Annotated in this window: 50 protein-coding genes (2 of these 50 running past the window's edge); 22 read left to right on the forward strand and 28 right to left on the reverse strand. The window is 71.7% G+C overall.

The genetic code is table 11. The features are described 5' to 3' along the window. The 3 genes from QSK39_RS45005 to QSK39_RS45015 all read left to right on the forward strand — a co-directional run. Positions 1-205: the final stretch of a 3-oxoacyl-[acyl-carrier-protein] synthase III C-terminal domain-containing protein gene (locus QSK39_RS45005; RefSeq protein ID WP_285484351.1), read on the forward strand. 929 nt of this gene lie to the left of the window's left edge; the window shows 205 of its 1,134 coding nt (coding positions 930-1,134); its start codon lies off the left edge, out of view; the stop codon is at positions 203-205. A 212-nt stretch (positions 206-417) separates the two neighbouring features. Then, entirely contained in the window at positions 418-747 is a 330-nt protein-coding gene (locus QSK39_RS45010) for an AbrB/MazE/SpoVT family DNA-binding domain-containing protein (protein ID WP_285483942.1), read from the forward strand. Beyond that, positions 744-1,811, forward strand: a complete 1,068-nt coding sequence (locus QSK39_RS45015) for a tyrosine-type recombinase/integrase (protein WP_285483943.1) — start codon at positions 744-746, stop codon at positions 1,809-1,811. Before QSK39_RS45010 ends, QSK39_RS45015 begins: the two co-directional genes overlap by 4 nt. 36 nt (positions 1,812-1,847) lie before the next feature. On the opposite strand, the gene QSK39_RS45020 is transcribed toward QSK39_RS45015, so the two are convergent. After that, positions 1,848-2,738 (reverse strand): lipase family protein, encoded by an 891-nt coding sequence (locus QSK39_RS45020; protein WP_285483944.1) that lies wholly within the window; start codon positions 2,736-2,738, stop codon positions 1,848-1,850. Then, positions 2,735-4,462 (reverse strand): caspase family protein, encoded by a 1,728-nt coding sequence (locus tag QSK39_RS45025; protein ID WP_285484352.1) that lies wholly within the window; start codon positions 4,460-4,462, stop codon positions 2,735-2,737. Before QSK39_RS45025 ends, QSK39_RS45020 begins: the two co-directional genes overlap by 4 nt. Before the next feature lie 89 nt (positions 4,463-4,551). Between QSK39_RS45025 and QSK39_RS45030 the strand changes: the two genes are divergently transcribed. From QSK39_RS45030 to QSK39_RS45060, 7 genes are all read left to right on the forward strand, one after another. Next, positions 4,552-8,010 (forward strand): CHAT domain-containing protein, encoded by a 3,459-nt coding sequence (locus tag QSK39_RS45030; RefSeq protein WP_285483945.1) that lies wholly within the window; start codon positions 4,552-4,554, stop codon positions 8,008-8,010. Positions 8,011-8,264: 254 nt separating this feature from the next. Continuing rightward, positions 8,265-9,026, forward strand: coding sequence for a 3-oxoacyl-ACP reductase FabG (fabG, locus tag QSK39_RS45035; protein WP_285483946.1), 762 nt, complete (start codon positions 8,265-8,267; stop codon positions 9,024-9,026). 5 nt (positions 9,027-9,031) lie between these two features. Then, positions 9,032-9,484, forward strand: a complete 453-nt coding sequence (locus QSK39_RS45040) for a MaoC family dehydratase (protein ID WP_285483947.1) — start codon at positions 9,032-9,034, stop codon at positions 9,482-9,484. A 104-nt stretch (positions 9,485-9,588) separates the two neighbouring features. Then, a complete protein-coding gene (locus QSK39_RS45045; protein ID WP_285483948.1) occupies positions 9,589-10,605 on the forward strand; it encodes a phosphotransferase family protein in 1,017 nt (338 codons plus the stop codon). Then, a complete protein-coding gene (locus QSK39_RS45050; RefSeq protein WP_285483949.1) occupies positions 10,605-11,828 on the forward strand; it encodes an acyl-CoA dehydrogenase family protein in 1,224 nt (407 codons plus the stop codon). Before QSK39_RS45045 ends, QSK39_RS45050 begins: the two co-directional genes overlap by 1 nt. Beyond that, a complete protein-coding gene (locus QSK39_RS45055; protein ID WP_285483950.1) occupies positions 11,825-13,009 on the forward strand; it encodes an acyl-CoA dehydrogenase family protein in 1,185 nt (394 codons plus the stop codon). Before QSK39_RS45050 ends, QSK39_RS45055 begins: the two co-directional genes overlap by 4 nt. Then, a complete protein-coding gene (locus QSK39_RS45060) occupies positions 13,006-14,100 on the forward strand; it encodes an acyl-CoA dehydrogenase family protein (protein WP_285483951.1) in 1,095 nt (364 codons plus the stop codon). Before QSK39_RS45055 ends, QSK39_RS45060 begins: the two co-directional genes overlap by 4 nt. Positions 14,101-14,151: 51 nt before the next feature. Here QSK39_RS45060 and QSK39_RS45065 read toward each other — a convergent pair whose 3' ends face one another. The 3 genes from QSK39_RS45065 to QSK39_RS45075 form a co-directional block, all read right to left on the reverse strand. Continuing rightward, a complete protein-coding gene (locus QSK39_RS45065) occupies positions 14,152-17,340 on the reverse strand; it encodes an AfsR/SARP family transcriptional regulator (RefSeq protein ID WP_285483952.1) in 3,189 nt (1,062 codons plus the stop codon). 66 nt (positions 17,341-17,406) lie between these two features. Next, positions 17,407-18,675, reverse strand: coding sequence for a cytochrome P450 (locus QSK39_RS45070; RefSeq protein ID WP_285483953.1), 1,269 nt, complete (start codon positions 18,673-18,675; stop codon positions 17,407-17,409). A gap of 187 nt (positions 18,676-18,862) precedes the next feature. Further along, positions 18,863-19,216 carry a hypothetical protein gene (locus QSK39_RS45075; RefSeq protein WP_285483954.1) on the reverse strand — a complete coding sequence of 118 codons (354 nt, stop codon included), beginning with the start codon at positions 19,214-19,216 and terminating at the stop codon, positions 18,863-18,865. Between the two features lie 887 nt (positions 19,217-20,103). On the opposite strand from QSK39_RS45075, the gene QSK39_RS45080 reads away from it, so the two are divergent. Beyond that, entirely contained in the window at positions 20,104-20,991 is an 888-nt protein-coding gene (locus QSK39_RS45080) for an alpha/beta fold hydrolase (RefSeq protein ID WP_285483955.1), read from the forward strand. Here QSK39_RS45080 and QSK39_RS45085 read toward each other — a convergent pair. From QSK39_RS45085 to QSK39_RS45100, 4 genes are read right to left on the reverse strand one after another with little or no spacing between them, the layout of a single operon-like run. After that, positions 20,988-23,411: a hypothetical protein gene (locus QSK39_RS45085; protein ID WP_285483956.1), complete on the reverse strand. Its 2,424-nt coding sequence runs from the start codon at positions 23,409-23,411 to the stop codon at positions 20,988-20,990. The genes QSK39_RS45080 and QSK39_RS45085 overlap by 4 nt on opposite strands. 8 nt (positions 23,412-23,419) lie before the next feature. After that, a complete protein-coding gene (locus QSK39_RS45090) occupies positions 23,420-24,043 on the reverse strand; it encodes a TetR/AcrR family transcriptional regulator (RefSeq protein ID WP_285483957.1) in 624 nt (207 codons plus the stop codon). 41 nt (positions 24,044-24,084) lie between these two features. Next, positions 24,085-25,053, reverse strand: a complete 969-nt coding sequence (locus QSK39_RS45095; protein ID WP_285483958.1) for a phosphotriesterase family protein — start codon at positions 25,051-25,053, stop codon at positions 24,085-24,087. 4 nt (positions 25,054-25,057) lie between these two features. After that, positions 25,058-26,710 (reverse strand): AMP-binding protein, encoded by a 1,653-nt coding sequence (locus QSK39_RS45100; RefSeq protein WP_285483959.1) that lies wholly within the window; start codon positions 26,708-26,710, stop codon positions 25,058-25,060. A gap of 288 nt (positions 26,711-26,998) precedes the next feature. Between QSK39_RS45100 and QSK39_RS45105 the strand changes: the two genes are divergently transcribed. Beyond that, the gene (locus QSK39_RS45105) at positions 26,999-27,787 is read left to right on the forward strand and encodes a hypothetical protein (RefSeq protein WP_285483960.1); all 789 of its coding nucleotides are present in this window, start codon (positions 26,999-27,001) and stop codon (positions 27,785-27,787) included. Positions 27,788-27,790: 3 nt separating this feature from the next. Here the strand turns inward: QSK39_RS45105 and QSK39_RS45110 are convergent, their stop codons facing one another. After that, positions 27,791-30,829, reverse strand: coding sequence for a glycoside hydrolase family 2 TIM barrel-domain containing protein (locus tag QSK39_RS45110; RefSeq protein ID WP_285483961.1), 3,039 nt, complete (start codon positions 30,827-30,829; stop codon positions 27,791-27,793). A 156-nt stretch (positions 30,830-30,985) separates the two neighbouring features. On the opposite strand from QSK39_RS45110, the gene QSK39_RS45115 reads away from it, so the two are divergent. Beyond that, positions 30,986-31,783, forward strand: coding sequence for an enoyl-CoA hydratase-related protein (locus tag QSK39_RS45115; RefSeq protein ID WP_285483962.1), 798 nt, complete (start codon positions 30,986-30,988; stop codon positions 31,781-31,783). Here the strand turns inward: QSK39_RS45115 and QSK39_RS45120 are convergent. Continuing rightward, positions 31,768-32,229: a hypothetical protein gene (locus QSK39_RS45120; RefSeq protein WP_285483963.1), complete on the reverse strand. Its 462-nt coding sequence runs from the start codon at positions 32,227-32,229 to the stop codon at positions 31,768-31,770. The genes QSK39_RS45115 and QSK39_RS45120 overlap by 16 nt on opposite strands. A 148-nt stretch (positions 32,230-32,377) precedes the next feature. Here QSK39_RS45120 and QSK39_RS45125 point away from each other — a divergent pair, with 148 nt between their 5' ends. Beyond that, on the forward strand, positions 32,378-32,686 hold the full coding sequence (locus tag QSK39_RS45125; RefSeq protein WP_285483964.1) for a Rossmann-fold NAD(P)-binding domain-containing protein: 309 nt from the start codon (positions 32,378-32,380) through the stop codon (positions 32,684-32,686). Then, complete coding sequence (locus QSK39_RS45130) at positions 32,683-34,002, forward strand: DUF4474 domain-containing protein (protein WP_285483965.1); 1,320 nt, start codon at positions 32,683-32,685, stop codon at positions 34,000-34,002. The genes QSK39_RS45125 and QSK39_RS45130 overlap by 4 nt, the downstream gene beginning before the upstream one ends. Before the next feature lie 6 nt (positions 34,003-34,008). Here the strand turns inward: QSK39_RS45130 and QSK39_RS45135 are convergent, their stop codons facing one another. Continuing rightward, positions 34,009-34,248 carry a hypothetical protein gene (locus QSK39_RS45135; RefSeq protein ID WP_285483966.1) on the reverse strand — a complete coding sequence of 80 codons (240 nt, stop codon included), beginning with the start codon at positions 34,246-34,248 and terminating at the stop codon, positions 34,009-34,011. Positions 34,249-34,333: 85 nt separating this feature from the next. Then, positions 34,334-36,994, reverse strand: a complete 2,661-nt coding sequence (locus QSK39_RS45140; protein WP_285483967.1) for a lectin — start codon at positions 36,992-36,994, stop codon at positions 34,334-34,336. Positions 36,995-37,184: 190 nt separating this feature from the next. Between QSK39_RS45140 and QSK39_RS45145 the strand changes: the two genes are divergently transcribed. Beyond that, positions 37,185-37,703, forward strand: a complete 519-nt coding sequence (locus tag QSK39_RS45145; RefSeq protein WP_285483968.1) for a dihydrofolate reductase family protein — start codon at positions 37,185-37,187, stop codon at positions 37,701-37,703. 3 nt (positions 37,704-37,706) lie between these two features. On the opposite strand, the gene QSK39_RS45150 is transcribed toward QSK39_RS45145, so the two are convergent. Both QSK39_RS45150 and QSK39_RS45155 read right to left on the reverse strand, forming a co-directional pair. Next, positions 37,707-38,687 (reverse strand): helix-turn-helix domain-containing protein, encoded by a 981-nt coding sequence (locus tag QSK39_RS45150; RefSeq protein ID WP_285483969.1) that lies wholly within the window; start codon positions 38,685-38,687, stop codon positions 37,707-37,709. A 55-nt stretch (positions 38,688-38,742) separates the two neighbouring features. Further along, positions 38,743-39,000: a hypothetical protein gene (locus tag QSK39_RS45155; protein WP_285484353.1), complete on the reverse strand. Its 258-nt coding sequence runs from the start codon at positions 38,998-39,000 to the stop codon at positions 38,743-38,745. On the opposite strand from QSK39_RS45155, the gene QSK39_RS45160 reads away from it, so the two are divergent. Beyond that, the gene (locus QSK39_RS45160) at positions 38,906-39,163 is read left to right on the forward strand and encodes a hypothetical protein (protein ID WP_285484359.1); all 258 of its coding nucleotides are present in this window, start codon (positions 38,906-38,908) and stop codon (positions 39,161-39,163) included. The genes QSK39_RS45155 and QSK39_RS45160 overlap by 95 nt on opposite strands. Here the strand turns inward: QSK39_RS45160 and QSK39_RS45165 are convergent. The 6 genes from QSK39_RS45165 to QSK39_RS45190 all read right to left on the reverse strand — a co-directional run bounded on the left by QSK39_RS45165 (position 39,136) and on the right by QSK39_RS45190 (position 44,678). Next, on the reverse strand, positions 39,136-40,716 hold the full coding sequence (locus tag QSK39_RS45165; protein WP_285483970.1) for an acyl-CoA carboxylase subunit beta: 1,581 nt from the start codon (positions 40,714-40,716) through the stop codon (positions 39,136-39,138). The two genes, QSK39_RS45160 and QSK39_RS45165, sit on opposite strands and share 28 nt — an antisense overlap. Next, positions 40,713-41,483: an SDR family oxidoreductase gene (locus QSK39_RS45170; protein WP_285483971.1), complete on the reverse strand. Its 771-nt coding sequence runs from the start codon at positions 41,481-41,483 to the stop codon at positions 40,713-40,715. The genes QSK39_RS45165 and QSK39_RS45170 overlap by 4 nt, the downstream gene beginning before the upstream one ends. Beyond that, positions 41,480-42,232 carry an SDR family oxidoreductase gene (locus QSK39_RS45175; RefSeq protein WP_285483972.1) on the reverse strand — a complete coding sequence of 251 codons (753 nt, stop codon included), beginning with the start codon at positions 42,230-42,232 and terminating at the stop codon, positions 41,480-41,482. The genes QSK39_RS45170 and QSK39_RS45175 overlap by 4 nt, the downstream gene beginning before the upstream one ends. A 127-nt stretch (positions 42,233-42,359) precedes the next feature. After that, positions 42,360-42,614: a hypothetical protein gene (locus QSK39_RS45180; RefSeq protein WP_285483973.1), complete on the reverse strand. Its 255-nt coding sequence runs from the start codon at positions 42,612-42,614 to the stop codon at positions 42,360-42,362. 314 nt (positions 42,615-42,928) lie between these two features. Further along, positions 42,929-43,687: a hypothetical protein gene (locus tag QSK39_RS45185; protein ID WP_285483974.1), complete on the reverse strand. Its 759-nt coding sequence runs from the start codon at positions 43,685-43,687 to the stop codon at positions 42,929-42,931. 106 nt (positions 43,688-43,793) lie between these two features. Continuing rightward, a complete protein-coding gene (locus QSK39_RS45190) occupies positions 43,794-44,678 on the reverse strand; it encodes an SDR family NAD(P)-dependent oxidoreductase (RefSeq protein WP_285483975.1) in 885 nt (294 codons plus the stop codon). Between the two features lie 93 nt (positions 44,679-44,771). Here QSK39_RS45190 and QSK39_RS45195 point away from each other — a divergent pair, with 93 nt between their 5' ends. Continuing rightward, on the forward strand, positions 44,772-45,425 hold the full coding sequence (locus QSK39_RS45195; protein WP_285483976.1) for a TetR/AcrR family transcriptional regulator: 654 nt from the start codon (positions 44,772-44,774) through the stop codon (positions 45,423-45,425). Positions 45,426-45,429: 4 nt separating this feature from the next. On the opposite strand, the gene QSK39_RS45200 is transcribed toward QSK39_RS45195, so the two are convergent. The 7 genes from QSK39_RS45200 to QSK39_RS45230 all read right to left on the reverse strand — a co-directional run bounded on the left by QSK39_RS45200 (position 45,430) and on the right by QSK39_RS45230 (position 53,408). Continuing rightward, positions 45,430-47,031, reverse strand: coding sequence for a serine/threonine-protein kinase (locus QSK39_RS45200; protein WP_285483977.1), 1,602 nt, complete (start codon positions 47,029-47,031; stop codon positions 45,430-45,432). 179 nt (positions 47,032-47,210) lie between these two features. Continuing rightward, on the reverse strand, positions 47,211-48,089 hold the full coding sequence (locus QSK39_RS45205) for an SIS domain-containing protein (protein WP_285483978.1): 879 nt from the start codon (positions 48,087-48,089) through the stop codon (positions 47,211-47,213). Between the two features lie 20 nt (positions 48,090-48,109). Further along, positions 48,110-49,417 (reverse strand): alpha-glucosidase/alpha-galactosidase, encoded by a 1,308-nt coding sequence (locus tag QSK39_RS45210; protein WP_285483979.1) that lies wholly within the window; start codon positions 49,415-49,417, stop codon positions 48,110-48,112. Positions 49,418-49,453: 36 nt separating this feature from the next. Then, positions 49,454-50,332, reverse strand: a complete 879-nt coding sequence (locus QSK39_RS45215) for a carbohydrate ABC transporter permease (protein ID WP_285483980.1) — start codon at positions 50,330-50,332, stop codon at positions 49,454-49,456. Continuing rightward, positions 50,329-51,306: a carbohydrate ABC transporter permease gene (locus tag QSK39_RS45220; protein ID WP_285483981.1), complete on the reverse strand. Its 978-nt coding sequence runs from the start codon at positions 51,304-51,306 to the stop codon at positions 50,329-50,331. The genes QSK39_RS45215 and QSK39_RS45220 overlap by 4 nt, the downstream gene beginning before the upstream one ends. Positions 51,307-51,315: 9 nt before the next feature. Further along, the gene (locus QSK39_RS45225; RefSeq protein ID WP_285483982.1) at positions 51,316-52,581 is read right to left on the reverse strand and encodes an ABC transporter substrate-binding protein; all 1,266 of its coding nucleotides are present in this window, start codon (positions 52,579-52,581) and stop codon (positions 51,316-51,318) included. After that, the gene (locus QSK39_RS45230; RefSeq protein ID WP_285483983.1) at positions 52,581-53,408 is read right to left on the reverse strand and encodes an endo alpha-1,4 polygalactosaminidase; all 828 of its coding nucleotides are present in this window, start codon (positions 53,406-53,408) and stop codon (positions 52,581-52,583) included. The genes QSK39_RS45225 and QSK39_RS45230 overlap by 1 nt, the downstream gene beginning before the upstream one ends. 249 nt (positions 53,409-53,657) lie before the next feature. Between QSK39_RS45230 and QSK39_RS45235 the strand changes: the two genes are divergently transcribed. The 4 genes from QSK39_RS45235 to QSK39_RS45250 all read left to right on the forward strand — a co-directional run. After that, positions 53,658-54,746, forward strand: a complete 1,089-nt coding sequence (locus QSK39_RS45235; protein WP_285483984.1) for a sensor histidine kinase — start codon at positions 53,658-53,660, stop codon at positions 54,744-54,746. Further along, positions 54,739-55,932: a hypothetical protein gene (locus tag QSK39_RS45240; RefSeq protein ID WP_285483985.1), complete on the forward strand. Its 1,194-nt coding sequence runs from the start codon at positions 54,739-54,741 to the stop codon at positions 55,930-55,932. Before QSK39_RS45235 ends, QSK39_RS45240 begins: the two co-directional genes overlap by 8 nt. Beyond that, positions 55,917-56,567, forward strand: a complete 651-nt coding sequence (locus tag QSK39_RS45245) for a response regulator transcription factor (RefSeq protein ID WP_285483986.1) — start codon at positions 55,917-55,919, stop codon at positions 56,565-56,567. Before QSK39_RS45240 ends, QSK39_RS45245 begins: the two co-directional genes overlap by 16 nt. 167 nt (positions 56,568-56,734) lie before the next feature. Beyond that, a protein-coding gene (locus QSK39_RS45250; protein WP_285483987.1) for a hypothetical protein crosses the window boundary here: on the forward strand, positions 56,735-57,244 show its 5' portion. Its footprint extends 111 nt past the window's final position; the window shows 510 of its 621 coding nt (coding positions 1-510); its start codon is at positions 56,735-56,737; the stop codon falls past the right edge of the window.

Below are 57,244 nucleotides of genomic sequence, written 5' to 3' on the forward strand. Positions count from 1 at the left end.
CGTCCGAGGCGCTGTCGCGGCCGGCGACTACGTCGCTCTGCTCGGCATCGGCATCGGCATGACCTGGACCGCCACCATCCTCCGCATCGATGCTCCACCAACTGGATTGGAGATCCTCGCCCCTCCCCTGCGCTGGCCTTGGCGAACCGACCACGTGCCCGGTTTAAGGGAGTCGCTCCCCGATCACAATCTTGGGGGTGCCTGATGTCCGCGTGGAGGAAGATCGACTGTCAGCCGGGCGATGCTGTCGACCTCGACCACGAACCCGTCGCCAGACGACGAGCGGCTAACGGCGGATCCGCGGCGGCTGATCACATCCTGCGCGCTGTTATACCCGATGCCCTCGCAGCTGTCGAACCAGCCCCGCCGGAGCCGCTGCCGGTTGCTCGGCTGCTCTCCACGCGGCGCGATGACTCCATGACGTTCGCGCTCCCGCGGGTCGACCGCGCCGGTCGGGCACACGATCAACAGGTCGTCAACGCTGCGGCGTGGTTGCCGGGCGAGGCGGTCGAGGCAATCGCGACCACCCACGCCGTCATCTTCCGCCCCCACCCGAACGGTCTACTGAAAGTAGCGCCGACGAGGTGCGTGGCCATCCCTGCGGCGGCGCGCCGCCGGTTCGGCATCGAGGCCGGCGACCGCGTTCTGCTCGCCGCGATCGAGCCCCAACGGATTGTCATCGCCTACCCGCTCACGACGCTCGACGAAGCCCTCGCAGCGTTCCACAGCACCTCGTCCGCACAATGACCGCGCATCTCGCTGCGACGCACCTGGAGATCGACCGTTCGGCACCTCGCAGGGATACCGACGTGGAGACGGCGAAACTTCTCCTCGACCGGCTCGGTGTAACAGCCGAGGACGTCTTGGCGGCTGAGCAGATCGCGGACACCGCCGCACCGACCTTTGCCGAGTACATCCCGGTCGTGGCGGCAGCGACCTCCCCGAAGTCGGCTGTGACCTGGTCCGTCTACTGGCGAGTCCTCAGCGAGAGATGGCCCGACCGCGCGATCAACGAACCGACAACGTCGGAACTGAAAGCCCTGGCAAACGAGGTTCAAGCACGCGCAGCGAGGCGTCCCGGAGCGCGTGGCGGCCAGGCAGCCAAGGCGGCCTTCACCGACGCGATCAGAACCCTGTATCGCTCCGCCGTAGACGACCAACTCGTCCGAGCGTCAAGAAATCCTGCCTTGGGACTTAGGAAGCCTCGCCAGCGGAAGAACCTACGACGGGCGCTGACAGCAAGGCAGTTGATCGAAATCAACGAAGTCGCCGCATCGACCGGAACCGACCCTGCACTCGACACCCTGATCCTCCGTCTCCACACGGAAACCGCGTGCCGACGAGGCGGAGCACTGGCGATTCGGCCGTGCGACGTCAACACGGAGCTCTGCCTACTCAAGCTCCGGGAAAAAGGCGGCACGACGCGCGATCAGCCGATCTCACGCACGCTCGCGTTGGGCCTCCTGGAACACGCCGAGGAGCGCTCGGACCACCTCACCGAGTACGACCAGCTTCTCCGGCACCGCAACGGCAACCCGATCCGCTACACAAGGTACGAGACGTTCTGGCGGCGGCTCAGCAACCACCTACCCTGGATCCGGGAGATGGGGATTACCGCGCACTGGATCCGGTACACGACACTCACCTGGGTCGAGCGGAACTACGGGTATGCGGTGGCAGCGACCTATGCGGGTCACGCTGCCGGCTATCAAACCGGCAGCACGTTGACCTACGTCGCCGCGCCGCTCGAGGAGCTGGCCGCCGCGTTGTCAGCCCTGACTGCCGAGCCGCACCCGCTTGCGTCGGCGTAAACGCAGTCCGACAGCAGATTCCGTGAGGAGCCAACGTCACGGACGGGTGAGCCCGGCATGGATCCGCCGTGCCACGTCCGCGTCCTCGAGGTAGCCGCTGATTCCGTGCCGGTTCTCGGTCGGGTTGTCGACGTCCGTCTTGTTTTCCACCACCGGTGTGGTGGGGAAATAAGCCGCGTCCAAAGGGTGAAGTGCAACGACATCGCGAGGATCGAACGCGTTGAACCACCGACCGACGCATTCCGGGTGCTGCACCGGGCTCAACTGACGTTTGATGGCGGTCACGGCCAGCGGAGAGCCGACCGTGACGAACGAGGGCACGGTCCACCCCTCCCGTGCGCCGTCGCGGCGCAGGAGGTTATAGCTGACGATCGACCCCAACGAGTGGCCTACCACCACCATCGGTTCCGCCGGCGTGAACGCCGCCCGGACTCCGGACTCGATGCGGTCGCGGATACCGATGTTGCGCAAGTACCGGTAGACGTCGTGCGTGAACGTCGCAATGCTCGGCGCGCTCGTCCCGGGCACGTACTTGTCCAGCGCACGCAGGACCGCGAGGACCCATGGCCAGTTTTGTGGCCCGCGTTCGACCGCAACCCGGTCCGCGACGTCCGCCTCGGTGAGGATCTGGTGGTCCGAGATCCCCGCCTGCTTCCGCACTTCCTGCAGGACCATGCGGACAAAGGTAGCTTCTTCGGCGCCGACACCGTTGCCGCGGACGACAACGTCAGCGACGTCCGCCCGATCCGTGGCCAGGTCGCGCAGCGTGTCACCGTAGAAAGGGAATCGGATGTGGTCGTCCGGCAGGGGCAACCGCAAGCCGGTCTTCGCCAGGCCTCGGCGCAACGCGGCGATCCACTCCTGCTTGAGGTCGTCGGCGTCCTTGTCCTGCTGGGCGCGACCGTGGACGAACACGAGCTGGGTCACAGACGCCCTCCCGTAGTTTCGAGGGCGACCCGAGCTTGCTCGGCGCCGTCCGCGGTGAACTGGGTCCACAGGCCCGGCACGAGGTGGCGGCGCAGCTCCGTCACCTCGCGGGGCAGCTGGGCGCCCAGCGCATCCAGGAGAGCCCATCCGCGGGCCAGCATGGGAACTACAGGCAGGATCGGTGCCGACTGAGGCCGAAGAGTACCGGCGAGCAGGGCGACGTCGAACAGCGCCGCGTCCAAGGTGGACACGACGTCTCGGGCCAGGGTGCGGAGGAGGTCGTCGCGCTGCAGGTCGTGATAAGCGTAAGCGGCGTGCAGAGCCGTGACGGAGTCGAACAGCCTGGATCGCCCGAGTTGCGTGGCGAACTCGTCGACGTTGCCGCGGTGAAGACGGAACATGCCCTGCCGCGCGGTCGCCGCGACGAGTGCGCGCATCGACTGAAATTCGTCTCGGTCGAAGCGGTCCGAGCCGCGACCGCGACCACGACCCCATAAGGATTCGTAGCCGATGTCCACGACGATGCCGTCTTGCAGGGTGATGACGCCGAACTGGCCGGTCAACACGGGAAGCATGACCGCTGTTCCGTTGCCGAACTGGAGGAAGACGGACGACCCGTCCACGTAGTCATCGATGGGGAGCAGGTTACGGCCCTGCACGTCGACGAACGGTGTCGCCGGGTTCCACGCGGAGGCCAGTTCGCCGCCGCGGACCACGAATCCCGCTCCAGTGAAGAACGGGGGTGGGTAGGCGGGCCGGCCGACACTTCCGAACAATTCGAGAAGGCCGTCGGCGCCGGTGATTCCCTGACTCGCGGCTTCGGCGATGACAGAGGTCGAATCCGAGTACCTCAGCTGCTCGTCCACCGCCAGCCGTGTCACCGAGCCGAGCGTCTGCGGTACTTCGATGGCGGCGGGCCCCCGCGTTTCGCCCGGCCGAGAGCCACCGCTCAAACGGGACAGCCAGGCCTTGGGTGGCGAGGTGATGATCGCTTCCGGTTGCTGGACCAGCTCCCCGGACGGCACGAGCATGGTCAAGCGACGGCTGACCTCGGCCTCGAGGTACTCGCTCAGCGGCCAGGGGCGGACCAAGCTCGATGGCGGTTGGCCGTCATCGGCTTCCAGCACTTCCTGCGCCCGGCCAGTCAGCGCGTCGACCAACGTCTTGGTGAAGACGGCGTCGTATCGCGCGGCGGCGTCGTCGGGGTCTTTGACCTCCAGAGCAGGACCACCCAGGGCGCACGCGTAGAAGTGGTCGACCGGGCGGTTTCTCTCGGCTCCGTCGAGATTGGGGAAGATCTCCGAGCCCGTGAGCGACTGCTGTGTGATGCCTTCGGCGGCTGTCCGGCAGGCGTCGGAGACGAAGACCACGTGCGGTACCCCGCACCGGCGGGCCAATACCGCACTACCGGCGACGTTAACAGCCTCGTTGGTGTATGCGGGCGCGTCTGAGAGCAGCCAGTACTCGTTTCGCCCGATGTTGACGCCGTGCCCGGCGAAGTAGACGACAAGCTGGTCTATCACCCGGGGGTCGAGGAGGTCGGCGATCGTGTCCTGAATCGCTCGGACACCCAGTTTTCCGTGTTCGTCGGTGAGCGTCCGCACCGCTTCGAACTGTTGCGAGCGAGCCCAGTTCTCGACGTCACGTATTCCCGGCAACACCGCGGGAAGCGGTGGAAGATCACCACTCTCGTGCACTCCGATGAGAACTGCCGCTCGCCGCATCACAACCACCGAATCGGTGATGGCATCCTGGGCGTTACCACCCGTTCAGGGGTCTTGTTTCGCGGCTGGCTCGTCCAGAGACTGTTCGAGTGCTGGAGCTCTTCCACGACGACGACGGCGGTTCTGCTCTTTCGCCGGACGTTGCCGAGGCGATCGCCCATCTCCGTGGGGGACGCTCGAAAGAAGCGGCGAACGTCTTCAGGGACGTCGACGAAACCGGCTTGCTCGGTCGTCAGCTGACACTCTTCCACGACCAGGTCTGGTTTCCCGGCGGTTTCACTGCGGACGCCGAGGAATCGGTTCTGACGCAGGTCTTCCGCGACATTCCCGACAACGCGGATCCACTGTTCGCTGCGGCGACCGAACTCCAGATCAAATCGCACGCGTGGCGGTTCATGGTCCTCGGGTCGACGCGCGTCGACCCGGCGGCCGGGGTCGCGGCCGCCCGCCGCATGGTCGACGACTTGCTCGGCTGTCTGGACCGGCTCCGGCAGCGAGTGGGCGACGTGCTGACGGCTCGTGGTCTGCTCGTGGCAGCGGATGTCCTGCGGCTCGGCGGCGAAGAGGACGCTGCCGCCGAGTACTGCCGACAGGCGCACGACCGGTTCGCTGCCGAGGGCGACGACGCCGGGATCGGCGACTGCCATCTGTTCGTCGCCGATGCGGTACTGAGTCCGTGGTCTTCGCCGGAACTCATGGGCTTGGATCCGTGGGAGCTCACGCGACGGCCGCATGAGCCGCCGGCGGGGTCACGAGAACTCGTCGAAACGGCGTGCACGGACGCCGAGACTGCTTTCCGCCGGGCTGGGTCGAACCGCGGGCTTGCGGCGTCGTTGCTGAGACGGTGCTTCCTGGCGTCACTGAGCGACCGGACCGACGAGGCGGCCGAGCAGGCTGCCCGGGCGGGCGAGTTCGCCGCCGAAGCAGGCGACGACGCGTTCGGCTACCTCGCCGCGACCCACCGGCTCGTCGCGCTCGTTGCCGGCGGCCACGCGGGGTCCCTCCGCACCGAGTTGCCTGCCGAGGTCGCCACCTGGGCACGGACAGTCGGCAGTTCGAGCTATGTGAGAGCACTTGCAATGCTCCTACGCGGTACGAGCGGAAGATGGCTGCGAGCCGGTCGCCCGGAGCCGGCGCGGCTGTTGCTGGCGGTGGCGCTCGAGATCGCCGACGGGATCGGCCACGACGCCGAACGCTTGGCCTGTCTGAGCTCGACAGCCGAGCTCTACGGCGGGCTCAACAGCCGTGGGCCCGCCATCGGCACCCTGCACGGCGCGCTCCAGGACTACCTCGATGCCGGGACGCTGACGGTCGACGCATGGATGCAGGCGTCGAATCTCCTGGTCGCGCTCACCAACCAGTACGTCCGCGAAGGGCATCCTGGTGGGCTCGCCTGGTGCGAGGCCCGGGCAGCCGAGCTCGGCACACGGTGCCCCCTCGAGATCGCCGCGGAGGGCGACGAAGACGAGGATATTTTCAGCGCCACTCGTCGTCGCTTCGATGCACTGCCGGAGCTGGGCAAACGGCGCTTCACTGCCAACGGCGGCCCTCACCAGCCCGGGTTCGTCGAGACGATGGCCGCGCAGATCGCCGGCAGCCTACGCGACAGCGTCGCGCAGACTTCGGTTCTCGCTCCTGTCGCCGACGGCCTGGCGAAACGTCGCGCCGGGTTGGACGCGCTGGCCGACAACTGTTTCCGGAAGGCGCTCGACATTGCCACGAAGCTCGGTCCGCGGGGTGCATCGGTCCGGGCCGTTGCCTTGGCCGCCGCTCGCCGCTACGACGAAGTAGCAAAAGCCGTCCAGGAGACCACCATGCCGGCTGACCTGATGTCCGGCTTGCTGCTCCAAGCCCGCGCGTACGCTGCTGCCGCCGAGCTGCAGTCCGACTCCGAGCCGGCGATCCGCGCGGACGAACCGACCGGGTGGGAGGCCGTGCTGGCATCGGCCGAGACCGCGTTGCGGACCGGCGATTTCGGCCGCGCTCGTCGGCTGACCACGGAAGCCCGCGTCGCCTTTGAACGCCGACTCGGCACGTTGAGCCGGGACGCGTTCCGTGTCGCCTTCACGAACAGCACGAACGCGCGACAGCTGTATCAGCTCGCGGCGGAGACCGGCTTGCTCGATGGTGATGTCGCCGAGTCGTTCCGGCTGGGCGATCGGCTGCGATCCCTGCCCCTCGTGGCCCTGCTCGGCGAGCCCGATACTGTCGAGAAGACCCCCGTCCTCCGCTGGCGGCGCGCAAACGCGGCATGGTCTGCGGCGTATGACCTGTTCGCGTGGCAGGGAATGCGACCGGCGGCGGCTCGGGCCCACGGCTCTGATCCCGCCTTCGGCCTTCTGCCTCCTGAAACCAGTCCACGGGACCTGCTCGACGCGGCGCAGCTGGAGCTCGAAGTCGCCGAAGCGACCTTGAGTCTCCGGAGCGCGACAACGATCCCAGCGGCTCCCGATTTGGTCGAACTGCGTGCCGCGTTGGCTCCGGGCACGGTAGTCGTCCAGTACCTGCTGGCCGGCGATCGGCTGCTGATTTGGGCGCTGACCGAAGACGAGCTCGACGGCGTCGCCCTCCCGGTCGACACCGACCGCATCGCCGGACATGTCAACCGGGTACACGCGGCCTGCGGGGGACGGTACGTGCCCGGCGACGCCGAGGCGTCCCGGCAGGAACTGAGCCGGCTACTGCTCGATCCCGTTGCGAACCACCTGGAGGCGCACCGGCGGGCCGTGATCATCCCCTCCGGTGCGTTGAACCTCCTGCCGTTCTCCGTGCTGCAGTTCCGCGGCCAGGCGCTGGGTGGAAGTCATGTGCTGTCAATCCTGCCCGCGGCCAGTCTCTTGCCCCGGCTGGCCGGCATACGTGGCGAGGGCGCGGTGCTCGTCGTCGGCGACCCGCCCTCATCCGATCCGCGTCTGCCCCGGCTGCCCGCAACCCGCGTCGAGGCGCTGGGCGTTGCCCGGCACTACGACACCACTCCCCTGCTGGGCGACCAAGCCACCAAAGCGGCAGTCGCCGGCAGGCTGCCGGCCGTACGCATCGCACACCTGGCCACCCATGGGCTGGTCTCCGACATCGCGCCGACCGCGTCGGGGATCGTCCTCGACGGCGGAGAACGCCTGACCGTGACCGATCTGGCGGGGCTCGACCTCGACGCCGATCTCGTGGTGCTGAGCGCCTGCGACACCGGACGCGGCGAAGTCACCCTCGGCGGCGACGTCGTCGGACTCGCTCGTCAGCTTCTCGCCACCGGCGTGCGGTCCGCGCTCGTCTCGCTGTGGCCGGTCGATGACCTGTCGACGTGCGTCCTGATGGACGACTTCCATCGACGGTTGGCAGACGGTGAGCCCGCAGCCGAAGCTCTGCACGGCGCGCAGCAGTACCTGCGATCGCAGACCCGGGAAGAACTCCATGAACGGTACGCGGCCCTATGCGCGTCGGTCGGCGAAGCCGGAACCGACCCGCTTGTCGCCCGGAGATCAGCGACAGACGACGGCGCGCCGCTGCGGGCAGCCGAGTGGGCGGCGTTCGTCTTGATCGGCCGTCCGTAGCCCCGCCGTCGCTTACGGCGAGTCGCGGCGCGGACGCCTACTGCAGCTTCCAGCGGCAAGTCAAGAGCCGAGTGGAGCGGACTACCCGAAGCGGTTCGCCCAAGTGGACCAACCCCTCTCCCGCGCCAAGCCGCGGCTATGATCCTGCGCATGCCATCACCACTTTCGCGATCAGTCACGCGTATCCTCCAGAAAGCAACCGCTTAGTACGCTCGCGGGTACCGACCCGCTTTCTCAACGACGAGGAGGTCCCCGTGACCGATTCCCCTTCCCGTGTCGCCGTGGTCACCGGTGCCGGCCGCGGCATCGGTGCCGCCGTTGCGGCGCGGCTGGCCGATGACGGCTTCGCCGTCGCGCTGCTGGATCTGGACGAGGCCGGTGTCAAGCAGGGCGCCGAGGCCATCGTCACCGGTGGTGGCAAGGCCGTCGGTGTCGCGCTGGACGTCAGCGATGCCGAGCAGGTCGAGGCGGCCGTCACCCGCGTCGCCGACGAGCTCGGGCCGCCGGTCGTGCTGATCAACAACGCCGGCATCACCCGCGACAACCTGATCTTCAAGATGACCGAGCAGGACTGGGACTCCGTGCTCGGCGTGCACCTCAAGGGCTCGTTCCTGATGACCCGCGCGGTGCAGAAGTACATGACGCAGGAGAAGTACGGCCGGATCGTCAACCTGTCGAGCACCTCGGCACTGGGCAACCGCGGCCAGGTCAACTACTCCGCCGCGAAGGCCGGCATGCAGGGCTTCACCAAGACCCTCGCCATCGAGCTGGGCAAGTTCAACGTCACCGCCAACGCGATCGCGCCGGGCTTCATCGCCACCGACATGACCGCCGCGACGGCCGAGCGCCTCGGCATGGGCTTCGAAGACTTCAAGGCCGCGGCCGCGACGCAGATCCCGGTGCAGCGCGTCGGCACACCCGACGACATCGCCCACCTGGCCTCGTTCCTGGTCAGCGAGGGCGCCGGGTTCATCTCCGGCCAGGTCATCTACGCCGCCGGCGGACCGAAGGACTGAGGCAGATGCGCGAGTTCGCTTCTTTGGACGAGTTCGCCGCCGCGGTCGGCGAGCACCTCGGGTACAGCGAGTGGCACACGATCACCCAGGACCGGGTGAACAAGTTCGCCGACGCCACCGACGACCACCAATGGATCCACGTCGACGAGGCGATGGCGGCCGCGGGCCCGTTCGGCGGCACCATCGCCCACGGCTTCCTGACGCTGTCGCTGCTCTCGGCGTTCGGCCCGAAGATCTACAAGGTCAACGGCATCACGATGGGGATCAACTACGGCCTCAACAAGGTCCGCTTCCCGCAGCCGGTGAAGGTCGGCTCGAAGCTGCGCGCCGGCGCCGAGCTGATCGAGATCACCGACATCCCGGGCGGCAAGCAGGCGGTGTCGAAGTGGACGGTCGAGATCGACGGCGAGGCGAAGCCCGCTTGCGTCGCCGAATGGGTGACGCGGTTCCTCGCGTGAGGCCCGCCGGTGCGCCGCTTTCCCGGAAAGCGGCGCACCGGAGCCCGCTGTACCTCATACCGACTAGTCGGTATGCTCCCCCGCAGACTGCTTGAGGAGGTTCGATGAACCCGCCTGGACTCGACCTGGGCCGCCTGCGCGCCCACCTGGACGCGCACCGGCCCGGCCTGGTCGCCGGGGAGCTGACCGCGGACGTCGTGGAAGGCGGCCGGTCGAACCTCACCTACGTGGTGGGCGACGGCCGCTCGCGCTGGGTGGTGCGCCGCCCGCCGCTCGGGCACGTGCTGCCCACCGCGCACGACATGACCCGCGAGTTCCGGGTGATCTCGGGCCTGCGCGACACCGCCGTGCCGGTCCCCGAAGCCCTGCTGCTGTGCGAGGACGCGGACGTCATCGGGGCGCAGTTCTACGTCATGAGCTTCGTCGAGGGCACGCCCTACCGCACCGCGGACGAACTCGCGGAGCTCGGCGAAGCACGCACCCGGGCCATCGCCGACGCACTGGTCGACACGCTCGTCGACCTGCACGCCGTCGACCCGGCCACCGTCGGGCTCGGTGACTTCGGCCGGCCCGAGGGCTTCCTGGAGCGGCAGCTGCGGCGCTGGAAGAAGCAGCTCGACGCGTCCCGCAGCCGCGACCTGGACGGCATCGAGGAGCTGCACGACCGGCTCGCCGCGGCGGTGCCGGTGTCCGGGAAGCCGTCGATCATCCACGGCGACTACCGCCTCGACAACGTCCTCGTCGACGCCGACGACCGGATCTCGGCGGTGCTCGACTGGGAGATGTCGACGCTCGGCGACCCGCTGACCGACCTCGCGCTGCTGGTGGCCTACGCCGAGCGCGACAAGGTGTCGCTGCAGTTCGTCTCGAACGCCAGCTCGGCCCCGGGCTACCCGACCACCGACCAGGTCGTCGCCCGCTACGCCGAACGCTCGGGGCGCGACGTCTCGCAGCTGAACTGGTACGTCAGCTTCGCGTTCTTCAAGCTGGCCGTGATCCTGGAAGGCATCTACTACCGCTACCGCAAGGGCCAGACGGTCGGGGCGGGCTTCGAAGGCGTCGGAGAAGGCGTCCCCCTGCTCATCTCGCACGGCAACGAGATTCTCAAAGAGGAGAAGTAATGGACTTCGCGTTCGACGAGAAGACCGAGGAGCTGCGCGGGAAGCTCCTCGAGTTCATGGACTCGCACATCTACCCCGCCGAGCCCGTGTTCGAGCAGCAGCTCGCCGAACGCGACGACCCGTGGGCCATCCCGCCGGTCATGGACGAGCTCAAGGCCGAAGCCCGCAAGCGCGGCCTGTGGAACTTCTTCCTCCCCGGGGAACACGGCGCGGGCCTGACGAACCTGCAGTACGCGCCGCTGGCCGAGATCACCGGCCGCAGCATCCGGCTGACGCCGACCGCGCTCAACTGCGCGGCCCCGGACACCGGGAACATGGAAGTGCTGGCCATGTTCGGCAACGACGACCAGAAGAAGCAGTGGCTGGACCCGTTGCTGAACGGCGAGATCCGCTCCGCGTTCGCGATGACCGAGCCGGACGTCGCCTCCTCCGACGCCCGCAACATCGAGACCGCGATCCGGCGTGACGGCGACGAATACGTCGTCAACGGCCGCAAGTGGTACATCTCCGGGGCGATGAACCCCGCGTGCAAGATCTTCATCGTCATGGGCAAGACCGACCCGGACGCCGCGCCGCACAAGCAGCAGAGCATGATCCTGGTCCCGCGCGACACCCCGGGCCTGACGGTCAAGCGCGGCATGCACGTCTTCGGCTACGACGACAGCGACCACGGCGGCCACGCCGAAGTGCTGTTCGAGGACGTCCGCGTGCCGGTCGAGAACCTCATCGCCGGCGAGGGCGACGGCTTCGCGATCGCCCAGGCCCGCCTCGGCCCCGGCCGCATCCACCACTGCATGCGTGCCATCGGCATGGCCGAGCGCGCGCTGGAGCTCATGTGCCGCCGCGCGATCTCGCGCGAGGCGTTCGGCAAGCCGATCGCGCAGCAGGGCGTCGTGCAGGACTGGATCGCCGAGTCGCGCGTGAAGATCGAGCAGCAGCGGCTGCTCGTGCTCAAGACCGCGTGGCTGATGGACACCGTCGGCAACCAGGGCGCGCACACCGAGATCCAGGCCATCAAGATCTCCACCCCGATCACCGTCGAGTGGATCCTCGACAAGGCCGTGCAGGTGCACGGCGCGGGCGGCGTCAGCCAGGACTTCCCCCTCGCCGCGATGTGGGCGGGCAACCGCACGCTGCGGCTGGCCGACGGGCCGGACGAGGTCCACAAGCGGTCGCTGGCCCGGCGTGAACTGAAGAAGTACCTCTCGGAGGGCGCGAAGTGACTGTCACCGCCGAAGACCTGACCCGCCAGGCGACCGAGTTCCTGGCGTCGCACGACCCGAAGACCACGGACCGGATGGACTTCCTGCGGGCCCGGTACGACGCCGGCCTCGCCTGGATCCACTTCCCCGCCGGCCTCGGCGGGCAAAACGCGCCACGCGCCCTGCAGTCCGTTGTGGACGGTGTGTTCACCGAAGCGGGCGCCCCGGACAACAACCCGCGCCGGATCGGCATCGGCCTCGGCATGGCCGCGCCGACCATCCTCGCCTTCGGCACCCCGGAGCAGCACGAGCGCTTCCTGCGTCCACTGTGGACCGGCGACGAGGTGTGGTGCCAGCTGTTCAGCGAACCGGGCGCCGGCTCGGACCTCGCGGCCCTGGGCACGCGGGCGGTGCGCGACGGCGACGACTGGATCGTCACCGGCCAGAAGGTGTGGACGTCGGGCGCGCACGAGTCGCAGTGGGCGATCCTGGTCACCCGCACCGATCCCGATGTACCCAAGCACCAGGGCATGACGTACTTCCTGTGCGACATGACGGCGCCGGGCGTCGAGGTCCGGCCATTGCGCCAGATCACCGGCGAGGCCGAGTTCAACGAGGTCTTCCTGACCGAAGTCCGGATCCCGGACACGCAGCGCCTCGGCGCCGTCGGCGAAGGCTGGAAGGTCGCGCAGACCACGCTGATGAACGAGCGCGTCGCGATCGGCGGGCACGTCCAGCCGCGTGAGGGCGGGCTGATCGGGATCGTCACGAAGACCTGGCGCGAGCGGCCCGAGCTGCGCACACCGGAGCTGCGTGACCGGCTCGTGCAGCGCTGGGTCGAGGCCGAGACGCTGCGGCTGGCCGGCACCCGGCTGCGCCAGCAGCTGACCAAGGGCGCGCCCGGGCCGGAGGGTTCGGCCATGAAGGTCGCGTTCTCGGAGCTGAACCAGGCGCTCACCGGCTTGGAGGTCGAGCTGCTCGGCGAAGAGGGCCTGGCCTACGACGACTGGACGTTCCGGCGCCCGGCGATCGTCGACTTCACCGGCCGCGAAGCCGGCTACCGCTACCTGCGCGCGAAGGGGAACTCCATCGAGGGCGGCACCTCGGAGGTCCTGCGCAACATCATCGCCGAGCGCGTGCTGGGGCTGCCCTCGGAGCCGCGCGTCGACAAGGACGTCGCCTGGAAGGACCTCCCCCGATGACCGACCTGCTGTATTCCGACGTCGAGGAAGACCTGCGGGCCTCCGTCCGGGACCTGCTCAAGGCGAAGGCCACTCCCGAGGCGCTGCTGGCCCGCGTCGAGACGGCCGAGGGCTACGACCTGAAGCTGTGGCGGACGCTGGCCGACGAGGTCGGCGTGGCCGGGCTGGCGGTCCCCGAAGAGCTGGACGGGCACGGCGCGTCCGCCCGCGAGGTGGCCGTGGTGGCCGAGGAGCTGGGCCGCAGCGTGGCGCCGGTGCCGTTCCTGGGCAGCGTGGTGCTGGCGACGACGGCGCTGGTCCGCGCGGGCGCGGACGACTTCGTCCGCCGGCTCGCGACGGGTTCGGCGATCGGCGCGCTGGCCGTGCCGCTGTCGACGGCGCCGGGTGCGGGCTTCCCGTCCTCGGTGACGGCCTCGCCGGACGGCACGCTTTCCGGCCGGGTGGGCACGGTCGCCGACGCGTCGGTGGCGGACCTGCTGGTCGTCCCGGCCGCGGGCCCGGACGGGCCGGGGCTGTACGTCGTCTCGGCGGCCGACGCGACGGTGTCGGAGCTGGTGTCGTTCGACCTGACGCGCCGGGTGGCCGACGTGGAGCTGTCGAACGCGCCGGCGACGCTCGTGGCATCGGGCCCGGACGCGGCTTCGGCGCTGGAGGAGGCGCTGCTGTTCGGGGCGGGGATCCTGGCGTCGGAGCAGACCGGTGTCGCCGAATGGGCGTTGACGGAGACGGTGTCGTACCTGAAGGGCCGGTACCAGTTCGGCCGCCCGGTGGGCGGGTTCCAGTCGCTCAAGCACCGGCTGGCGAACCTGTACACGGACCTGGTCCTGGCCCGCGCGGCGGCGCGTTATGCGGCGGATTCCCTGGCCACGGGCACCGACGTGCCGATCGCGGTGGCGGTGGCGCAGGCGCGCAACGGCCCGATCGCGGTGAAGGCCGCGGAGGAGGCGATCCAGCTCCACGGCGGGATCGGGATGACGTGGGAACACCCGGCGCACCTGTACCTGAAGCGGGCGAAGGCGGACGAGCTGGCGCTGGGGACGCCGGGCAAGCACCGGGCCCGGCTGGCCGAGCTGGTGGACCTGCCCGCCTGACCCAAAGTCCGTGAATGCCACGTTGAGGGCCTTGGTCCCCCAACGTGGCATTCACGGCTTTCGGGAGCCGGACAGCAGGCGGCGGGCTTCGGCCAGTGCGGGAGCGGCGCCGGCCGCGGCGAGGAGCTTTTCGGCCTCGCGCCAGCACTTTCGGGCCGCTTCAGGGCCGGTGGTGACGGCGCGGGCGCTGCCGAGGACCAGCAGGGCCCATGCCTCGCCCAAGCGGTGGCCCGCCTGGCGGAAGCCGTCGAGCGCGCGGGCCGCTTCGGTTTCGGCGCGCTCCGGGTGGCCGCCGGTGAGGGCCGTGGTCGCCAGGGTCGTCCGGGCTTGTTCGGCCAGCAACCGGAACCCGCCTTCTTCGGCGGTGCGCAGGGCCGACTCCGCGTCCGCGGCCGTGATGTCCACAGAGGACATACCGATCGCCGTCGTCAGCTCGCCGCGGAGGTAGCAGATCTTTTCCGCCAGCGCGTGGGCTTCGCCGTAGTCGGCGAGTGCGGCCGCCGCGTCGCCGGTCTGGCGGTGGAGGTCGCCGAGGGCGCTGAGCGCGTCCACCTCGAAGCGCTGGTTACCCGCTTCGCGCGCCACCGTCACCGCGAGCCGGACGGCCGGCCAGGCCCGCGCGACGTCGCCGGTGACCCGGTGGACCGCCGCGAGCCGCACGAGCGCGTCGGCCTCGTCGTCGCGGGAACCCAGCTCCCGCAAGGCATCCAGGGCTTCGGTGAGCGCGGCGAGCGCGCGGGGCAGGTCGCCGGACACGCGGTAGCCGTAGCCGAGGTTGCACTGCGCGATCGCTGCCGCGTGGGGTGAGCCGAGCCGGCGGCAGAGCTCCAGCGCCTGCTCGTTGTGCCGGATGCCCTCGGCGAGCTCGCCGTGCTCCATCAGCACGGCACCCAGGTTGATCAGCCCGTTCGCGGCCCGGATCGGCGTGCCGTGCCGCCGGGCGCCGGCCAGCGCCGCCGTGAAGTGCTCGACCGCCCGGTCGAGCCGGCCCAGGTCGAGGTGCACGACGCCGAGGGCGTGCAGCACCGAGTCCGCGCCGTCGCGGGCGCCGGCGACCCGGTAGGACGCCTGGGCGGCTTCCAGCTCGGTGAGCGCGGCCGGGTAGTCGCCGCGGCTCCAGGCCAGCGCGCCCAGGCTGTGCCGCATCGCGCCCGCCGCACGCTCGTCCCCGGCCCGCCGCGCCGCGGCCAGCCCCGCGGTCGCGGCCGCCTGCCACTCCGCGTCGAGCCGGTGCGAGTGGAAGAACCCGCGCAGCAGGTCCGCCGCCTGCCAGGCGAACGGCCCGGTCGCCGACCGGATCGCCGCCAGCAGGTTCGCGTGCTCGGCCAGCAGCCAGCGGCGGGCTTCGGCCGGTTCGGCGGCCTCGGTGCCGCCGGGCGAGCCGGACAGCAGCTGAAGATCCGGGTAGAGCGCGGCCGCCGCCCGGGCCCCGGTGCGCAGGTAGTGCTCGAGGAGCCGGTCGAGGGCGGCCGCCCGGTCCGCTTCCGGCAGGCCGTCGCGGGCGCGGGCGATCGCGTACCCGCGGAGCAGGTCGTGCAGCCCGAACCGGTCGTCGCCCCGGGACTGCACCAGGTGGCTCGCGGCCAGCTCCCGCAGGAGCGCACCGGCCCGGACGTCGTCGGCCCCGGCCAGCGCCGCCGCGCTCGGCACGTCGATGTCGGCGCCCGGCACCAGCCCGAGCAGGCGGAAGAACCCCGCGGCGGCCGGGGAAACGGCGTCGAACGAGAGGTCGAAGGCCCGGCGCACCCCCAGCTGCTCGGCGCCGGGCACCGCCAGCCGCGTCACCAGGTCGGGCCCGGCCAGCTCGGCGAGGTAGCCGCGCAGCGACCGGTCCGGCCACAGCGCCAGGTTCGCCGCGACGATCCGCAGGGCCAGGGGCAGCCCGGCACACAGCCGCACCAGTTCGCGCGCCGCGTCTTCCTCCGCGTGCACCCGGTCCGGTCCGACGACCGCGGCCAGCAACGCCAGCGAGTCCTCCGGCGGCAGCTCGGCCAGCTCGACGCGCCGGGTGTCCACCGTGGCGGTCAGGCCGCCGAGCCGGTCGCGGCTGGTGATCAGCACCGCGCAGCCGGGGCTGCCGGGCAGCAGGGCGCGGACCTGGTCCGGGCCGGCCACGTTGTCCAGCACGATCAGCACCCGCCGCTCGGCCAGCACCGACCGGTACAGCGCGGCGGCGTCGGCGAGCTCGGTCGGAACGTGCCCCGGCCGGACGCCGAGCGCGTGCGAAAACCGGGTCAGCACCTCGATCCCGGCGAGCGCCGGGAGCGTCGAACTGCCCTGGAGGTCGACGAAGAGCTGGCCGTCCGGGAAGTGCCGGGCGGCCCGGTGCGCCCAGTGCACGGCGGCGGTCGTCTTGCCGACGCCGGCCGGCCCGACCAGCAGCGCGATCGGCGGGTGCGTGGCGGCCGGCCGGTCCGGCCCCAGCACCGCGTCCAAAGTGGACATCAGAGTGGCCCGGCCGGCCAGCGCCCCGACGTCCGGCGGCAGCTGGCGCGGCCGGAACCGCGCTCGCGCGGCGGCGGGCTCGCCGGCCAGTACCGCCTGGTGGGCGTGCCGCAGCCGCTCGCCGGGGTCGATCCCGAGCTCGTCGGCGAACCTCCGGTGCACCGTGCGGTACACCTCGAGCGCGTCGGCGCGGCGCCCCGAGCCGTGCAGGGCCTCGAGGTACAAGGCCCAGAACGCCTCTTGCCAGGGGTGTTCGCCGGCCAGCCTGCCCAGCTCGGCGGTGACCTCGGCGTGGCGCCCGAGCTCGAGGCTCACCTCGAAGAAGCGTTCCTGAGCCCACAGCCGCTCTTCGGCGGGCCCGGCCTCGACGCGGCCCAGGATCTCCGCCGGGAGGTCGGCGAGCAGCGGGCCGCGCCAGCAGGCGAGGGCGTCGGCGAGCAGCGCGCGTTCGGCCTCGGGCGCGGGCTCCGCGCGGGCGTCGGCGAGCAGCCGGCGGAAGCGCAGCAGGTCGTGCCGCTCGGGCCGCGCGTGCAGCAGGTAGCCGGTCGGCCGGGTCTCGACGACGCCGTCGCCGAGCACCCGCCGGAGCCGGACGGTGTGCACCTGGATGCTCTTGCGCGCGGTCTCCGGCGGATCGTCGCCCCACAGCAGCTCGGTGAGCCGGTCGAACGACACGATCGCGTTCGCCCGCAGCGCCAGGACGGCGAGCAGCGCCCGCACCTTCGGCCCGTTGACCGGCACCGGAACGCCGTCGCGCAGGACCCGCAACGGTCCCAGCACCCCGAATTCGAGCACTTCTCCGCACCCCCCGCTGACCGGTCAAACCGGTCATTCCCGGTCACGAGGGTAGCGGGAAAAGGATCACCCGAGCGGAACGGGCCGCACCACGGGCGGGGCGAGCAGCGAGCCGAACACGGGATCGGGGTCGACGACCTGCAGGCCCTGGCCGTCGAGGACGTCCGAGCAGGCGACCACCCGGGCGGTCACCCGGTTGACGAACCGCGACCCGACGCACGCGGCGCTGCCGAAGCCGTAGGGCAGGTAGCGGGCTTTGTAGCCCTCGGGTGGCCGGTCCCACCGCTGCGGCCGGTACTCCCCCGGCTCGGACCAGAAGTCCGGGTCGCGGTGCAGCAGGTAGGTGCACAGGTAGAGCCGATCGCCGGGGACGAGGTCGACGCCGCCCAGCTCGGTCGCCTCGGTGACGGTACGGGCAAGCTGCCAGGCGACCGGCCACAGGCGGAGTGCCTCGCGGACGCGGTGCTCGGCTGGCGCGGCTTCCGCCGTTTGCCGGACTGTGTCGATCGGGGCGGGGTGCTCGGGCGCGGCGCCTGCTCGCGGCCGCAAGACCGTGCCGATCGGGTCGGGCTCCCGGGCAGGCCGCTCGGCAGGCGCGGCATCCACCGGCTGCCCGGCCGTGCCGATCGGGTCGTGCTCCCGAACGCGCGGGCGCAGGATCGTGCCGGCCGGGGTGCCGGGGTGCCAGCCGCGGTCGAGCAGGATGGTCCAGGCGGCCACCATCGACGCGGCCCGGCAGACCGCGCCGACCAGGCCGTGCAGGGCGAGCGCGACGTCGTCCGAAGCGCCGAGCGTCGCCCGGAACGCTTCGGGAAGCGCGGCGTCGTTGCCCGCCGCCCAGCGGTGGAGCGTGGCGTCGGCCCGGCTGTGCGCGAGCCGTCCCCGCAAGCGCCGCAGCGTCGAGCCGGCCCGATCGAGTCCGTCGGAGGCCGCCAGCGCGTCCCGCAACGGTGCTTGGGGCAGGCCGGGAAAGAGCTGGTCGCCGAACAACCGGAGGTACACGCCGGCGAGCGCGCCGGGCCACGACCCTCGCGAGGCTGCCAGTTCGGCCCTGATCGCGTCGTCCGGGACGGCTTGCCAGGCCCGGTCCAGCTCGCGCCCCAGCGCGGCGTTGACCGGGCGGCTGCGGTCGGACCCGGGCACCCAGTCGGCGACAGCACCGAAGGTGGCCGCCTTGGCTTCGAACGGGCGGGTGGTCGAGGCGAGCGCGGTGCGGACGAGGTCGTCGCCGGACACGAGGTAGCGGCCCGGCCCGAACGGCCGGATCGGCCGCCGGTCGTCCGCCCAGCCGGCGAGCGTCGGCAGCGGGTCGGCGAGGATGGCGGTGGTGCGCACGGAAGTCTCCCGCGGAGGCGGCCGTGCCCGCGGCGGAAGCCGCCGCGGGCACGGGGGTGATCAGTAGATTTCGTAGTAGATGACCCAGGTGTTGCCGAGCCGGCGGTTGCGCACGCTGCGCACCACGGAACGGGTGAAGAAGCGGATCGTCGTCATGGCTGTTCTCCTCTTTCCCAGTGGGTGTTCACTACCAGCGGAGGCCGATGTTCGACGGGCCCGCGGGCCCGGAAACGACGCCCTCCAGTTCGCCGGCCGGCACGCCACGGCAGACCCACGACTGCGGGCCGCTTTCGGCGGCGAAACCGGTCCGGCAGACCACACCGCCCGGGCCGCGGACGACCCATTCGGCGGGTCCGCTTCCGTGCACGTCCGCGTCGACCGACAGGGTTCCGCCCGGGAACCAGACCGGTGGGGTGACGCAGGCGCTGTCGGGGCAGGTGCTCGAGACGCCCCCTTGTTCGGCGGCCGACGCGACCGGCCCGGCGAAGACGCTCGCCACGACCGCGCCCACGACCAGCGCGCACTTCAGTGTGCTGTGCATGGATTTCCCCTCTTCCCGGGGCGGCACTGCGCGTTCCCAGCCCGGCAGTGCGCATCGCGACCGCGACGCGGAACGTGGTTCCCCCGAAGCCCCCTCCGATGCCAGACGGCCGCCGTTCCCCGGCATCCCCCCACGCCGTGGCCCCCAGTACCGACGGCCGGCCGCCTGACGAACCCGATCTTGCCGGGCGGCGGCTAAAGCCGGGTAAAACCGCGGGTGGGCGGGTAGTCGGGGCGTGGTGGAGACCCGCCCGGCCGCCGCCGCGCGGACCCGCCGGCCGGTGAGGTCGCAAGCCGGTCAGGCGGACAAGTCGGCCCAGTGGACCGGCGCTACCGGCGGCCTGGCGAGGTGGGCCGTGCGCGGGCGCGGCACGAGGGGCGCGGCGGGCAGCGCCGGTGCCGGTGCGAGGTATGCGGTGCAAGGCGCGCGGGGCTCGGTGCAAGGGGCGCGGCGGGCAGTGCGCGGCGCGAGGGGCGCGGTGGGCGGCGCGGAGCGCGGCACGAGGGCGCAGCGGGCAATGCGGTGCCGGTGCGCGGCGCGAGGGGTGCGTTGGGCCGTGCCGGTGCGGCGGGTGCGGTGCGGAGCCACCCCGAGCGCGCGGGCGCGGCGAACACCACCCACCCCGCTCCGCCACCCCGATCCCGCGCACCGGGCACTCGGGCGCCGGGCGCCGGGCGCCGGGCGCCACCGACCCTCCGCCACCACCCCCGCCCCGCCCCGCCCCGCCCCAACTCGCCCCCATTTCGTGAATACTCTTCAGATTCTTTCGTATTTTCGCTCATCTGAGCGAAAATTCTGTGAGCCAGACCACTCAAGAGGCAAAAGGGTGGCAAAAGTGCCCGGCTTCCCATGGTTCTCCCCACCCGTCGGGATCTAGCCTGGGCGCCATGGAATTCGCCGTCGCGCCGACGGATGCCGGTGGGCCCGCCGCCTTGGAAGAAATGACCGTCGTCGTCGGGGGTCATCGGCACAGTGCGCTCGCGGCCGGGCCCGAAACCGGCGAACTCGTCCTGCTGCTGCACGGCTGGCCGGAATTCGCCGATGCCTGGACCGAGCAGCTGCACTCCCTCGGCGAAGCCGGTTACCGCGCCATCGCCGTCGACCAGCGCGGCTATGCCCGCCAAGCGCGTCCCGACGGGGTCGAGCACTACTCGATCGAGCACCTGGTCGACGACGCCCTCGCCTTCGCCGACAGCCAGGGTGCCGACCGGTTCCACCTGGTCGCCCGGGACTGGGGCGGCATGGTCGCCTGGGCGCTGGCCACCGCGCACCCCGGCCGGCTGCGGTCGCTGACCGTGCTGTCGACCCCGCACCCGTCCGCTCTCCAGCGCGCCGCCGCCACCGACGACGGGCAGTTCCACGACCTCGGCTACATCCGCTTCTTCCGGCGCGGCGTCGGCAAAGCCGAGAAATTCCTCTTACGCGACGAAGCCGCACAATTACGCGCTGTCTACAACCGCCGGATTCCCGTCGAATTCGTCGAGAGCGCGGTCGCCCGCCTTTCCGAACCGGGCGCGCTGACCGCGACGCTGAATTGGTACCGCGGCGCCACGAACGACGTATTCGACGTCCCGGCCGGCCGCATCACCGTGCCGACGCTCTACCTGTGGGGCAGCGAGGACCCGTACCTCGGCCAGAGCGCCGCGGAGCTGACCGTCCACCACATCGACGCCGAGTACCGCTTCCAGATCATCGAGGGCGCGAGCCAGTGGATGGCGATGGAAGCACCCGACGAGGTCAGCGCCCTCCTGCTGGACCACCTCCGGCTGCACTAGCCGGTCTTGCGGACCAGCCCGGTGTAGCCGACCAGCGCGAGCGTGGCCAGCGCCCAGATCGCGGCCTGCACCAGCCAGATCGCCACGGTGAACCACTGCCCGGCGGCGATCCCGGTGTTGAGGTCGCACCGCCCGCGCACCCCCGGCGACAACGGCAGCCCGCGGTCCAGGCCGACGCCGATCAGCTCCACGGTCGTGCACGGCGTCCCACGGGCGGCCGTGAGGTCCGAGGTGTGCTCGGCGGCGCGATGACCGGCGTCGCCGACGTGCCCGGCCCAGAGCCCCAGTCCCCCGGCGGCGACCACGGCGAGCAGCAACGCGGCCGCCGTCCGCCGGGCGCGGTAGCCGTACCCGGCGAGGGCGCCCCACAGCCGGTGGAACCGCCGGGCCGGCCAGCCGCCGATCGCCTCGGGAGCGCGCCGGTGGAGGTCCCGCTGCTGGGCGATGAGGATCTGCCGGGCGTTGCCGTCGTGCCCGGCGGCCCGTTCCGCCGCGGCCAGCCGCTGGTAGGGCCCGGGCCGGTACGCGGTGGTGTGGTCCCGGATCAGGTCGAGCCACTCGCGCCAGGTGGCGTCACCGAGCGAGCCGAACCGGAAGCCGTCGAGGTCCACCCGGCCGGCCGGGCCCACCAGTTCGGCGGGGAGGAAGACCGGCCCGTCGACGACGGCGTCCTCGAGGTCCACGAGGGTTCCCCCGTCGCGGTGGGCCAGTTCGGCGCCGGTGAAGCTCAGCTGACCGCCGACGTGCGTCCCGAGCAGGTGGATCGTGGGGTCCTCGCCGGCGCTGGTCCCCCGCAGGCCGCTCAGCATCAGGCTGTCCCGGACCTCGCACCGGTCGGCGACCAGCACCGGTCCCGCGTCGTTCGTGACGGCGGCGCCGGCGAGGGTGGCCGAGCCCTGGACCCGGGCCGACCGCAGGCTCAGCGCACCCAGCTCGGACGAGCAGGTCACCTTCACTTCGACGAGCTCGAGGTAGCTGCCGACCCGCAGGTCGTCGGCGCTGAAGGCGGGGCCGGTCGCGTTGGCCAGTTCCGCGCCGGGGAGCCGCAGCTGGCTGCCGACCTCGGCGTCGTGCAGCCGGAGCGCCCCCTCCTCCCCCGCTCCGGCGACGGACACGCCGGTCAGGTCCAGGTTGCCGCCGACGTGCAGGCCGTCGGCGTACAGCGCCGGGCCGGCGTCGTTGGTGATCCGGGCGCCTTCGAGGTACAGCTCGCCGGCGATGCGGGCGCCGAGCAGGCGGACCGTGCCCGGTTCGCCGGAGCCGGCCGCGCTGGTCTCCTGGAGGTGGGCGTTGCCGTCGACCCGGAGCCGGTCGCCGCTCAGCGCCGCCCCGGAGTCGTTGGCCAGCTCCATGCCCTCGAGGTAGCAGTTCCCGCCGATGTGCGCACCGAGCAGGCAGAGCGCGCCGTACTCGCCGGAGCCGCGCACTTTCATGCCTTCGCCGGAGAAGCTGTCCTCGACCCGGATGCTGTCGGCGCTCAGCCCCCGGCCGCCGCTGCTGGTGATCGCCGCGCCGCCGAGCTCGATCTGGCCGGCGATCCGCGCGCCGACCAGGTCGATCGCGGCACCGGCGGCGGTCACGGTGACACCGGCGAAGCGGAGGTCGCCGGCCCGGAGGCGGTCGGCCGCCAGCCCGGGCCCGCTGTCGTTGGTGAGCACGGCCGCCCCGAGCGCGACCTCACCGGACACGTGGGCACCGAGCAGGCGGACCGCGCCGTCCTCACCGGCGCCGGTCACCGTCGCGCCGGCCAGGCGCAGGTCGCCGTCGACGACCACGCCGTCCGCGTGCAGGGCGGGCCCGGACTCGTTGGCCAGCACCGCCTCGTCCAGCGAGAGCTCACCGGACACGTGGGCACCGAGCATCCGGACCGCACCGAGGTCACCGGCGCCGGTCGCCCGCAGGCCACGGCCTTTCAAGCTCCGGCTTTCCCCGGAGTCGAAGTACACCGCGGGACCGTCGCTGCTGCGGACCTCCGCGTCGGTGAGGATGGTCAGGCCGTCGACGCGGGCAGCGCGCAGGCAGATCACGCCGAACTCGCCGGAGCCGGTCGCGCGGACCCCGCTCAGGTCGAGGTCGTGGTCGACCCGGACGCCGGTGCCGTCGAACCCGGCGATCCGGCTGCCGGACAGGTCGAGCCACGGGAGCCGGGCCCGCCGCGCGCTGATCGTGTTCACGGCCACGCACTCGACCAGCGCGAGACCCACTCCGGCTTCGACGTGGTCGAGGTCGAGCGTCCCGGCGATCCGGGCGCCCTCGACCCGCACCCCGCGCGGGTCCACCGGACCGCGGAGGCCGAGCAGCAGCTCGCGCAGCACCACGGCCCGCACCGGAGCGTCGGTCACGTGAACGAGGCCGCGACGGGCGGCGTCGACCAGCTCCCGCTCCGCTCCGGTCAGCTTGTCGAGAACGGGCAGCGTCACCCCGTCAACTAACCAGGTGGGCGGAGCGCGTCCAGGAGCAGGTCCGCGTAGTGGTCACCCACCTGCCGCGCCGACAGCGTGCCGCCGCGGCGGTACCACGAGCCCAGGTGGTGGACCGAGCCGAAAAAGAAGTCGACCACCACGTCGGCCGGCTTGTCCGTGCGGAACTCGCCCGAGGCCTGCCCTTCCTCGACCAGGCCGCGGAAGCGCTCGTGGTACTTGCGGCGCTCGGCGCGGACCGCCTTCTGCTTGTCCGGGGACAGCTGGTGCATCGACTGCAGGAAGATCGTGTTGTCGTCGAGGTTGTCGATGCTGGACACGACCACGTCGGACGCCGCCGCGCCGAGGCGTTCGCGCAGCGGGGCGTTCGACGACGCGACGCTCTCCAGCTGGCGGGTCTGCTCGCGCAGGACCCGGGCGTAGATCTCGTAGAGCAGGTCGTCCTTCGAGCCGAAGTAGTGGTACATCGCGCCCTTGGTGACGCCCGCGGCCTCGACGATCTCCTGGACGGACGTGCGGTCGAAGCCCTTCTTGGCGAACAGCTTCGTGGCGTGCTCCAGCAGCCGGCGCGGCACGGCGGCCTGGTCTTCGCCGGAGGCTTCGCCCGGCTTGCGGGTGCTTGCTCGGGTCACGGCAAGACCCCCTTCTCAAGTCGAACGCACAGGATAACGGCTCAGTCGCGCCACGACAGGAACCGCCGCGGGTTGTCGACGAGCATCGTCGTGATGTCCGTTTCGGTCACCCCGCGCTCCCGCAACGCGGGCAGCACGTCCCGCGTGATGTGCAGGTAGTGCCAGTTCGGCGTGAGCACCGGCAACTGCTCGGCGGGCAGCCAGTCGATGTAGCAGGACGCGTCGTGCGAGAGCACCATGCTGCCCGCGTAGCCGCGTTCGCACATCGCCGCGACCGTGTTCACGCGCTCCTCGAACGGCAGCAGCAGGTCGAGCCCGAACCGGTCCATGCCCAGCAGCGACCCGCGGTCGGCCAGCTCGGTCAGGTAGCCCAGGTCCGTCGAGTCGCCGGAGTGCCCGACCAGCACGCGGCTCAGGTCGACGCCCTCGTCGGCGAAGATCGCCTGCTGCTCCAGCCCGCGCCGCGTGCCGGCGTGCGTGTGCGTCATGATCGGCGCGCCCGTCTCGGCGTGTGCCTTCGCCACCGCGCGCAGCACCCGTTCGACGCCGGGCGTCACGCCGGGTTCGTCGGTGGCGCACTTGAGCAGCCCCGCCTTGACGCCGGTGCCCGCGATGCCCTCGCGGAGGTCCCCGACGAACATCCCGACGAGCGGGTCCTCGCCCTGCAGCATCGTGCCCGGCCCGCGGAAGTGCAGGTAGTGCGGCACGTCGTGGTAGGTGTAGAGCCCGGTGGCGACGACGATGTTGACGTCGACCTCGGCGGCGACCCGCTGCACGCGCGGGATGTAGCGGCCGAGACCGATCACCGTCGGGTCGACGATCGTGTCGATCCCCGCGTCCTTCAGCTCCTTGAGCCGCCGGATCGCTTCGGGGACGTGCTCGTCCTCCTTGAAGCCTTCGTGCTCCGGGTAGTTGGCGGCGAATTCGGGGCTGAGCACGAAGAGGTGTTCGTGCATCAGGACCTTGCCCAGCGCTTCCGGCGCGATCGCGCCGCGGACCGTCTCGACCACCGCGTTACCCCCGGGCCCGCAGTTCGCGGCGCAGGATCTTGCCGCTCGTGGTCTTCGGCAGCTCGTCGAGGACTTCGATCGTGCGCGGGTACTTGTAGGCGGCGAGCCGTTCCTTGCACCAGGCCACGAGTTCCGCCGGGTCGGCGGTGACACCGGGCGCGGGGCTGACGTAGGCCTTGACCGTCTCGCCGCGGTACTCGTCGGCGATCCCGACGACGGCGGCTTCGCGCACCGACGGGTGCGTGTACAGGACGTCTTCGACCTCGCGCGGCCAGACCTTGAAGCCGGACGCGTTGATCATGTCCTTCTTGCGGTCGACGACGTAGACCCAGCCGCGCTCGTCCATGAACCCGATGTCGCCGGTGAGCAGGCGCCCGCCGGGCAGCGCCTCGGCCGTCGCGTCCGGGCGGTTCCAGTAGCCGGAGACGACCATCGGGCCCTCGACGGCGATCTCGCCCGGCTGCCCGAACGGCAGCTCTTCGCCGTTCTCGCCGAGGATCCGGACGATCGTGTCCGGTACCGGCAGGCCGATCGAGATCGTGCCGGACTCCGGGTCGATCGGCGCCTCGAGGGTGCCGGGGACGACGACGCAGCCGGCCGTCGTCTCGGTGAGGCCGTAGCCGTTGTGGATGTAGTGCCCGGTCTTCGCGCGGAACGCCTCGACGACGGCGGGCGGCAGCGCGGCGCCCCCGGAGTACAGCAGGGCGAACGACGCGAAGTGGTCGCGGCTGAAGGACGGGTGGGCCATCAGGGCCATGTAGGCCGTCGACGGCCCGACCGTGTACGACGGGCGGTGCTCGAGGAAGGCGTCGAGCACCACCCCGGCGTCGAAGCGGTAGGCGAGGGCGAGCGTGCCCGCGATGTCGATGGCGGAGCCGACTTCGCAGACCATGCCGGTGATGTGGAACAGCGGCGCCAGCCCGAAGAGCGTCGAGCCTTCGGGGAGCCCGCTGAACGAGCCGAGGCCGGCGGCGTTGGTGCCGATGTTGCCGTGGGTGTTGGTCGCGCCCTTGGGTGTGCCGCTCGTGCCGGAGGTGTAGCTGATCAGCGCGGTGTCGTCGAGTGCGAAGGCGGGCTCGGGCGGCTTCGGGCCGGGGGTCGCGGCGGCTTCGAGGAGCTCGGTGGCTCCCGGGGTCTCTTCGCGGGTGACCTTGCCCAGCACGCGTTCGTCGTCGCGTGTCTGGAACTCCAGCTCGCTGGTGGTGAGCGTGATGCCGACGCCGTTTTCGGCCGCGGTCTTGCCGATGTAGGCGTTCCAGCCGCGCTGCGAGCAGACGACCGCCTTGACCCCGGCGTCGGTGAAGACGTGGGTGAGCTCGCGCTCGCGGTACATCGGGTTGACCGGCACGACGATCCCGCCGGCTTTCCACGCGCCGAGCAGCGCGATGACGAACTGCGGGATGTTCTGCAGCACCAGGGCGAGCCGGTCGCCGCGGGCGAAGCCGTTCTCCGTCAGGTGGCGGGCGACGCCGTCGGAAAGTTCGTCGACCTCGCGGTAGGTCAGCCGGGCGTCGAAGTAGGCGATCGCGGCCCGGTCGGGGACGCGGTCCACCGCGCGGCGGAACGACTCGGGCAGCGTCGTCGGCTTCGCCGGTTCCGCGGTCCGCGCCCGTTCGTCGTAGCTCGCGAGCCAGGGCTTCGCGTCGTACCAGCTCATCCAGTGACCTCCCTTGGACACCGACCGGTCGGTATGGCGACGCTAGGAGGCCGTGGCGGTCCGCGTCAAGACCCGGCTGTCGCGAGGAAATGCAGAACTCGCGTTTCACCGGTGAATACGGACGCCGGTTCGAAATGGTTCACCATCTCTCTATTTCTCGCCGCGCTCTGGACAAATCCCTGGTGGAGCCGCCACGATGGCTTCCGCGGCCGGCTCGGCCGCACCATTCGGAACAACCGCGCGCTGCCCGTGTGGACCCTCTATGTTCACGCTAACTTGGAGTGATTCATGCCTGCTACCGGTGGACGACACCGCCTCTCGCGGCGGACGAAGATCGCGACGGCGGCCCTCGGCCTCGGGATCGCGGCCGGAGCGCTGGTGATCGCGACGACCGTCGGCGACCCCGGCGCCGCCAATGCCGCCACGGGTGGGCAGATCACCTGCCCCGACGTCGCCTCGCAGCTCCCCGCGATTCCCGCTCAGGCCCAGGCCGAGGTCCAGCGCAACCTCGACCTGCTGAACACGCAGATCGCCGAAGCGAACAACCGGCTCGTCAGCACCGCGGGCCAGGGCGGCCCGAACTTCGTGCAGAACGCCATCCTCGGGCCGCTGGCCGACAAGCGGACGTCGACGATCGACCGGATCGCCATCGCCATCGGCCGCCAGGGCGAGAAGCCGCAGAACCTCGGCGGGCTCGCCGCCTGCTCACTGGGCGGGCAGGCGAACACCGGCACGGTCTCGACCGCACCCGCCCAAGGCACCGGCAACACCGGGAACGCGGGCGGAACCGCCGGGCAGATCACCTGCCCCGACGTCGCTTCGCAGCTCCCCGCGATTCCCGCCCAGGCCCAGGCCGAGGTGCAACGCAACCTCGACCTGCTGAACACGCAGATCGCCGAAGCCAACAACCGGCTCGTCACCAGCGCCGGTGAAGGTGGCGCGAACTTCGTCCAGAACGCGATCCTCGGCCCGCTCGAAGACAAGCGCGTCGCGACGATCAACCGCATCGCGACCGCGATCGGCCGCACCGCCGACAAGCCGCAGGGGCTCGACGCGCTCGCGCCCTGCAGCCGGTGAGGGTCAGCGGGCCAGCAGGGTGCTGATCCGGAGGAACGTCCGGGTCGTCATCGTGACCCGCACTTCCGTGGTGGTGACCGGCTCGAACGAGAACGTCGTCGGGTCGTTCGATCCGGTCCCCCACGTGATCTTCAGGCCGCGCACCGGCACGAACCCGCGGTCCGTGCGGCAGGCGACCTCGACCGCGTCCGGCCGGCCGTGCCGGGCGTCCACGACGAAGTTCGCCGTGAGCGCGCCGAAGCGCTGCGGCCTCGGCCAGACCAGGGACACCCAGTCCCCGGGCCGCGGCCGGCTCACCGCGGGCAGCGCCGCGGTCGCCTGCTTGACGTAGAAGTTCGACCAGCCGGTGGCCGGGTCGCCGTCCAGCATCGCCGCGGGCAGCGTGTCCGGGGCGCCCGAGTAGCTCGCGTCCGCGGCCAGGACGACCGGCGCTTCCGGCCGGTCGACGGCTCGCGCGCCGGGGCCGTTGCGCTGCCCGAGGTTCGTCCCCGGCACCGTGATCCTCCCCGGCGTCAGGCCCGGCGCGCTCGCCGTGACGGTGATCGGGCCCCGGCCGCCGGTCGCGGCGATGACGGCGACGGCCTGGCCGTGGAACGCCGGGATCGACGGCTGCTGGTAGCTCTGCGCGAGCTCCTGCCGGCCGTTGTCCACCCCGGCGACCCGACCCGGCCCGCCGACGGTGAAGCGCAGCACCGGGTCGGCCCCGGGCACGACGACGCCGCGGGAGTCCACGACCGACGCCGTCACGAACGCCATGGCGCCCTCGCCACGCGGCTCGGCGGCGAGCGTGACCGCGTGCGGCGGCCCGGCCGTCACCAGCTTGTCCCGGGCGACTTCGCGCCCGCCGGACCGGGCGATCGCGGTGAGCGTGCCGGGTTCGAACGGCACCGTCCACGTCAGGTGCAGCTTGCCGGAACTGCCGTTCGGGCTGGTGTAGCTGCCCGAGGGGTCGTTCTTGTCGTCGCCGGCGGGCTCGGTCGTCTCCAAGTACGGCCGTCCGTCCACAGTGGTCTTCCGGTCGAACTTCTTGGTACCCAGGGACTTCCCGTTGAGCACCAGCTCGACGGTGTCCACAGTGGAGTAGACCCACACGGCGACGGGTTCGCCGGGGCGGTGGGTCGTCCAGTCCATCGGCGTCAGGTGCACCATCGGCGCGGTGGTCCACTGGCTGCGGAAGAGGTGGAACGCGTCCTTGGGCAGGCCCGCGCTGTCGACCGCGCCGAAGAACGACGTCTTGACCGGGAAGACGTCGTACGGCGTCGGCTCGCCCAGGTAGTCCTGGCCGGCCCAGAGGAACTGGCCCTGGCAGAACTTCCGGTCGCGGTCCTTCTTCAGCGAGTACTCGCCGCTGAACGTCCACGAGGCCAGGTTGTTGTCGTACGACGACGTCGCGCGCTTGCCCGGCGTGTGGTTCTCGCCCGTGTTGAGCAGGTCCGGGTCCTGGTAAGCCCCGCGCGTCGAGGTCTCCGACGACGACTCGGACTCGAAGAAGAACTTGTCCGGGTAGGCCGCGTGCAGGCCGTCGATCGACTGGGCGGTGTTGTAGTTGACGCCGAGCCCGTCGAGCTGCCGCAGGATCAGGTCCTGCGGCGAGCCGGGCGCGGGCACGCTCCGGTAGCGGTCCGAGCCCATGATCACCGGCCGGGTCGGGTCGATGCCGCGGACGGTTTTGATGAGGCCGGCCGCGATCTCCGGGCCGCCTGCCATCGACGCGTCCGGCACCTCGTTGCCGATCGACCAGAGCACGACCGACGGCGAGTTCTTGGCCGCGTGCACCATTTCGGCGATGTCGCGCGCGCTCCACGCGTCGAAGTCGCGGTGGTAGTCGAACTCGACCTTCCCGGTCCGCCAGCAGTCGAACGCCTCGACCATCAGCAGGATCCCGAGCCGGTCGCAGGCCGCCACCAGCTCGGGCGCGGGCGGGTTGTGCGCGGTCCGCAGCGCGTTGACGCCCATCGCGAGCATCAGCCGCAGCTGCCGCTCGAGCGCGGCGGGGTCGATCACGGCGCCGAGCGCGCCCTGGCTCGCGTGCAGGTTGACCCCGCGCAGCTTCATCGGCACACCGTTGAGCGAGAACCCGTTGCCGGGGTGGAACTCGGGGTGGCGGAAGCCGAAGTCGGTCGTGGTCGTGTCGAGCACCTGCCCGGCGACGACGACGTCGGTGCGGACGCGGTACAGCCGGGGGTTCGCGACCGACCACAGCCGCGGGCCGGCAACGGTCTGCGTGGTGACCGCGGTGGTGGTCTTGCCCGCGGGCACCGGCACGGTCGCCGAGCCCTTCGCCACCACGCGGCCCGCGGCGTCGGTGACGGTGGTGCGGACCTCGGCCGCCAGCGCCCCGGCGGAGTCGTTGACGACGTCCGTGGCCACCTTGACGGTGCCGCGGCCGGCGGCGATGTCGGGAGTGGTGACGAAGGTGCCGTGCCGGGCGACGTGCACCGGCTCGGTGACGACCAGCCGGACTTTGCGGTAGATGCCGCTGCCCGAGTACCAGCGGCTGCTGGGCAGCGGGTTCACCGCCCGCACGGCGAGGGCGTTCGGGGTCCGGCCGTCGGTGTGCAGGCGGCCGGTGAGGTCGAAGGCGAAGCCGGTGTAGGCGTACGGGTGGTTGCCGAGCAGCTCGCCGTTCACGTGAACATGCGCGTCCGAATAAACACCGTCGAACTCGACCGACACGCGTTTGCCGGCGACCGAGGGCGGCAGGGTGAACGTCTTGCGGTACCAGCCGAGGCCGCCGCGGAAGAAGCCGGAGCCGCTCTGGGTGCCGTCCGCGGTGGGCGGAAGCTCGATGCTCCAGTCGTGGGGGACGTCGACGATCTGCCAGGCTTCGTCGCGGAAGGCCGGGTTCGCGGCGTCGGCGAAGCGGCCGTCCGGGTCGCTGACGCCGTCGGGGTTCGCGAGGACGAAGCGCCACCCGGCGGTCAGGTCGATGCTGCGGCCGGCACTCGTTCCGGCGGCCGCGGCGACCGGCGCGAGGGCCGAGGCCACGACGGCGGCGCCGGCTCCGCCCAGGACTTGACGTCTGCTCGGGGTCTGCGGCATCGGAGAAGTCCCTTCCAGCGGCGTCGCGGGCGGAAAGGACTATCGCACAAGGGTTTCCCCAGGTCCAAAGGGTTCGATAATTTCGAACTCGCGGTTCGGCTGGCCACGGCGCCAAGCGACCGCTTAGTATGGGCAGCGACCCCCGAGGAGGCAGTCATGTCCACTGTGGACGGAGTCCGGTACGCGGCGGACGGCCCGGTCGCCACGCTGACGTTCGACAAACCGGACCGCAGCAACGCGATGGACGTGCCGATGCAGGCCCGCTACGGCGGTCTCCTGCGGGAGGCGGACGCGGACCCGGCGATCCGGGCGGTGGTCGTCACGGGCGCGGGCCGGGCGTTCTGCCCGGGAGCCGACCTGGGGTTGCTGGACGACATCGCCGCCGCTCCCCCGGCATCCGGCGGCGGGCACGAGAACTTCCTCGACGTCCTGGCGGCGTCGACGGTGGGCGTGCCGGTGGTGGCGGCGATCAACGGAGGCTGCGCGGGCCTGGGATTCGTGATCGCGTGCTCGGCGGACGTCCGGTTCGCCGCGGCGGGCGCGAAGTTCACCACGGCGTTCGCCCGCCGCGGGCTGATCGCGGAGTACGGGATCGCGAAGCTCCTGCCTGCACTGGTGGGCGAGGGCCGGGCCCGCGACCTGCTGCTGTCGGGGCGGACGTTCACGGCGGAGCAGGCGCTGGAGTACGGGCTGGTCCAGGAGGTGGTCCCGGCGGAGGAGCTGCCCCTGCGGGCTCACGCGTACGCCACGGAGCTGGCGACGTACAGCGCGCCGCGGTCGATGGCGGTGATGAAGGAGCAGTTCTTGCGCGAGGCGCTGCTGCCGCTTCCGGACGCGGCTCGCGAGGCGACGGCGTTGATGATCGAGTCGTTCGGGCGTCCGGAGCTGGCCGAGGGGCTGGCCAGCTGGAACGAGCGCCGCGAGCCGAAGTTCCCGTCCTACCCGGCGGAGTGAGTGCGCCGGTTCGCTTCGCAGCGTTTGAACAGGTAGTAGCCGACGACCTCACCCTTGATGGCAACGTTCTGACCGGATGACATGAACTTGTCCCGGCTCTGCTGACCCTGCTCGACGAAGACGAATGAGCCGTTCACGAGCTCCCAGCCCTCCCGGCACACGGAGTTGAGGATCGCCACCGGGTCGCTCTCCCGCTGGCTCGTGGAGCTTCCCACCATGGCGACGATGACCGCCTTCTGGTTCATCACGTCCATGGAGTACTGGAACACGTGATCGCCCCGGCTGAACCCTGCCCGAGCGCGGCCGGCCGGAGATCGCTCGAAGGCCTCTCGCTCCTTCGCCGCCTGCTGGACGCGCTTGCGTTCCTCCAGCTCCTGGCGTTGCCGCTCCCTCGCGGCCGTCTCCGCCGCCAGCTCTTCAGGTGTCTTCTTCTTGAGCAGCGCCACCCGGGACCTCCGACTACGTTCGCACCTCCGGCGGGTGCCGTCGTGATGTCGGTGATCAGGTCCCGCGAGTTACTCACCGTAGATCTCGATTCGGGCAAGGCCCGACTGTTACATTGCCGACAGATCGTGTCACACGGGGAGGAAGCCGGTGGGGTTCGAGGTCGACGTCGAAGGCATCAGCAAAGCCGCGGCCAAGCTCGGCGACGGACCGGCGCCCGCGCTCGCCGCGGGCGGGTCGCCGAATGTCGGGGCCACCGATCGGGCCGCCGGGTTCGCCGGGGACTACGACGTCTGGCTCACCACCCGGCGAGAAGACCTGCAGGCCGCGCAGCAGCAGGTCGCGAGCCTCGTCGAAAGCATCCGGACCGCCGCGAAGAGCTATCGCGCCACCGACGCCGGAGCGCGTGACGCGTTCTTGAAAGCCCTCGACAGCGGCTTCGGACGGATCGACCGGTGACCGGCGTCTTCGACCGGATCCACGACCTCGCCGGCCAGGTCGAACGCGGCAGCACGACCGAGCTGGACGACCGGGCCCGCGCCTGCCGGACCGCCAAGGACGCCGTCGAGGACGCGAAGGCGTTGATCGAGAGCGTCCGGGTCGAACTCAGCGAGGGCTGGCAGGGCGGCGCCGGCGAGGCCGCGCTGGATTCGCTCGACGCCTTCAAGAAGAACCGCGACGACCAGGCCGACGACCTCGAGGAGTCGGCGAAGTCGTTCGAGGTGATCCGCGACGCGCTGGCGAAGGCCCAGTCGGAAGCGCGCGACAAGCGCGAGCGCGCCGATGCCCTCCGGACGAAGCTCGACCGGGTCTGGCACGACCTGGGCAACGGCAAGGGGAACATCGTCTTCGCCTGGGGGCAGGACAAGATCCTCAAGGCCGAAGCCCTGGTTCTGCTCGCCGACCTGCAGCTGGCCGTCACCACCTATGACGCCGTCCTGCTCGCCGAAGGCCTGAAGCTGCGGAACAAGACCGGGCAGATCTGGGAGCTGGCGGGCTCCGAAAAGCGCAACCCGGCCGAGATCGCCGCGATCCTGCTCCGCGAGCTGCCGGCCCTCGCCGCGCTGGTGGCGAAGAACCCGGAACTGCGGCTCGCCCTGCTCGCGGGCGACTGGGACAAGATCATGCAGGACCCGGACGTCGCCCAGGTCATCTACGACTACTTCGGCTTCAAGTACGACGAAAACGGCGACTTCTACACCACCGGCGAGCACTCCGTGCAGAGCTACCTCGGCTGGCACGACCTCTACGACAAGCTCGAACCCGTCATCGGCGCGAAGCTCGACCACACCAGCGACGACGGCGACAACATGGAGTTCACCGACCCGAAGACCGGGAAGCAGTACCGGCTGGAACTGTGGAAGGGCAGCTACGGCTTCGGCGACGCGTTCGGCGGCGAAGTCGGCTTCTACACGCGAGAACCCGGCGACGACCACCCCGAGGGCTACTTCTCCGCCGCCCAGGGCGACGACCAGATCAAGGTCACCCAGCAGATCTACGACAAGCAGACCGGCGAGGTCTACTTCACCAACGACGGCCAGGGCGCCGACGGCACCGACAAGAAGCACTTCTGGAACCTGGCCATCCGCACCGACTCGAGCGTGAACCCCGACGCGCTCGGCCAGCGCGCCACGATCGAGGTCCGCGACACCGACATGCGCGACCGGATCTACGCCGAGATGACCCGGTACGCCGCGGCGCACCCCGACCAGCACCTCACGGTCACGAAGGGCACCGACGACCCGCCCACCCTGAGCTACGACTGGCGGAAGTGACGCCCGTCAGTAGCCGGTCAGCGGCTTGAACTCCCACTCCCCGTCGTCCTCGCGCGCCGGAGCCGCGCGGTCGGCGAGGCCGTCGAACACCCCGTCGACGTCGACCAGGGCGGCAACCTCGTCGGCGACGGGGCGACCGTGCCGGGCTTCGATGTCTTCCAGCCCTTCGCGCAGGGCCGTGGTCGCGGCGCTGCGGGCCTGGCCCTGGAGGATGCGGGCCAGTTCCGCCGGGGTCGAGTCGGTCATGCGCTCAGCCTAAAGGCCCGGGTCGGCCGCGGCTGCTCGTGAGTGGTGATCCGGACCGTAGCCCGGATCACCACTCACGACGGCGTCAGCCGTGGGTCCACTTCTGGGCCGCGCTCTGGTTGCAGTCGTAGAGCTGCAGCTGGGTCCCGTCCGTCGTCGTGCTGCCCGGGTCGTCCAGGCACCTCCCCGACTGCGGGTTCACCAGCGCGCCGCCCGTGCCCGGCTGCCACGTCTGGGCGCCCGATCCGTTGCACTGCCACAGCTGGACCTTCGTGCCGTTCGCCGTGCCGCTGTTGCTCACGTCGAGGCAGCCGCCCTGGGCCTGGAACGTCCCGTCCGCTCCCGCGAACCACTTCTGCGCCCCCGTGCTGTTGCACGTGTACAGCTGCGCGTGCGTCCCGTTCGCCGTGCCGCTCTGCGCCACGTCCGCGCACTTGCCCGCGATGCCCGAGGTCAGCGGACCCAGGTGCGGCAGCGTCCCGTCGTAGGACGGCGGCGGGTTCGACGCCGCCCACGCCGTGTTCGGCGACGTGCCCAAGGTGAAGGCGAGCGTCCCGCCCGACGTCAGAGCCGACGTCGGCGCATACGCGTTGTTCCACGCCCCGCCGTTCCACGACGCACTCTGGACGTACGGCGCGTTGTCCGCCGCCGCCGGGGCGTTCACGGTCAAGGTGTTGCCGCTCGGGAGCGTCACCACCGCCTGCGTGAACAGCGGGCTGCCCAGCGCCAGGTCCGCCGTGCCCGGCGTCATCGGGTAGAAACCCAGCGCGGAGAACACGTACCACGCGCTCATCGCGCCGAGGTCGTCGTTACCGGCCAGCCCGCCCGGCGCGTCCGTCCAGATCTGGTCCTGCACCTGCCGGACGACCTTCTGCGTCTTGTACGGCTGCCCGACGTAGTCGTACTCCCACGGCAGCTCCAGGCTCGGCTCGTTGCCGAGGTCGGCCTGCGACCCGCCGCTGCCGTGGAACCCGGCCAGCACGCTGTCGAGGTAGCTGACCAGCGACGCGTTGCCGCCGCGCGCCGCGGCGAGGCCGGCCACGTTGAACGGCACCATGCCGGTGTACTGCCACGACGTGCCCTCGACGAAGTTCGACCCGCTCGCCGGGTTGAAGCCGCCGGTCCAGCCGCCGCCCGCGTCCTTCGGCTGCATGAAGCCGCTGGCCGGGTTGAAAGTGTTCTTCCAGTTCTGCGCGCGCCCGGCGTAGAACTGCTGGTTCGCGGTGTCCCCCAGCGCCCCGGCGAACGCCGAGAGCGCGAAGTCCGCCGTGTCGTACTCCAGCTGCGTCGAGACCGGGCCGTAGAAGTTGCAGCACTGGTAGGTGCCGTTCGCCGGCAGGTAGCCCGGCGCGTTCGTCGCGTTGAGCCCCGGCCGGACGTTGTTGAGCGCGCTCGCTTCCTTCAGCATCGCCTGCAGCGCCGCCGAAGTGTCGAAGTTCCGCGCCCCGAAGGCGTAGTAGCTCGCGAGGATCGCCGTGCCGGGGTCACCGACCATCACGTACGTCTCGCCGTTGTTCTGCGACCACTTGGGCAGCCCGCCGCCCTGGGCGTAGTCGGCGATCATCGACTGCGCGATGTCGCTCGTCTGCGCGGGAGCGAGCAGTGCGGACAGCTGCGCCTGCGTGCGGTAGATGTCCCAGCCGGAGAAGTTGGCGTAGTGCGCCGAGTGTCCACTCGCGACGGTGTGCACCTGGTTGTCGAACCCGATGTACTGGCCGTTGCGGTCGGAGAACACGTTGGGGTGCAACAGCGAGTGGTACAGCGCGGTGTAGAAGACGCGCTGCTGCGCCGCGGTGCCGCCGGCGACCTGGATCCGGCCGAGCAGGGAGTTCCAGCTGTCGTGCGCAGCCTGCTTGGTGGCGGCGAAGTCGAACGCCGGGATGTCGGCCGCGCGGTTCGCGACCGCGTTGGCCACCGAGACGTAGGAGATGCCGACCTTGGCCTGCACGGTGGGGTTGCTGGTCGTGTCGAACCGGACGTACGCGCTGCCCGGACCGGCGTCCGGCGCGGCGGCGGCTTTCGCGGCCGCGGTGCCGTGCAGCTTCCCGGGTGCCGCCTTCGGGGTCACCGCGGCCGCCGCGGCCGTGCCGCTGGAGCTGAACGCGCGGTCGAAGACGACGTCGAAGTAGAGCGTGTAGGTGAACCCGGCGCCGCAGAAGTGCCCGGAGGTGACCGAACCGGACACCTCGGTCGGGCTGACCACCGTCCACGTCTGGTTCGACGTGCCGTTCTGGCTGCCGTTGAGCTTGAACTGCAGGTTCGCCTGGGACGTCGAGGGGAACGTGAACCGGCCGATCCCGGACCGCAGCGCGGCGGTCAGCTCGGTGTTCACGCCGTTGGCGAGGTTCACCGAGTACGCGCCCGGGCTCGCGGATTCGTTGCTGTGGCTGAAGGACACGCTCGCGCCGGTGTTCACCGCGCCGACCGTCGGCAGGATCGGGACGTCGCCGTCGGCGCCGCAGCCCGGGCCGGACAGGTGCGTCAGGCTGAAGCCGGTGATGGACGAGTCCTTGTATTCGTACCCGCCGCCGTCGGGCCGGCTGGGCGTGTCGGGACTCCACTGGACCATGCCGAACGGGACGTCCGCGCCGGGGAAGTCGTCGGCGGCGTTGGAGGTGCCGATGAACGGGTTCACCAGCGACGCCGGGTCGGTGACCAGCGGCGCCGCGGACGCGGGTACGGGGATCAGCCCGGCCAGAGCCAGGACGGTCACGGCGGTCAGCCGCGTGAGGGAACGCAAGACCATGTCACTTGTCCTTCGCTGCCAGAGCACAAGTTCAGCCGATGCGAATCGGAACGGTCCTCGCGGGCTGACACCGTTGTCAACGGTCCGTGGTGATCCTGTCGCGTTCCGGACACGACCGGGTGAAACCGATGAGTTTCCCCGGCCGCCGACGTCGGTACTGAAGTCCGCGAACCGGCCCAAAGGAGACATCATGGCGAAACTGCTCTACGGCTTCAGCTGCTCGGTCGACGGCTTCATCGCCGGCCCGGGCGGCGACATGTCCTGGCTGACCCCATACCTCGGCCCGGACCCGCTGGTCGACGAGCTGATCCCGGAGATCGGCGCGCTGCTCGTCGGCCGCCGCACGTTCGGCGGCGACGACCCGCACCGCGGCGACCCGGAGCGCGAGGGCAAGGCCTTCGGTGGCGGCTGGGAGGGCCCGCAGGTCGTGCTCACCCACCGCCCGGCGGCGCCGGTCCCGGGCGTCACGTTCGCCGACAACCTTGTCGGTGCGGTCACGGCCGCGAAGGAAGCGGCGGGCGAGAAGTACGTCAACGTCCTCGGCGCGGACGTCGCCCGGCAGTGCCTGGAGGCGGGTCTGCTCGACGAGATCCTGGCGATGCCGGTGCCGGTGCTGCTGGGGGACGGGGTCCGGATGTTCGACCGTCCTGGGGGCAAGCCGATCGGGCTGGAGGTGCTGCGGCCGAACTGGTACCGCGTGGTCCGCTAGGACTCAGTCCCCGCGCGCTTCGGCGGACTGCCGGCGGAACTCCCGTGGCGACACGCCGTAGGCGCCGCGGAAGGCCTGGCTGAAGTGCGCGGGGCCGGTGAACCCCCACCGGGCCGCGATCGCGCCGACCGGTCGGAGGCTCAGGCGGGGTTCGGCGAGGTCGCGGCGGCACTGTTCCAGGCGCAGGCGGCGGATCCAGCCGGCGACGGTCTGGCCGTCCTGGTGGAACAGCTTGTGCAGGTACCGCACGGAGATGTGGTGCGCCGCGGCGATCGTGTCCGGGGCCAAGCGCGCGTCACCGAGGTTCTCCAGGATGAAGGCGTGGATCCTGGCCACCAGCGCCCGGCGCCGGATGTGGGGTGGCACGCCGCTTTCGGCGTCCAGCGCGTGCGCCAGCGCGGCGGTCAGCACGTCGACCGTCAGCGTCGACAGCCGTGCGACGTCGGCCGGGCCGAGCTCGTGCAGGTGCCGGGCCAGGTGCAGCATGAACTGCGAGGACAGCGCGCCGACTCCCTCGGTACCCGGGATGTGGGCCGACCCCAGCCGCCGCAGGTCTCCGGCCGGCAGCGGGAGCAACGAGCGCGGGAAGCGCAGGAGCAGCACCTGGCTCAGCGGGACGTCGGGCGCGAACTCACCGCCGAAGGGCCGCGAGGTGTCGTACAGCTTGAGGTCTCCGACGCCGTATTCGGTGGTCTTGCCGTCCTGGGTGACCACGACACTGCCGTGCACGAAACAGCCCAGCTTGAACATTTCGGGATCGGCCTGCCGGATGAGCTTGGGGGTGCGGTGCACCGAGTGCGGCATCGTGGTCATCAGCGCCGCCTGCACGGCACCGAACTCGGTGACCCCCACCTGGGCCTGGAAGCCGCTTTCCCATTGTGGATCACAGTGCAGGACATACGGAGCCCAGAGCTTCGAATTCACCTCCCGCCAGAAATCGAACCGGTCCCCCACCGAAACATTCGCCGTGCTGATCACGTCCATGATCCCCCCTGCGCGGACGCCTCAGCGCGGCCCCACGGTCAGGGTAGACGATGAATCAGCCTCCGATCGAGTTGTAGGTGGCGGTGCCGAGATTCGCCACGGCTCCGCCGCTCGGAATAGAAACGGGCGTGCCCGAGCAGTTGAAACCCTTGTAGAGCTTTTGCGTCCGGTTCGTCAGGTTGAACGCCGACAGAGCGCCGCGTACGCCGAGCAGGCCGGTGATCACGAACCCGGTGCAGGAGGACGGCGGCGTCACCCCGTACGTCTTCCAGCCGGCCACGGTGGAGCCGTTCGTTGCGCCGAACACGCACATCAACTGGGCAGGACAGTCGCTGAAGCTGTCCTCACTTGCCGAAGCGGTCGTGACACCGGCGGTGCTCAAGGCCATGACGACACCGGCCACGCCGATTGTCGTCGCCCGGAAGATTTTCCTCGAGATTCGCCTTCTTCACTCCGCACGCACTATTGCGCGGTGAAACGCTAGGGCCGCATCCCGAAAGGACGGACGGCCCACCAGCTTCGGCAGCACCGCGTAGGCGTCCGGCACCCAGTCGCACAGCCGCGCGCGGGTCTCGCGCGGGTCGATGACGTCCTCCACCGAAAAGCGCTCTGCCGTGCGGAACGGTGAGCGCACCGCGTCCAGCCGCTCGCGGATCTCCTCGATCCGGGCCGCCCGGTCGTCGGCCGCGTCGAGTTCCGCTCGGTAGGCCGCCTCGATGCCGCCCTCGACCGGGAGCGATCCCCAGTCGCCCGACGGCCACGCCCAGCGGCGGACCAGGCGGTGGCGGTTGACCTGGCCCGCGCCGCCGACGCCGAACACGCGCCGGACGATCACCTCGGCCATCGGGACGCGCGCCTGGTAGACCGCCGTCACCGCGCGGGCGCCGTGGCGGATCGCGCCCGCGCGCTCGGCGGCCGCGCCGATCACCATGCCCGCCTGGTCGGTCAGCGACACCAGCGGCAGGTGGAACGTCTCACAGAGGTCGACGAGCCGGGTCATGACGTCGGCACCTTCGGGCGTCAACGTCGCGCCGCGGTACGGGTCCGTCGCCAGGACGCCGACCGGGTGGCCGTTCAGCCGCGCGAGTCCCGCGTAGGCCGACCCGCCCGAAACGGCGTAGTCGAACACCGAACCTTCGTCGAAGACGCCGTCGAGCAGCGGCCGCAACCGGTAGGGGTGCCGCCGGTTGCGCGGCACCAGCGACAGCAGCGCCTCGTCGCGACGATCCACCGGGTCCGCAGTGGACCCGACCGGCGGCAGTGCGTCCACAGAGGACGGCAGGTACGCGAGGAACTGTTTCACGACCGCGAAAGCCTCGGCCTCCGACGCCACGATCCGGTCGATCGCGCCGCTGCGCCGGTGGACGTCCGCGCCGCCCAGCTCCTCCTTGGTGAGGTCCTCCCCCGTCGCGTGCTTGACGACCGGCGGCCCGGCGACGAACAACTGCCCGACGTCCTCGACCAGGACGTTCAGGTGCGCCATCACCGCCCGCGCGGCACCGAGCCCGGCCACCGGGCCGAGGCAGAGCGCGACCACCGGCACCGTCGAGAGGTTGTCCACCACGACGTCCCAGCCCGGGTTGACCGGGACGTAGGTGAACCCGTGCTGCTCCAGCATCTTGACGCTGCCGCCGCCCCCGGTGCCCTCGATGAGCCGCACCATCGGCAGGCCGAGCTCGTTCGCGAGCCGCTCGGCGTGGACCTGCTTCTCCATGATCGCCGCGTCGGCCGCGCCACCGCGGACGGTGAAGTCGTCGCCGCCGATCGCGACGCGGCGCCCCTCGAGCCGGGCGGTGCCGATGACGAAGTTGGCCGGGGTGAACGACTCCAGCGAGCCGTCCACATAGGACGCCGTACCGGCGAGCGCGCCGATCTCGTCGAAGCTGCCGGGGTCGACGAGCGCCGCGATCCGCTCACGGACCGTCGAGCGCCCGGCGGCGTGCTGGCGGGCCACCTTCTCCGGCCCGCCCATGCGCTCGGCCAGCGCCCGCCGCCGCGCGATCTCGTCGACCTCCGGCTGCCAGCTCATTCGGCTTCGAGGGCCGCTTCGACCTTGCGCTGCAGCTTGTTCATCCCGCCGAGCCACCGGTCGGTCTGCGTCGCGCGGGCCGCGTAGTAGTCCGCGACCTCCGGGTGCGGCAGCACGAGGAACTGCTTCGCCTCGATGGCCGCGAACAGCGCGTCCGCGACCTGCTCGGGCTCGATCGCCGACGCGCCCATCAGCAGCTGGCCGGCGGTGCCGGTGCTCTCCAGCATCGCGGTGCGCACGCCCTGCGGGCAGATCGCCTGCACGGTGATGCCGCGGTGCCGGTAGGTCGCGGACAGGTACTCGGCGAACGCGAGCGCGCCGTGCTTGGTCACCGAGTACGGCGCCGAGCCGAGACTGGTCAGCAGCCCGGCGGCGGACACCGTCGCGATGAAATGGCCCTGGCCGCGTTCGAGCCACGCGGGCAGCAGCAGGTTGGCCGCGCGGACGTGCGCCATGACGTTGACGTCCCAGGTGCGCGCCCACACCTCTTCGGGGCTTTCCGGGCCGCCGAAGGGCGCGATGCCCGCGTTGGCGCAGAAGACGTCGATCTCGCCGAGGGTCTCGCGAGCGCTCTCGACGAGCTTCGCGACGCCGTCGACGCTCGCGACGTCGCCGACGAACGCCGTCCCGCCGACCTCTTTCGCGATTTCCGCGGCCTTGTCCCCGTCGAGATCGGCGACCACGACCCGAGCACCGTCCGCGGCGAAGCGGCGGGCCAGCGCGGCACCGATGCCCCCGCCGCCCCCGGTGACGACGACGCCGGTCACAGGCCACCGCCCAGGGTCACGCCGCCGTCGAGCACCATCGTCTGGCCGGTGATCCAGCCCGCGTCGTCGGACAGCAGGAACGCGACGGCGCCGGCGATGTCGGCCGGCACGCCGAGGCGCTTCATCGGGTAGGCCGCCGAGACCTCTTCTTCGCGGCCTTCGTAGAGCGCGGTGGCGAACTTCGTCTTGACGACGGCGGGCGCGACGGCGTTGACGCGGATCTTCGGGCCCAGTTCGGCGCCGAGCTCGACGGTCAGCCGGATCAGCGCGGCCTTGCTGACGCCGTACATGCCGATGCCGGGCGACGCGCCGAGGCCGGCGACGGAGGCGACGTTGACGACGGCACCGCCGTGCTCCCCCATCCACGCGTCGCGGGCACGCTTGGTCCAGCCGAGCGGCGCGAGCACGTTGACGCCGAGGATCTTCGCCGCGGCGGCCGGGTCGATGTCCAGGGTCGGCCCGTAGACCGGGTTGATGCCGGTGTTGTTGACCAGGTAGTCGAGCCGGCCGAAGGTCTCGATCGTCTTCGCGATCGCCTCGTCCTGGTGGTCGGTGTCGTCGGACTTGCCGGGCACGAACATGGCGACGTCGGGCCCGCCGAGGGAGTTGACGGCCTCCTCGAGAGCTTCGGGCTTGCGCGCGGTGATGCACACCTTGGCCCCGCGCTCGACGAGCGTCTTCGCGATCCCGAGGCCGATGCCCCGGCTCGCCCCGGTGACGATCGCGACGCGATCCTTGAACGAGTTCACGGCAGTGTGTCTCCTTCGCGGTGTGGTACCCGGCACATGCTAAGCGGTCGGTCAGGTGCTCATTATGCGCGATGCGGCCATCCTCTCAAGCCGACCCACGTCACACCGGCCGACGGCGGCCGGGTACTCAGCGCCAGAACGGCAGGCAGGCCCAGTACGCGGCCGCCACGACGGGAACGAGCAGGAAGAGCACGGTCGCCGGAACACCGGTGACGCGCTTCGACGGCAGCCGGCCCGCCGCGGCGGCCGGCCGTCCGCGCATCCGCAGGCGGATCCTCGGCGAGGCGATCGCGGCGGACCAGCTCGCCTCGAGCCCGGCCTCGATCTCTTCGATGCGCCTGCTGATCTGCCGGACGGCCCGGATCCGCCACAGCATCGCCATCCGAGGGTCACCACGAACCCGAAGAAGGCGAACAGCACGAGCACGGCGGGCGGCAGCCGGGACACTTCACCGGACGCCGCGGAGACGGCGATCAGCGCGCTGTTCAGCGTGATGAGCAGGCCGCCCGTGCGGAAGTAGATCTGGTCTTCGTGGAAGTAGTGCGCGGAGAGCAGCCAGGCTTCTTCGCGCTCCGGCAACGGTGACGTCATGCCCGTGAGCCGCGGACCGTGGTCGCGGCGGAACACCACGCACTCGTTCGGAGCAGCGGCCGGGGGCGCCGCCCGGATCGGACAGCGCCCCCGGCCGGTCCGGCCCTACCGGGCCTTGTTCTCGGTCTTGCCCTTGCCCGCGGCCGCGTGGCCGTTGGCGCCGTTGGCCGGCTTCGGGGCCTCGGCCGGCTTGGGAGCCGCCGCAGCCGGTTTCGCGGGCGGCTTCGGGGCGTCGGCCGGCTCGGGGGCCGCGGCCACCGGCTTGGCCGGCGTCGGCGGCACCGCCTGGTCGGCCGGAGTCACCACCTTGTCGGCGGGCACCGGTGCCTTGTCCTCCTCCACCAGCGGGTTCGACCGCTTGACCTGCACGACGGCCACGATCGCGGCGGCTACCGCGCCGAAGGCGAGCACCCACGGCCAACGGGCCCGCCGGGTGCGCTCCCCGCGTGCCACGCTCTTCGCTTCCTCCAGCGCCACGGCCAGGTCCCGCTTCGCCGTCGCGACGGCCTTGCGCCGCTTGCGGTTCGAGTCGTTGGCCGAACCCGCCACCGTCGCGATCGCCTGCGCCGCCTTGCGGCCCGGGTCACGCAGCTTCACCGCGCGGGAGAGCACCTCGTCGCGGGCGGCGACCGAGTGCTTCCGCACGTCCCGGCGCGAAGACCGGGTGCTCTTGTCGAAGTCCTTGGACGCCGAGCGGCCGACCTTCGCCAGCTCGTCCGCGCCTTCGGTCAGCTTCCGATCGGTGATCTCCACCGCGCGCGCGGCCGCGGCCGCACCGACCCGCGCCGCCTCCGCGGCGAGATCCCGGACACCGGCCGCCGCTGTCTTCACCGATCGCCCGACCGGAGCATCGCCCTGGCCCATGTGATCACCTCTCACTAGTCCGGCAGGCAGGGGCCTGCTCAGTCTCACTCCTGTGGGCTACCCACCAATCCGCCTTCCGGAACCTCGGACCACCCGTCGGTGTCGGTCAGGCCCGCACGTCGGGCAGGCTCTTGCCGCGCTGGAGGCGCCACGCGTCGCCGGATTCGCCGTCGTCGGTCGAACTGCTCAGGTGGGCCCACTTCGCGTCGGTGTCGACGCGGTGCTGCCACGCCTCGCGGCCGTACTCGTAGGCGTCGCTGCCCGCCAGCAGGCGCAGCGGCGGCTCGTCGAGGCCCGCGACCGTGAGCACCAGGTCGGCGACCTTCCGCGGGTCGCTGTTCGCGTGCTTTTCGAAGTCGGCCATCGCGCGGGCGGACGCGCCGACCGTCGCCTCGTACGGCTCGCTGATCGGCGGTGTGGCCATCGACGCGCCGCCCCAGTCGGTGCGCATGCCGCCCGGCTCGAGGACCGTGAGCTTGATGCCCAGTGGGGCGACCTCCGCGGCGAGCGCTTCGGTGAAGCCGCCGACCGCCCACTTCGCCGACTGGTACGCCGTCATCCCCGGGCTGCCGACGCGGCCGCCGACGGACGAGATCTGGATGATCCGCCCGCCGCCTTGCTTGCGCAGCACCGGAATCGCCGCCTTGGTGACGTAGACCGTGCCGAGGAAGTTCGTCTCGATCTGCCGGCGGAAGACGTCGAGCGTCGTGTCCTCCAGGGACACCCGGTCGCCCTGGCCGGCGTTGTTGACCACGACGTCGATCCGGCCGAACGCGGCGACGCCGGCCGCCACCGCGGCTTCGGCGGCCGAGGCGTCGGTGACGTCGAGCGGCTCGACGTGGACGCGGTCGCCGTAGCGGGCCACGAGGTCGTCCAGGGCCCGCGGGTCCCGCGCGGTCGCGACGACGCGGTGCCCGGCGTCGAGGGCCCGCTCGGCGATGCGCCGGCCGAGGCCGCGCGACGAACCGGTCACGAAAAACACTGAACTCATCGGAAGCTCCTTCGTTAACGCAACGTCTTTGCGTTAACTCGAACATAGCTCCGCCTCCGCGTTAAGTCAAAGCCGTTGCGTTATCGTGGACGCGTGCCCCAGCCCCGCCAGCGCGCCCGCTCCGACCAGGACAAAGAGGTGCGCAAGACCGCCCTGCTGACCGCCGCGCGCGAGCTCGCGGTCGAGCGGGGCGTGCGCGAGGTCACGCTCACCGAGGTGACGAGCCGGGTGGGCCTGCACCCCTCGGCGCTGCGGCGGTACTTCGAATCCCGCGAGGAGCTGCTGCTCGAACTGGCGGAGCAGGGCTGGGCCGACTGGCGCGCGCGGCTGCTGGCGGACCTCGACGGCCGTCGCCTGGGCCCGGTCGAGGTCGCCGAGGTCGTCGCCGGGTCACTGGACGCACTCCCCCTGTTCTGCGACCTGCAGACGCACGTCGGTCTCAGCCTGGAGGGCGCGGTCCGGCTGGAGCGGGCGCGGGCCTACAAGACCGCGGCCTCGGCGGCGTTCGACGCGATGACGGCGTCCCTGGTCGAGACGGGTGCCGGCCTGGACACCGAGGGCGCCCGGACACTCCTGACGGCGGCGATGAGCTGCGCGGCGTACCTGTTCCAGCTGTCCCGGCCGTCGCCGACCCTGCGCCGGCTGTACGACGAGGTGCCGCGGTGGGCCCACAGCGCGCTGCGGTTCCGGGAGCAGCTGACGACGTTGCTGAAAGCCGTGGCGTTGGGCGTGGCCGGGGGGCCGTGACCGGTCAGGGGCCGCCCGGGCCCTTGCCCTTACCCGGGCCGTTCTCCCGGGGCTTGCCCTTGGCTTTGTCGATGGCTTTGTCGATGGCCTTGTCGGCGGGCTTTTCGAGGTCCGCGGCCGGACCTCGCACCGCGTCGGACGGGACCGGCTGCGGCCGGGGTATCGCCGCCACCGGGGGCGCTTCCTGCCGCGACCCGACCAGCACGGCCGCCGCGGACGGTGACGCGGGGACCGGCGACGGGCTGTTCGGGGCGACCGACCCCGCGACGGGCTCCCCGGACCCGGCGGGCGCCGTGGTGTCCGGCTGGGTGAGCAGCACCCCGAGCACGACAGCCGCGGCCGCGGTGGCGAGGCCGCCGGCGGCGACCAGCTTGCGCCGGCGCGGCGCGGGTGGCTTCCGCCCAGGCAAGGGGGTCGCCGCCGGCACCACGGCGGTGGCAGCGAGATCACCCACCGGCTGCCCCCGGCGCCGGGCGCGCGCGGTGGCCATGACCGTGGCGGCAACCAGCTTGCGCCGGCGCGGCGCGGGCGGCTTCCGCCCACGCGAGGGGGTCGCCGCCGGCACCACGGCGGTGGCAGCGAGATCACCCACCGGCTGCCCCCGGCGCCCGGCGCGCGCGGTGGCCATGACCGCGGCGGCGAGTCCCCTGGCGGCAGCGAGACTCCGCCCGTGCGGTCCAGGCGCTGCAAGCTCGCGCTCGGGCGGTGCAGGTGTCACCACGGTCTCCGCGGCGGTCACCGCAAGCCCACCCCCGGCCGGCGCGGGTGTCACCACCGTCTCGGGCGGCTCCCTCAGCAGCCGCGCGACCTCCCCCGCCGTCGGGCGCTGCCCCGGCTCACGGGCGGTCATCCGTTCGAGGACCTGCGCCAGCCAACCGGGCAGACCGTCCGGAATCCGGGGTGGCCGGCGCAACCGGGCCGTCGCCGACTCGGCCAGGGTTCCCGGGTACTCGCGCTCTGCCGTCATGCACTCCAGCACGATCAAGCCGAGCGCGTACACGTCGGCCGCCGGGGTGGCTTCCTCGCCCTCGACCTGCTCCGGGGCCAGGTACGCCGCCGTGCCCGTCACCAGGCCCGTGCCGGTCACGTGCGTCGACCCCAGCTCGTGGGCGATGCCGAAGTCCGAGATCAGCGGGCCGTCGCCGTCGAGGAGGATGTTGGCGGGCTTCAAGTCGCGGTGGACGATCCGGCGGTCGTGGATGCAGGCCAGCGCCCCGGCGAGCTCGGCCGCCACCTCCGTGACCTGCCCGGCCGGCATCGGCCCGGCAAGCAGGCGTTGCGCGAGGTTCTCCCCCGTCACCAGCCGCATCACGAGGAAGGGCCAGTCGCCGTCCGTGCCGCTGTCGTACACCGCGACGACGCCGGGGTGGTCGATGCTGGCTTGGATCGCCTTCTCCCGCAGCCGGCGCAGCCCTTCGACGGCCACCGTGCCCCGTTCGTACACCTTCACCGCGACGTCCCGGCTCAGCAGCCGGTCGAACGCCTGGTAGACGCGGGCGGTGCCGCCGGTGCCGATCAGGCCGCCGATCTCGTAGCGCCCGGCGATCACGTCCGGCGGCTCGTCGCGGGCCCACCACGGCTGTCTGTCCGGTGATCCGGGGAGCACGGGAAGCGACCTCCGCAGGCTGGGCGCGAACACCGGCCGCGAAGGCTCGGCGCTGGGCTACGGCTGCTGGGCTGAACCGCGGGAACGACTTCGCACCCTACGCCGCGGCCCGGCGCCCGCGCCGATGCTGTGCGGATCCCGACATCCCCGTTTCAGCCGCGCCCCGGCCGGGAACCACGTCAGCTCGCCAGCACCACCGACCGGGTCAGGTGGGCGGGCCGGTCCGGATCGCGGCCCGCCCGCTCCGCCAGGACGACCGCCAGCCGCTGGATCGCGACCAGCTCGGCCAGCGGGTCCAGCCCGCCCTGGCGGAGGAACGCGCCCGTCGCCTCGATGCGCGACACCAGGTCGGCGTCGAGCGGGGCCAGGCTCCAGACCGCGCGGCCCGGGGCCGCCACCGCGATCGGGCCGTGGCGGTACTCCATCGCCGAGTACGACTCCGTCCACCACGCCGCTGCCTCGCGGACCTTCAGCGCCGCCTCGTTCGCCAGCCCGACGGACCATTCGGTACCCAGGAAGGAAATCTGGGACGCCGTCACGAAGGCGTCGAGCGGCTCGGCCAGCGCCCGCGTGACGTCGCCGAGGGCCCGCTCGACCGGCAACCCCAGGTGGGCGCGCAGGAGCAGCAGCTGGGTCGTCGGGAAGCGGGTCTGCACCACCGAAACCTCGTCGGCGTACGGCAGGCAGACGACGTCGCCGGACAGCCGGGCCGCCGGCGAATCGGCCACCGCGGTGATCGTCGTGACGCGGGCGCCCGGGCGGACGCGGGCCAGCGCGTCGAGGATCTCGGTCGTCGTGCCGGAGCGGGTCATCGCCAGCACCCGGTCGTAGGGCCGCCCGAGTTTCGCCTCCGACGCCGCGAAGACGTCGGTGACGCCCTGGCCCGCGTCTTCGCGCAGCCGCGCGTAGCTCTGGGCCATGAACAACGACGTCCCGCAGCCGATGACCACCACGCGCTCGCCCGGCGCGGGCAGCTTGGGCGCGTGCTCCGGCAGCTCCCGCAGGACGCGCGCCCAGCACGCGGGCTGGCTGGTGATCTCGTCGAGGGTGTGCGACATGGTTCTCCCGGTCTCGAGGGTCAGCGGCCGAGGGTGGCGCGCAGGGCGGGCTGGAGGCGGTCGCCGTGCGCGCGGACGAGGTCGTCGCACAGCTCGAAGATCCGCTCGACCGGCAACGCGGCCGCCGTCGCCGGATCGGTCATCGCGGCGTGCCGGATGTGGCGCGGGTCGTCCTCGACGGCCGCGCGCACGACGAGGTCGTTGACGCTCAGGTACGTCCGGTTGAGCGCCGCGAGCTGCGGCGGCAACGCCCCGATCCGGGTCGGCCGGACGCCGGTGGCGTCGGCCAGGCACGGCACCTCGACCACGCCGCCGGCGGGCAGGTTCTCGATCAGGCCCCGGTTGACGACGTTGCCGTAGACGGTCCGCGGGGTGCCGGTGAGGACACTGTGGACGATCTGCGGCGCGTATTCGCCGGTGCCTTCGACGGGCAGCGGCTCGTCGGCCGCGATCGCGTGCCGGGTGCGTTCGTACTCGGCTTCGTTCTCCGCGACGATGCCGAGGTAAGCCCCGACCGGCAGCCGCAGGCGCTCGATTTCGGAGTCGTGCCCGAGGTACCAGGGCACGTACTCCGCGGAGTGTTCGCTGGTCTCCGTCGGGTAGTAGCCGAGCCGCCGCAGCATGTCGAACCGGACGCGCCGCCGCAGCTGCCCGTCGGTGGCGGCCAGCTCCCGCAGCCGCGGGTAGAGGTCGGCGCCCGCGTGCTCCAGCCGCAGGATCCATGCCTGGTGGTTGACGCCGGCGGCGACGTAGGTGACCTCGCCGAACGGCACCCCGACGAGCTCGGCGAGCCCGTGCACCGTCCAGTACACCGAGTGGCAGAGCCCGACGACCCGGGTCAGCCCGGTGACCTCGCTCAGGTACTGGACGTTCATCGCCATCGGGTTGGTGTAGTTCAGCAGCCACGCTTCCGGGCAGACGTCGGCGATGTCTTCGCCGAGCGCCTTCAGGAACGGGAACGTCCGCAGCGCGCGGAAGATCCCGCCGATGCCGAGGGTGTCGCCGATGGTCTGGCGCAGGCCGTAGCGCGCCGGGACGTCGAAGTCGGTGCGCGTCGCCTCCCCCATCCCGATCTGGACCATGTTCACGACGAAGTCCGCGCCCGACAACGCTTCGCGGCGGTCCGGGTGCGCGGTGAGCACCGGCTTGACGCCCCGGGCGGCGGCGATCCGCCGGGCCGCGGCCAGAGCCGTCGCCAGCCGGTCCGGGTCGATGTCGTGCAGGGCGATGTGCACGCCGTCCAGCTCCGGGTAGGCGAACAGGTCGGCGAGCAGGCCCTGGGTGAACACGACGCTGCCCGCGCCGACGAAGGTGATCTTGGGGGTCATGCGAGGTCCGATCCGGTTGTGCGAAGGGGAGGAGGGTCAGCCCTTGAGCCCGCTGGAGGTCACGGACTGGACGAACGTCTTCTGCGCGCCGAGGAAGGCCAGCAGCACGGGCAGGACGGTGATGACGTTGCCCGCCATCACCGCGGCCCAGTTCGTGTGGTGCTGGCCCTGGAACGTGGTGAGCCCCAGCTGCAGGGTGTAGGTCGTGTCGTGGTTGAGCGCGATCAGCGGCCAGGTCAGGTCGTTCCAGGTGGTCAGGAACGTCAGCACCGCCACCGTGGCCAGCGCGGGCCGGGACAGCGGCAGCACGATGGTGAACAGCACGCGCAGCCGCGAGCAGCCGTCGATCCACGCGGCTTCTTCGAGTTCCCGGGGCAGCGACAGGAAGAACTGGCGCAGCAGGAACACCGCGAACGGCGTCACCAGCGACGGCACGATGAGCGCGCCCAGGCTGTCGATCAGGCCGAGCTTCTTCATCACCAGGAACGTCGGGATCATGGTGAGCTGGAACGGGATCGCCATCGTCGCGACCATCAGCGCGAGCAGTGCCCGTGAACCGGCGAACCGCATCCGCGCGAACGCGTACCCGCCCAGCGCGCCGAACAGCAGGTTCGACACCACGGTGACCGCCGAGACGATCAGCGAGTTCCCGAACCAGCGCAGGAACAGCGCGTTCTCGAGGACGTAGCGGTACCCGGCGAAGTCCACATGGGACGGCCACAGCGCGGGCGGGAACCGGTTGATCTCGGCGTTGCTCATCACCGAGCTGAGCAGCAGCCACACCAGCGGCGCGGCGAACACCAGCGCCAGCGGCACGAGCAGCAGGTGCCACGGGCTGAACGGCAGCCGGGGCCGGCGCGGCACGGGCAGCACGCGGGTCGCGGGTACTTCGAGCTGCGCGGGCGGTGTGGTCATCGGAGGGCCTTCCCGGGCCGGCGCAGCACGCGCAGGACGACCACGGCGACGAGCAGGGCGAGCGCGAGCACGTAGGCCGACGCCGCGCCGTAGCCGGCCGTGAAGTTCTTGAACGCCTGCTCCCAGACGAAGTAGACGATGACCGTCGTGGAGCCGAGCGGGCCGCCCTTGGTCGTCACGTAGACCAGGTCGAACACCTGCAGCGACGTGATGAGCTGCCACAGCACGAGGAACAGCGTCACCGGCGTGACCGCGGGCAGCGTCACGTGCCGGAGCACGCGCCAGGTGCCGGCACCGTCCAGCCGCGCGGCCTCGACCAGCGACGGCGGCACGTCCTGCAGCGCGGCCAGGTACACCACGACGCAGAAGCCCGTGCCGCTCCACAGCGTGATGCCGACCAGCACCAGCAGTGCCTGCGCCGGATCGGTCAGGAACCCCTGCGGGGACACGCCGAGGTGGTGCAGCAGCGAGTTGGCCGCGCCGAACTGCGGGTCGAGGATGAAGGAGAACAGCACGCCCTGGGCGGTCGCCGACAGCACGAACGGGACCAGCACCAGCGTGCGGTAGAGCCCGGCCAGGCGGATGCGCCGGTTCAGCGCCTGGGCCAGCAGGAACCCGAACAGGATGCTGAGCGGGACGTAGAGCACCGTGTACAGCACGGTGTTCCCGACCGCCTGGGCGAAGTGCGGGTCCTGGGCGAGGGCCGCGTAGTTGTCCAGGCCGGTCCAGCGGCTGGGGGTCACCAGGTCGTCGACCTGGAAGGAGAGCACCAGCGACCAGGCGACGGGCACCACGCCGAGGCCGAGGATGATGAGGACGGCGGGCGAGACGTAGGCCCAGGCCGCCGCGGTTTCGCGGCGCCGCCTGCGTTGGACGGGTGTGACCGGGGTTTTCGGGGGTTCCGGGTGGCGGAGCCCCCGGCCCGAGGCGGAGCCTCGGCTTGGCACGGTGATGGGCCTCGGCAGTCCGGGCATGGCGGCTCCCTATCGCGGAATGATCAGGGCGGCGTTCGCGGCCGCGGCGCAGTCGCGCAGCGCGTCGGCCGGGGTCGCCTGGCCGAGCAGCACGGCGACGATCGCGGTGCCGACGGCGGCCGACACCTGGGGGTAGGCCGGGTGCACCGGCCGGACGCGGGCGTTCTCCAGCGCGTCGACGAAGACCGGCAGACCGGGGGTCTCCGCGGTTTTCTCCTGCCACGCCGGCAGTTGCTGCGTCGCGCGGCTCAGCGGGAGGCTGCCCGCGCCGTCGTCCCAGCGGACGTCCTGGGCCGGGTCGGCCAGCCAGGACAGGAAGGTGCGCGCCGCCTCGACGCGCTCCTCGCCGTTGTCGAACAGCGTCCACGTGTCCGGGCCCGAAATGGTCACCGGCCGGCCGCTGAAGCTGGGCAGCGGCACGATCGCGTAGTCGACCCCGGCGTCGGCGATGTCGGGCAGCTGCCACGGGCCGGTCGGGACCATGCCGATGTGGCCGGCTTCGAACGCCTGGTACATCTGCTCGCTGCCGGTCTTCGGGTCGAGGTAGACGGCCTTCGCCGCGGCGAGGTCGCGGACGACCTCCAGCGCCCGCACGCCCTGGTCGGCGAACCCGATGCCGCGCCCGCCCGCGCCGATGACGTCACCGCCGAGGTCCCACACCATCGGCCACAGCCGCCACACGGTGTCCTCGTCACCGGTGGCGGGCCAGGCGGTGCCGAAGGTGCCGTTGCCCGCGTCGGTGAGTTTCCTCGCCGTATCGACGAAGTCGGCCCACGTCCAGCCCGCGGCGGGCAACGGGATGCCCGCCTGCTCGAACAGCGCCTTGTTGCACACCACGGCCAGCGAATCGAGCAGCGCCGGGACCGCGCGGACCCGGCCGTTGACGGTGACCGCTTCCCGGGCGGGTGCCCAGAAACCGGGGCCGGCGTCGACGAGGTCGGTGACGTCGACGACGCTCGGGCTGCGCGCGACGCTGGCGAGGTCCGAGCCGAAGACGTAGGCGATGTCCGGGAACGACCCCGACGCGAGCGCCGCGGTGATCTTCTGGAGCATCGCGTCGGCGAGGACACCGCCACCCAGGTCGATCCGGATGCCGGGGTGCGTCCGGTGGAAGTCCGCGACGAGCGCGTCGAGGACCTTCTTGCCGGTGTCGGTCTGGCCGTGCCAGACCTCGACGGTGACGGGGCCGCCGGTGGCCCGCGCCGGGCCGCAGCCGGCGACGGCCGCTCCCAGCGCGAGACCACCGGCGCCGCGCAGGAATCCGCGGCGGTCCATCAGCAGGTCTTGCGGACGTAGCCGGCTTCGCCCTTCGGGACGACGTCGAGGTCGCGGCGCACGATGCTCAGCGAGCTCCACCGGCTGCAGGCGGTCTTGAGCCCGCTGTCGGTGTACTCGATGACGATCACGTGGTCGCCGAACGCGGGCGTGAACTCGCCGCAGTTCTTCTGCTGCCCGCACTCTTCGGCGATGGCGAAGTCGAGGCCGTTCGCCTGGCGCTGGTCGGACAGCTCGGAGGTGTTCTTCTGGGCGATCGCCAGGCCCTTTCCGTGGGCGTGGGCGGACAGCAGGCGGATGTAGGCCTGCGCGTTGGCGTCGCTCAGAAGTCCCTTGGAGCGCGTGTAACTGTCGTAGTTGTCGGGCTCGATCGCCTGGTAGCCCCGGGCCGCGCAGTCGTCGACCCAGGCGTTCACCTTGGCCGCGACGCGGGTCCGCTTGTCCGCGGTGCGCAGGTCGAGGAGGGCCTCGTCCCAGTCCTTGTCGATGACGACGTTGCCGTTGGCGTCGCGGAGAAGCAGGTCGCCCCACTCCCCCTCGGCGCCGGGCTGGGCCTGGAAAGCGTTGACGTAGCAGATGTTGTAGAGGCCCGCGGCGGGCGAGGCGGTGTGGTCGCGGCTGACGACCTTGACGTCGCTTGCCGGGGTGTAGGCGCCGCCGATCTGGTAGTCGAAGCCGGCCTTGACCGGCGGGGGCGTGACGGTGGCTGCCGGTGCCGCGGAGGCGGAACACGCGGTTCCGGCCACGACCATGACCGCCAGGGCGGCGCCGGCGAGGAACTGAACGCGGGAAGAGGGCATCATCGGGCTCCGGATGATGGTGGGCACGACCCCGCCTCGGACCACGAGCGCGTCCTGGCGACTCAGTCCGGGCTCGCGGCGGGGGCCGACATACCGGCTGGGCGTACCTCTGACGTCGGGCGTCCGTTCCGACGTGCTCAGCAGTAAAGCGAGCAACACCGGGCATGTCAAGTGCTCGATAGTGCAGGAAGTCCGGCCTTATTGGACAGAATTGCGCGTGACGGGCGGCCTGGTAGCGTCCGATTTCCGTAGTTCGACCAGGTTCCCGGGGGTGTGATGACGGCCAGCGCGCCGGGGCCGGTCGAGGCGCAGTTCCGGGCGTCGGTCGCCCGGTTCGCCGGGCCCGCGCGAGCCGTCGCCACCGCGGCCGTCGGCGTCTTCGGGGTGGTCGCGGCCCCGGGCGCGTTCCCGGCTTTCGGGTTGCTCGCGGTGACTCTCGTCGCGGGCGCCGCCGACGTCTTCGCCGGGCGGCGCACGTCGTTCGCGCTGGGGGTGGTGCGGGCCGGGGCGGTGGGTGCGTGCCAGCCGTGGATCACGTCGGTGCCCGGCGAGGCGAGCCTGTGGGCGGTGAACGTCCTCACGATCACGGCGATCACGTGGCAGTGGGAGCACCCGCCGCGGCTGACCGGGCCGGCGCTGGTGGTGCTGCTGGCCGTGGGGATCACCGCGGGCGGCGGGGACTGGCTGCCGGTGGCGCTGCGGGTCGTGGTGGAGACCGTGCTGGCGCGGCTGGCGTTCGTGCTGCTCATCCGCTCGACGTCCCGCACGGACACGGCACGCGCCGAGCAGGCGGCGCTCGAGCGGGCGGCGGCGCTCGACCGGGACCGCCGCCGCCGCGAGCGCGAGTACCTGGCGCTGCTGCACGACACGGCATCGGCGACGTTCCTGACGGTGGCATCCGGCGCGGCGGCGGATCCTTCCGCGGTAGCCGGGTACGCGGCCCGCGACTTGGCGATCCTGACCGGTTCACCGCGGGAGGAGGACACCCCGGCCGACCTGGAGGCGGGTCTGCGCGCGACGCTGGCGGGGCGTGCGCTGCCGGTCGAGGCGGTGTGGGAGCCGGTGCCGCTGATCCCGGCATCGGCGGCGTTGGCGTTGGTGCGCGCGGCGGAGGAGGCGTTGCGGAACGCCGAACGCCATTCGGGCGCGGACTCGGTTTCGCTGCGGTTGGGTGCTTCGCCGGACGGAGTGGCGGTGACGATCACCGACGACGGCGCGGGCTTCGACCCGGCCTCGGTTCCCTTGGCGCGACGCGGGGTGCGGGGGTCGGTGGTCGAGCGGATGCGCGCGGCGGGCGGGACGGCGGAGGTGACGTCGAGCCCCGGCGCGGGGACGGTCGTGACGTTGAGGTGGTCCCGTGGCTGAGCCGGCGGGCGAAAAGCCGGCCGGTCCGGGTTCCCCGGGCGCTGCCGCACCTGCGAACGCGACCACCGCCGCCGAAACCGCGTCCCCAGCCGACCCCGCCACCTCCGGCGATCCTGCTGTCCGGCTTGCCGCCGCCATCCGGGTCGTGCTGCTCGGAGTCACCGGCATCATCCAGCTCGGCCTCGGGCTCGCTCCCCTTCTCCGGCACCACTCCGCCTACCGGCCGCCCTTTCTCGCCGATCTCGCCTACGCCGCCCTTGCCGGGGTCACCGCCCTCTGTGCCCTCTGGGTGCTGCGTCGCAAGCCCCTTCCCACCGCGGTGGCCGTCGGCGGGACGCTTGTCGTTCTGCTCGCCTCCTCCGCCGCGACCGCCGCGTTGCCGCCGGACTCCTTCTTCCGGGAGCCGCACTGGTCCTTCGGGCTCGTCGGGTGGCATCTGCTCGTCCTGCTCGCCGATCGGCCGCCCGCCCTGCTCACCGCGCTCGGCGCCCACACCGCCGCCAGCGTCACGCAGTTCCTGCTCGGCGGGACTCCCACGCGCACCGAGCTCGGCGATGCCGCGATCGTGCTCTTCGGCGTCACCGTCTTCCAGCTCGCCATCGCCGGGCTGATCCGGCTGCTCGACCGCCGTGCCGGGGAAGCCGCCGCGGCCGCCGCCGGACGGGAGCGCCTCGCCATCCGGGCCGCCCTCGCCGCGCAGGCCGGGCGGGACCTGCGCGCCGGGTTCGCCGAACAGCTCGGGGCCACCCTGCCGCTGCTGGCCGGTCTCGCCGACGGCACCGTCGACCCCCGCACGCCCGACGCCCGCGCCCGCTGTGCGCTCGCCGCCGCGCAGCTGCGACGGCTCTTCGCCGAAAACGACGACGTGCCCGATCCGCTGGTGCACGAGGTCACCGCGTGCCTCGACGTCGCCGAGCGGCGCGGGGTCGCCGTGACGCTCGCCGTGAGCGGGGACGTCGTCGACGTCCCGGCGCCGGCCCGCCGCGCCCTGACCGGCCCGGTGCTCACCGCACTGGCCGCCGCCCGCACCCGGGCCCGCGTGAGCGTGCTGCGCACCCCCGAGCTGGTGCGCGTCGCCGTGGTCGCGGACGGCTCCGCGGAAGTGACCGGATCCGCGGCGGTCCCCGTCACGTCCCACTCCCGGGACGGGCAGACCTGGATGGAGGCGCGGTGGCGACCCGAGTGACGGCCGTCGTGGTCGACGACCACCCGGCGGTGCGCGCCGGCGTGGCGTACTGGCTGGCGGCCGGCGACCCGCCGATCGACGTCGTCGCCGAGGGCGAGGACGTCAAGGCCGCCTGGCTCGGCCCGGGCGCCGCCGCCGACGTGGTGATCTTCGACCTGCACCTGGGCGGCCCCGCGCCCGCGTTCGGCGACCTGCGGCGGCTGGCCGAGGCCGGGCGCCGGGTGGTCGTCTACTCGATGCGCTCGGACGACGACGTCGCGTTGCAGTGCCTCGAACTGGGTGCGCTGTGCTACCTGACGAAGGCCGAAGGCGCCGGGCACCTGGTGGAAGCGACGCGGGCCGCGGCGCAGGACCGGCCCTACACCCCGCCGTCGCTGGCCGGGGCGCTCGCCGGCGACCGGTCGGAGACGCGGCCCGCGCTCTCGGCGCGCGAGGCCGAGGTGCTCGTCGAGTGGTTCCAGTCGGAGTCGAAGGAGTTCGTCGCGCACCGGCTCGGGATCTCGGCCAGCACGGTGAACTCCCACCTGGAGCGGATCCGGGTCAAGTACGCGCGCATCGGCCGCGAGGCGCCGACCAAGGCCGCGCTCGTCGCCCGCGCCATCCAGGACGGCCTGATCGGCGTCGACGATCTGTGACCTCCGTGTGGTGCGAACGGCCCACACCGCCGGTGCGGCGTCCGGGTTAGCTTCCCGCTGACGGAGCCGCGAGGGCGCGCCGTTCCCGGCCGCCGCGACCGACCTGGGGGCGGCCGCGGCGCTCGGCTCCGGCCGGAACCCGTCCGGCAGCTTTTCCGAGGAGATCCATGAAGCACGTCCGCATTCCCGCCCTGCTCGCCGCCTGCGCCGTCGGCCTCCTGCTGTCCGCGTGCGGCGGGGAGTCCGGCCAGGCCGCGCCCGCCGCCCCGACCAGCGCCCCCGCCGCCCCGGCGTCGGAGTCCCCCGAGTCGTCGACGGCCGCGGCCGCCCCGGTCGGCGACGTCACGAAGCCCGGCACCGAACTCAAGCTCGGCGAGCGCGCGGTGGTCCCGTTCAAGTACGGCACCAGCAAGTCCGGCACGATCGCCATCACCGTGACCGCGATCGAGAAGGGCGACAACGCCGACCTCGCGAAGTACGGCGACAAGGCGAAGGGCATCACGCCGTTCTACCTGCGCGCGACGGTCGAGAACGTCGACGGCGCCGACCTGGCCTACTCCTCGGTGAGCCTGCGCGCCCTCGGCGCCGACGGCCGCTCGACCGGCGTGATCATCACCGGCAGCACGGATCAGTGCAAGTCCGGCACGGCGGGCAAGGACTTCACCAAGGCGGGCGCG

It is taken from the genome of Amycolatopsis sp. NBRC 101858, assembly GCF_030269325.1.
Classification (GTDB): domain Bacteria; phylum Actinomycetota; class Actinomycetes; order Mycobacteriales; family Pseudonocardiaceae; genus Amycolatopsis; species Amycolatopsis ponsaeliensis.

Coding starts and splice junctions, on each gene's coding strand:
- QSK39_RS45010 (WP_285483942.1), top strand. CDS start 418: ATGACGTTCGCGCTCCCGCGGGTCGACCGCGCCGGTCGGGCACACGAT.
- QSK39_RS45015 (WP_285483943.1), top strand. CDS start 744: ATGACCGCGCATCTCGCTGCGACGCACCTGGAGATCGACCGTTCGGCA.
- QSK39_RS45025 (WP_285484352.1), bottom strand. CDS start 4,462: ATGCGGCGAGCGGCAGTTCTCATCGGAGTGCACGAGAGTGGTGATCTT.
- QSK39_RS45040 (WP_285483947.1), top strand. CDS start 9,032: ATGCGCGAGTTCGCTTCTTTGGACGAGTTCGCCGCCGCGGTCGGCGAG.
- QSK39_RS45045 (WP_285483948.1), top strand. CDS start 9,589: ATGAACCCGCCTGGACTCGACCTGGGCCGCCTGCGCGCCCACCTGGAC.
- QSK39_RS45050 (WP_285483949.1), top strand. CDS start 10,605: ATGGACTTCGCGTTCGACGAGAAGACCGAGGAGCTGCGCGGGAAGCTC.
- QSK39_RS45060 (WP_285483951.1), top strand. CDS start 13,006: ATGACCGACCTGCTGTATTCCGACGTCGAGGAAGACCTGCGGGCCTCC.
- QSK39_RS45075 (WP_285483954.1), bottom strand. CDS start 19,216: ATGCACAGCACACTGAAGTGCGCGCTGGTCGTGGGCGCGGTCGTGGCG.
- QSK39_RS45080 (WP_285483955.1), top strand. CDS start 20,104: ATGGAATTCGCCGTCGCGCCGACGGATGCCGGTGGGCCCGCCGCCTTG.
- QSK39_RS45100 (WP_285483959.1), bottom strand. CDS start 26,710: ATGAGCTGGTACGACGCGAAGCCCTGGCTCGCGAGCTACGACGAACGG.
- QSK39_RS45105 (WP_285483960.1), top strand. CDS start 26,999: ATGCCTGCTACCGGTGGACGACACCGCCTCTCGCGGCGGACGAAGATC.
- QSK39_RS45110 (WP_285483961.1), bottom strand. CDS start 30,829: ATGCCGCAGACCCCGAGCAGACGTCAAGTCCTGGGCGGAGCCGGCGCC.
- QSK39_RS45115 (WP_285483962.1), top strand. CDS start 30,986: ATGTCCACTGTGGACGGAGTCCGGTACGCGGCGGACGGCCCGGTCGCC.
- QSK39_RS45135 (WP_285483966.1), bottom strand. CDS start 34,248: ATGACCGACTCGACCCCGGCGGAACTGGCCCGCATCCTCCAGGGCCAG.
- QSK39_RS45140 (WP_285483967.1), bottom strand. CDS start 36,994: ATGGTCTTGCGTTCCCTCACGCGGCTGACCGCCGTGACCGTCCTGGCT.
- QSK39_RS45145 (WP_285483968.1), top strand. CDS start 37,185: ATGGCGAAACTGCTCTACGGCTTCAGCTGCTCGGTCGACGGCTTCATC.
- QSK39_RS45150 (WP_285483969.1), bottom strand. CDS start 38,687: ATGGACGTGATCAGCACGGCGAATGTTTCGGTGGGGGACCGGTTCGAT.
- QSK39_RS45155 (WP_285484353.1), bottom strand. CDS start 39,000: ATGTGCGTGTTCGGCGCAACGAACGGCTCCACCGTGGCCGGCTGGAAG.
- QSK39_RS45165 (WP_285483970.1), bottom strand. CDS start 40,716: ATGAGCTGGCAGCCGGAGGTCGACGAGATCGCGCGGCGGCGGGCGCTG.
- QSK39_RS45180 (WP_285483973.1), bottom strand. CDS start 42,614: ATGGCGATGCTGTGGCGGATCCGGGCCGTCCGGCAGATCAGCAGGCGC.
- QSK39_RS45185 (WP_285483974.1), bottom strand. CDS start 43,687: ATGGGCCAGGGCGATGCTCCGGTCGGGCGATCGGTGAAGACAGCGGCG.
- QSK39_RS45190 (WP_285483975.1), bottom strand. CDS start 44,678: ATGAGTTCAGTGTTTTTCGTGACCGGTTCGTCGCGCGGCCTCGGCCGG.
- QSK39_RS45205 (WP_285483978.1), bottom strand. CDS start 48,089: ATGTCGCACACCCTCGACGAGATCACCAGCCAGCCCGCGTGCTGGGCG.
- QSK39_RS45210 (WP_285483979.1), bottom strand. CDS start 49,417: ATGACCCCCAAGATCACCTTCGTCGGCGCGGGCAGCGTCGTGTTCACC.
- QSK39_RS45215 (WP_285483980.1), bottom strand. CDS start 50,332: ATGACCACACCGCCCGCGCAGCTCGAAGTACCCGCGACCCGCGTGCTG.
- QSK39_RS45220 (WP_285483981.1), bottom strand. CDS start 51,306: ATGCCCGGACTGCCGAGGCCCATCACCGTGCCAAGCCGAGGCTCCGCC.
- QSK39_RS45225 (WP_285483982.1), bottom strand. CDS start 52,581: ATGGACCGCCGCGGATTCCTGCGCGGCGCCGGTGGTCTCGCGCTGGGA.
- QSK39_RS45235 (WP_285483984.1), top strand. CDS start 53,658: ATGACGGCCAGCGCGCCGGGGCCGGTCGAGGCGCAGTTCCGGGCGTCG.